Raw genomic sequence first — 55,891 nt, forward strand, 5'->3', positions numbered from 1 at the left:
TGTGCATTGCCGTGCTCTTCATGGCCGCCGCCACGCCGGTCTCTGCCTGGCTGAGCGACCGCTTCGGGCGCAGGCCGGTGCTGATCGTCGGAACCCTCGCTGCCATCGCCTCCGGCTTCGCCATGGAGCCGCTGCTCAGCCAGGGTTCGTCGGTGGAAGTGGCAGTGTTCCTGTCGCTGGAACTGTTCCTCATGGGCGTGACCTTCGCCCCCATGGGCGCACTGCTGCCGGAACTCTTCCCCACCCACGTGCGCTACACCGGCGCTTCGGCGGCCTACAACCTGGGCGGCATCCTCGGCGCCTCGGTGGCGCCGTACATCGCGCAGAAGCTGGTGGGCATGGGTGGGTTGAGCTGGGTGGGCGGTTACGTGTCCGTCGCGGCGGCGCTCAGCCTGCTAGCGGTGCTGTGCCTGCGCGAGACGCGTGATGACGACCTGAACGCCATCCGATAAATGCGCCCCCTGCAGGACCGAGAGGAGCGCCTAGCCCTTGCTCGCGAACGCACTGCACCGTCTGTCTCAGTGTGCGGCAGGTTCGCGAGCAAGCTTGCTCCTACCATCGGGCTCAAGCCACTGCGCCAGGTGCTCGCCCCACACCTGATAGCCCAGCGCCGACGGGTGATAGCCGTCGATGGCGAGGAACTGCGGCTGCATCTCCAGGCTCACCCCGCAATAACCCGCTCCCTGCGCCAGCGCCAGAACACTGAGCTGGCGATCCAGCAGCGTCGCGCGCCAGCCCAGCAACTGGCGCAATAACCAGGGCAAGGCCGTGAAGTGTTGCAATGGCGGTACCGCCGTGCAAACCACCCGCGTACCACGGCGACGGAAATGCCCGATCAGTTGAGCGAGCGCCCCCAGCCAGCGCTGGCTGGAGCTGAAATGCGTGGTGTCGTTGACGCCGAAGACCAGCGCCACGAGGTGGTAATCCTGTTCGGCTACCCGCGGCAGCAGGCGTTCGCAGGCTTCGCCTGCGGTAATGCCATTCTCCCCCACCGCCCGCCAGGCTACGGGGCGCTGGAGACGACCAGAGAGCGCCGAAGCCAGCCGACCGGCCAACGCGAAGTCCAGGCAGGACGCGCCAACACCGGCAACGGTGGATTCACCCAGCAGTAACAACCGAAAGGGTTCGCCGGCAAGCTCGCCCCCTGCGATGCCTTCGCACACGCCCGCAGCGGGCGCCAGGCGCAAGGCCGTGCGCCGGGTGCGCACGGCCATGGGCAGGGCCAGCGGCAGCAGCGGCAACGCCGCCGCCCACCACATCAGCCCCGCCCAGCGGCTCACAGCTCGACTTTGACCGCCTGGGCCGAACGGGTGGCCTTGGCACGGGCGGCGTCGATCGACTCGTCGCGCGCCAGGGCGACGCCCATGCGGCGCTGGCCGTCCACTTCCGGCTTGCCGAACAGGCGCAGCGCGGTGTCCGGCTCGCTCAGGGCGGCACCGAGGTTGCCGAAGGAAACCTGCTGCGACTTGCCTTCCACCAGGATCACCGCCGAGGCGGAGTCACCCAGTTGGCGAATCACCGGGATCGGCAGGCCGAGGATGGCGCGGGCATGCAGGGCGAACTCGGAGAGGTCCTGGGAGATCAGGGTGACCAGGCCGGTGTCGTGCGGGCGCGGCGACACTTCGCTGAACCACACTTCGTCGCCCTTCACGAACAGCTCCACGCCGAACAGGCCGCGGCCGCCCAGCGCTTCGGTGACCGCCTTGGCCACGCGTTCGGATTCCGCCAGCGCCTTCGGACTCATCGCCTGGGGCTGCCAGGACTCGTGATAGTCGCCTTTCACCTGGCGGTGGCCGATGGGTGCACAGAAGGTGGTGCCGCCAATGTGGCGCACGGTCAGCAGAGTGATCTCGTAGTCGAAATCGATGAAGCCTTCGACGATGACCCGGCCCTTGCCGGCACGACCACCTTCCTGGGCATAGTCCCAGGCGGTCTTCAGATCGGCGTCGGACTTGAGCACGCTCTGGCCCTTGCCCGAGGAACTCATGATCGGCTTCACCACGCACGGATAGCCCACGGCGGCGACGCCAGCGGCATAGTCCTCGTAGGTGTCGGCGAAGTGATAGGGCGAGGTCGGCAGGCCCAGCTCTTCGGCGGCCAGGCGGCGGATGCCCTCGCGGTTCATGGTCAGCTGAGCGGCACGGGCTGTGGGGATGACGGTGTAGCCTTCGTTCTCCAGTTCGACCAGGGTCGCGGTGGCGATGGCCTCGATCTCCGGCACGATGTAGTGCGGCTTCTCCTGCTCGATCACCGCGCGCAGGGCGACACCGTCGAGCATGCTGATCACGTGGCTGCGGTGCGCGACCTGCATGGCCGGTGCGTTCGCATAGCGGTCGACGGCGATGACTTCACAACCCAGGCGCTGCAGTTCGATCGCCACTTCCTTGCCCAGCTCGCCGGAGCCACAGAGCAGTACACGGGTCGCGCTCGGCGACAGGGGAGTTCCAATACGGGGCATTGCGGGAAACCTCGGGAAAAGAAAAATCGATGGCGCGCTAGATCAGCACACCCTGTTCGCGGGCACGCTCTTCGCAACGGGCGAGCACGTCACGGCGCTCGGCGTTGTCCATGAGGCCCCAACGGGTGATTTCGGCAGCGCTGCGCTGGCAACCCAGGCAGATGTCGGCATCGTCCAGCGTGCAGACGTACACGCAGGGCGAGGCCACGGGGCGTTCCTGACTCATTCTTCTTCCTGCTCGGCCAGGTCGCGGGCATAACGCTGGGCGTTATGCACATAGTGGGCGGCGCTGGCTTCGAGCATCTTCTTCTGCGGCTCGGTCAGCTCGCGCACTACCTTGCCGGGGGAGCCCATGACCAGGGAACCGTCGGGGATTTCCTTACCTTCGGGGATCAGCGCGTTGGCGCCGATGATGCAGTACTTGCCGATCTTCGCGCCGTTGAGGATGACCGCATTGATGCCGACGAGGCTGTAGTCGCCCACCTGGCAGCCATGCAGCATGGCGTTATGGCCGATGGTGACGCCCTTGCCCAGGGTCAGCGGGAAGCCCATGTCGGTATGCATGACGGTGCCGTCCTGCACGTTGCTGTGCTCGCCGATGTGGATCAGCTCGTTGTCGCCGCGCAGCACGGCGTTGAACCACACGCTGGCGCCGGCGTCGAGGCGCACCTTGCCGACCACCGTGGCGTTGGGGGCGATCCAGCTTTCCGGATGGGTTTCGACTCGGGACGAGCCCAGGCGGTACTTCATGGGTTTCTCCTCAGGCGGGGGCCGCTCTTTATTATCGGGTCTCAGCTCAGCTTGATGAACTTCGACGGCGGCTGGTGCAGGTCGATGCGGGCGTCGTATAGCAGGTTCAGCAGCTCGACCAGCATGATCGCGGACAGGCCCCAGATCTTGTAGCCCTCGAACAGGTAGCTCGGGACGTACCAGCTGCGGCCGAAATAATCGATGCGGTGGGTGGTTTCCCGCGGGTCGCCGCGGAAGAACTCCAGCGGTACCTTGAACACGGCGTCGATCTCGCCGTCGTTGGGGCGGTATTCCACGAAATCGGGGACAAAGCCGACGAATGGCTTGACCAGGATACCGTGCCGCGAGACCAGGGTGCTCAGCGGCCCGACGACCTCCACCAGCCCCGGTGGCAGGGCGATCTCCTCCTGGGCCTCGCGCAGGGCGGTATGGATCAGGTCCACATCCTCCGGGTCGCGGCGCCCACCGGGGAAGGCGACTTCGCCGCTATGGGTCGAAAGCCCGGTCGCGCGCAGGGTGAGCACGAGCTCTTCCTGGGGAGTGATGGGGAGCAGGACCGCCGCTTCCGGGAAGCTGTGGTCCGTTTCAAGGTCGCTTGGCGTGTGCGTCTGTATGCGTTGGCGCAGCTGGTCCAGCATGCCGAACATCCTGCGGGGGCCGATTCTTCTAATTGAAGGATCATGGCATGAAAGACGCCCCTGCCCAACCCCCGCCCCTTGCTGGGCGCACTGTGCAACGCGCAAGATTGCGCCATTCAATAACAAGGAAGCGGCATGAAATTCTGCAGCCAGTGCGGCGCCAGCGTGAGCCTGCGCATCCCCAGCGGCGACAACCGCCCGCGCTTCGTCTGCGACCAGTGCCAGACCGTGCATTACCAGAACCCGCGCATCGTCGCCGGCTGCCTGCCGGTCTGGGAGGGGCGCATTCTTCTTTGCCGCCGCGCCATTCAGCCGCGCCAGGGGTTCTGGACCCTGCCAGCGGGGTTCATGGAAAACGGCGAAACCCTGGAGCAGGCAGCGGCCCGCGAGACCCTCGAAGAGGCCAATGCCCGTGTCCAGGGCCTGCAGCTTTATACGGTCTTTGATCTACCGCATATCAGCCAGGTTTATATCTTCTTCCGCGCCCAACTGGCCGATCTGGACTTTTCAGCCGGAGAGGAAAGCCTGGAAGTACAACTCTTCGAAGAATCCGACATTCCGTGGGGCGAGCTGGCTTTCCCCACCGTGGGCCGTACCTTAGAATATTTCCTGTCGGATCGGATCGTTCAGAACTTCCCGATACGAAACGAAGGGATTCTCCCAATGCTTGCACAGAAAAAGAACTAATAAGCTCATATACCGCCTCTAAGGCTTTAGGAACTACCGGGGAACACCACTCGATGCGCTGGTTGATTGCCGTACTTTGTCTGACCTTCGCAGCGTTCTCGCATGCCAACGCGATGCCCACGCTCGACGGTCGTATCGACAAGATTCTCGTGCTCAAGTCCGAGCGCAAGCTGAGCCTCATGAGCAACGGCAAGGTTCTCAAGAGCTACCGAGTGTCTCTGGGTAAACGCCCGCAGGGCCCGAAGCTGGCCGAGGGCGACAACCGCACGCCGGAAGGCTTCTACTGGGTCGACTGGCGCAAGACCAGCGACAAGTACAATCTTTCCATTCACATCTCCTACCCCAACGCCCGCGATGTCGCCAAGGCGCGGGAAAAGAGCCTGTCGCCCGGCGGCATGATCATGATCCACGGCACACCGATGGATGACGAGTACCCCGAGTGGTACTTCTCGACCCTGGATTGGACGAATGGCTGCATCGCCATGACCAACGCCGACATGCGCGAGGTCTGGAGCCTGGTCAAGGACGGCACGCTGATCGAAATCCGCCCCTGAGCGAGCGGAAAGAAAAAAGGCGCCTCGGGGGCGCCTTTTTCACATCTGCTCAGAACACCATGTCCGACAGCCGCCAGACCTCGAAGGCCGGCGTCTCGTAGGGGTGGGCCTGCTTGAGGGCCTTGACCGAGTCATGGATCAACTCGTCGGCCACCACCATCTCCACCTTCCACTCGGCGACCTGCTCGACACTGCCGGCCTGGCCGATGAACGGATTGCTGCCCTGCAGAGGGCGAAACTGTCCCTGTCCGAGCGCCTGCCAGCAACAGCTGTCATAGGCACCGATGCGTCCTGCACCGGCGGCGAACACCGCTTTCTTGACCGGTTCCAGATGGCTTTCCGGAACGTAGAAACACAGTTTGTACATCGGAGACTCCGATCGAAACAGGGACACAGCCGTGACAAAGAGCGCCACGGGTGACAAATGCTGCCACAAATAGTGGCACTTTGCCTCTTGTGACTTGCAGGTCGTCGTGGAAGTTCGACCGTCCGGTTCCGGGCTTGTTCGCTTGTGAGGCACTTTGTACAAAATCTGTGACGTACTTCGAGCTCAGCGGCCGGTGAAGCGTCGCCAGCGCTCTTTCAGGCCTGGCACCGCAGGTGCGTGGGAGCCGTCGCAGAACGGCAGCCTCGCCGACAGCCCGCAGCGGCAGAGCAACAGATGTCGCTCGCGCCCAACGCTCAGTTCCAACGGGGCGGTACAGGCCGCCCCAGCATCCGGCAGGCTGGCGCACTGCCCGCAGCAGCACAGGCGCAGGACCTGCCCCGCCTCCACCGCCCGGACTTCCGGAAGCGGCTCCTCGTCAGCCAAGACTCACTCCTCCAGCGGCTGCACAAAGAAAAAGGGGAAAGCCGAAGCTTTCCCCTTTCCCGTATCGCATCAGACCGGACTCAGCCGACCCAGACGCGGGCGTTGCGGAACATGCGCATCCAGCCGCCGTCCTCTTCCCACTCGTCCGGACGCCAGGAGTTCTGCACGGCACGGAACACGCGCTCCGGGTGCGGCATCATGATGGTCACGCGGCCGTCACGGCTGGTCAGGCCAGTGATGCCGCGCGGCGAACCGTTCGGGTTGGCCGGGTAGCTCTCGGTGACCTTACCCAGGTTGTCGACGAAACGCAGGGCCACGGTGCCGGACAGATCAGCTTCCAGCAGAGCCTCCTCGCTCTCGAACTCCGCATGGCCTTCGCCGTGGGCGATGGCGATTGGCAGGCGCGAGCCGGCCATGCCCTGCAGGAAGATCGACTGCGACTCCTGCACCTGGACCATCGCCACGCGCGCTTCGAACTGCTCGGAGCGGTTGCGTACGAAGTGCGGCCAGAATTCGGTGCCGGGGATCAGCTCGTGCAGGTTGGACATCATCTGGCAACCGTTGCACACGCCGAGGGCAAAGCTGTCCTTGCGCTCAAAGAAGGCCTGGAAGCCGTCGCGGGCACGGGCGTTGAACAGGATCGACTTGGCCCAGCCTTCGCCGGCGCCCAGCACGTCACCGTAGGAGAAGCCGCCGCAGGCCACGAGGCCCTTGAACTGCTCCAGGCTGATGCGGCCGGAGAGGATATCGCTCATGTGGACGTCGACGGCGGCGAAGCCGGCGCGGTCGAAGGCCGCGGCCATTTCCACCTGACCGTTCACGCCCTGCTCGCGCAGGATGGCGATCTGCGGACGCACGCCCTTCTTGATGTAGGGCGCGGCGATGTTGTCGTTGACGTCGAAGCTCAGTTTCACCGACAGGCCGGGGTTGTCTTCTTCCAGCAGGCCGTCGAATTCCTGGTCCGCACAGTCGGCGTTATCGCGCATGCGCTGGATGCGGTAGCTGGTCTCGCTCCAGATGCGCTGCAGGTTGCGGCGCTGAGCGCTGAAGACACGCTCGCCATTGAAGGCCAGGTCGATCTCGGCGCCGTTGACCGGCTGGCCGATGACCGCAACGCAGTCCTCCAGGCCGGCGGCGCTGAACTGCGCCAGCACTTCCGGGGTAGCAGCGGAGCGAACCTGAATCACAGCGCCAAGCTCTTCGTTGAACAGGGCAGCAGTCAGCTCGTCACGGCTGTCGGCCAGCGCGTCGAGATTCAGGTCCAGACCGCAATGACCGGCGAAGGCCATTTCCACCACGGTGGCCATCAGGCCGCCGTCGGAACGGTCGTGGTAGGCCAGCAGGTGGCCGTCGGCGTTCAGGCCCTGGATCACGGCGAAGAAGGCTTTCAGGTCTTCGGCATCGTCAACGTCCGGAGCGGCGCGGCCGATCTGGCCGTTGACCTGGGCGAGGATGGAGCCGCCCATGCGGTTCTTGCCACGGCCCAGGTCGATGACGATCAGGTCGGTCTCGCCCTTGTCCAGGCGCAGCTGCGGCGTCAGGGTCTTGCGCACGTCATTGACCGGAGCGAAGCCGGAGATGATCAGCGACATCGGCGAGGTAACGCTCTTCTCGGCGTCGCCATCCTGCCAGCGGGTCTTCATGGACATGGAGTCCTTGCCCACCGGAATGGTGATGCCCAGCGCCGGGCACAGCTCCATGCCGACAGCCTTGACGGTGTCGTACAGGCGCGCGTCCTCGCCCGGGTGGCCGGCAGCAGCCATCCAGTTGGCGGAGAGCTTGATCTCGGAGATCTTGTCGATGCTCGCGGCGGCCAGGTTGGTGATGGTCTCGCCGATCGCCATGCGGCCGGAAGCCGGGGCGTCGATCACGGCCAGCGGGGTACGCTCACCCATGGCCATGGCTTCACCGGTGTAGACGTCGAAGCTGGTGGCGGTGACGGCGCAATCGGCCACCGGAACCTGCCACGGGCCGACCAGCTGGTCGCGAGCAACCAGGCCGGTGATGGTGCGGTCACCGATGGTGATCAGGAAGTTCTTGCTGGCCACGGCCGGGTGACGCAGCACGCGCTCGGTGGATTCGGTCAGGTCCAGGCCGGCGGTGGCAAAGTCATCGCCCAGCTCGACCTCGCGGGTGACCGAACGGTGCATGCGCGGCGGCTTGCCGAGCAGCACTTCGAGCGGCATGTCCACCGGCTTGTTGCCGAAGTGGCTGTCAGCGACGGTCAGCTGCATCTCTTCGGTGGCTTCGCCGACCACGGCGAACGGGCAGCGCTCGCGTTCGCAGATAGCCTTGAAGGTCTCGAAGTCGGCGGCGTCGACCGACATCACGTAGCGTTCCTGCGACTCGTTGCACCAGATTTCCAGCGGGCTCATGCCCGGCTCGTCGTTGGGCACGTTGCGCAGTTCGAAGCGGCCGCCACGGCCGCCGTCGTTGATCAGTTCCGGCAGGGCGTTGGAGATGCCGCCCGCACCCACGTCGTGGATGAACTTGATCGGGTTGTTCTCGCCCATCTGCCAGCAGCGGTCGATGACCTCCTGGCAACGGCGTTCCATTTCCGGGTTCTCGCGCTGCACCGAGGCGAAGTCCAGGTCAGCGGCGGAAGCGCCGGTGGCCATGGAGGAAGCGGCGCCGCCGCCCAGGCCGATCAGCATGGCCGGGCCGCCGAGCACGATCAGCTTGGCGCCGACCGAGATCTCGCCCTTCTGCACGTGGTCTTCGCGGATATTGCCCATGCCACCGGCAATCATGATCGGCTTGTGGTAGCCACGAACTTCTTCACCGCGCGGGGTGGCGATGGCCTGCTCGAAGGTACGGAAGTAGCCGGCCAGGTTCGGACGGCCGAATTCGTTGTTGAACGCGGCGCCGCCCAGCGGGCCTTCGATCATGATGTCCAGCGGGGTAACGATGCGCTCGGGCTTGCCGTAGGGCACTTCCCAGGGCTGCTCGAAACCGGGGATGTTCAGGTTGGAGACGGTGAAGCCAACCAGGCCGGCTTTGGGCTTGGCGCCACGACCGGTTGCGCCTTCGTCGCGGATCTCGCCACCGGAGCCAGTGGAGGCGCCGGGGAAGGGGGCGATGGCGGTCGGGTGGTTGTGGGTCTCCACCTTCATCAGGATGTGCACCGGCTCTTCGCTGGCGCCGTACTGGCGAGTCTCGGCGTTCGGGTAGAAGCGACCGGCGACGTAGCCCTTCATGACCGCGGCGTTGTCCTTGTAAGCGGACAGCACGCCTTCGCGGTGCATTTCATACGTGTTCTTGATCATGCCGAACAGGCTCTTGTCCTGAGCCTGGCCGTCGATGTCCCAACTGGCGTTGAAAATCTTGTGGCGGCAGTGTTCGGAGTTGGCCTGGGCGAACATCATCAGCTCGACGTCGTGCGGGTTGCGCCCCATCTCGACGAAGCTTTTCACCAGGTAGTCGATCTCGTCTTCGGCCAGGGCCAGGCCCAGTTCGAGGTTGGCCTTCTCCAGCGCGGCGCGACCGCCGGCAAGGATGTCGACCACGGTCAGCGGCTTGGGCTGGGCGTGGCTGAACAGGGCCGAAGCTTCCTCGAGCTGGTTCAGGACCAGCTGGGTCATGCGGTCGTGCAGACGGGCGGCGACGGCTTGCACGTCAGCCTCGCTCAGCTCGCCGGTGACGTAGTAGGCGATGCCGCGCTCGAGACGCTCGATCTTTGCCAGGCCGCAGTTGCGGGCGATGTCAGAAGCCTTGCTCGACCAGGGCGAGATGGTGCCGAAGCGCGGCAGAACCAGGAACAGGCGGCCGGCGGGCTCCTGCACGGGAACGCTCGGACCGTATTTCAGCAGGCGCGCCAGGACTTGTTCTTCCTCGGCGTTGAGGGCTCCGGTGACCTCGGCGAAGTGCGCAAACTCGGCATACAGCCCGGTGACGGCGGGTACATGCTGGGTCAGCAGGTCGAGCAGTTTGCCGTGGCGGAAAGCGGAAAGGGCGGGAGCACCGCGCAGGATCAGCATTGTCGGAACAGCCTCTGGAGACGGGGAAGTGTGTGGGGCCGGACGGGCCGGCCCACAGAGGCCGTGCATTCTACCGTAAAGCGCTGCGCGGCGGCAGCTTTCAAGCACCTTCCTTACCGTCCCTCCGGCGGAAACTGCCTTTCATCTTCGAAGGCCTTCGAGCGTCCTAGGAAAAAGCCCCGCCCAACGGCCTTCAGCAGGGAAAATGCCGACGAACGGCGCCCCAACTAGCAGAGAAGCTTCTGGCTGTCGAGATATGGCGCACAACGGCCTTTGCGTATACTGCCCCGATGCTTGCCCTGACTGTGTCCCGCGTGCGCTGCACCGCCTGGATCTTGGCGACCTGTATCTTTCTGCTGCTTTCCGGCTGTAGCGAGGCGAAAGCCCCGACGGCCCTTGAGCGCGTGCAGAAGGACGGCGTGCTGCGCGTGATTACCCGCAACAGTCCGGCCACCTACTTCCAGGACCGCAACGGCGATACCGGCTTCGAGTACGAGCTGGCCAAGCGCTTCGCCGACAGCCTGGGCGTGCAGCTGCAGATCGAGACCGCCGACAACATCGACGACCTCTACGACCGCATCGGCCGCGACGGCGGACCGAACCTGGCGGCCGCCGGCCTGACTCCGGGCGGTGAACGCGATTCCCAGGTGCGCTACTCGCACTCCTACCTCGACGTCACCCCGCAGGTCGTGTACCGCAACGGCGCACAGCGCCCTACCCGCCCCGAAGACCTGGTGGGCAAGCGCATCGTCGTACTGAAAGGCAGCAGCCACGCCTCTCAACTGGCCGAACTGAAGAAGCAGTATCCCAAGCTGGAATACCGCGAGTCCGACGCGGACGAGATGGTCGACCTGCTGCGCATGGTGGACGTCGGCGAGATCGACCTGACACTGGTGGACTCCAACGAGCTGGCGATGAACCAGGTCTACTTCCCCAACGTGCGCGTCGCCTTCGACCTCGGCGATGCCAAGGGCCTGGCCTGGGCGCTGCCGGCCGGCGACGACAACAGCCTGATCGACAAGGTCAACGCCTTCCTCGACAAGGCCAAGCAGGACGGCCTGCTGCAGCGCCTGAAAGACCGCTACTACGGCCACGTGGACGTACTGGGTTACGTCGGCGCGTACACCTTCGCCCAGCACCTGCAACAGCGCCTGCCCAAGTACGAACCGCACTTCCGCCAGAGCGGCACCAAGCTCGAAGCCGACTGGCGTCTGCTGGCCGCCATTGGCTACCAGGAATCCATGTGGCAGCCCGACGCAACGTCCAAGACCGGCGTGCGCGGCCTGATGATGCTGACCAACCGTACCGCCCAGGCCATGGGCGTGGCCAATCGCCTGGACCCGAAGCAGAGCATCCAGGGCGGCAGCAAGTACTTCACCCAGATCAAGGACGAGTTGCCCGACAGCATCAAGGACCCGGACCGCACCTGGTTCGCCCTGGCGGCCTACAACATCGGCGGCGCCCACCTGGACGACGCGCGCAAGATGGCCGAGCAGCAAGGCCTGAATCCGAACAAGTGGCTCGACGTCAAGAAGATGCTGCCGCGCCTGGCGCAGAAGCAGTACTACCGCAAGACCCGCTACGGCTACGCGCGTGGCGGCGAAACCGTGCACTTCGTGCAGAACGTGCGCCGCTACTACGACATCCTGACCTGGGTGACCCAGCCGCAGATGGAAGGCGGCCAGCTTGCCGAAAGCGGCCTGCACCTGCCGGGCGTGAACAAGACCAAACCCAGCGATGACGACGATGGGCGTGATCAGAAGCTCTGAGGCTTTTCTGCCGCTCCCTACGTGAACGGTGCCGCGATAGTCCACCCACCACACAGAGCGGGAAGGTTCGCGAGCAAGCTCGCTTCTACGGGGAGCCCTTGCGCCGCGCCTTGAAGAAGGCCGAGAGCATCGCACTGCACTCCTCCCCCAGCACCCCGCCTTCCACCAGCACCCGGTGGTTGAGGAAGTCCTGCTCGAAGAAGTTGCCGCGACTGACCACTACGCCCGACTTCGGCTCGGTGGCGCCGAATACCACGCGCTGGATGCGCGAGTGCACCAGCAGGCCAGCACACATGCTGCAGGGTTCGAGCGTCACATAGAGGGTGCTGCCGGGCAGGCGGTAGTTCTGCGCGGCGGCAGCGGCTTCACGAATGGCGACCATTTCGGCATGGGCGCTGGGATCGTGGGAAGTGATCGGCCGGTTGAAGCCGCGGCCGATGATCTGCCCATCCAGCACCAGCACGGCGCCCACGGGCACTTCGCCCAGGGCTGCACCCTGCTCGGCCAGCACCATGGCTTCACGCATGAAAGGGATATCCCGGCTGCGGTCGATGACCGGCGCCAACCCTTTTACCGTCGGATGCCCCTTGCTGTTGGTCAGCCGCACCATGCCTCGCCCACCGCGATGGTCCCCATCAGCCCGGTCTCCATGTGATCGATCACGTGGCAGTGGAACATCCACAGGCCGGGGTTATCCGCCACCAGTGCCACACGTGCCGTCTCATTCTTGCCCAGCAGGTAGGTATCGGTGAAATACGGAATGATCTCCCGACGATCGGAGTCCAGCACCTTGAAGGCCATGCCATGCAGGTGGATCGGGTGTTGGTACTGGGTCATGTTGCGCAGCACGAAGATGTAGCTGTTGCCTTCCTTGAGCTTGGCCAGCGGCGGTGAGTTGTGCTTGTGCTCCTCGCCGCCCTGCCAGGCCACGCCGTTGATCTGCCACAGTGACGGCGTCGACTGCCCCTTGGAGTAGTCAGTCATGGCGCCGACCCATTCGAACTTGAAGTTGATGGTCTCGGCGTTCTTCAGGTCCGGCTCGGCCACCGGGTTGCGCGGCAGCGGCGCCGGCCACTGGGCGGTGGGCGCCTTGGAGTTGGCCACGCCACGAATAGTCGCCAGGCGCACCGGGCCATTGCGCAACGATAGCTCTGTGCCTTCCGCCGGGCCACGGATGCCCAGCTCCAGGCGCATGCCGGGGCCGATCCAGTACTGGTCGTTGGGGCCCTTGCCGAAGTCGCGCGGCTCCACCGGATGGCCGTCGATGGCGTAGATCTTCGCCTCGGCACCTGGCAGGTTGAGGCGGTAGGTCACGGTGTTGTCGACGTTGAGGATACGCACCCGGACAATCTCGCCGGCCGGCAATTCGATCACCGGCGTGCGTTCGCCGTTGATGGTCGACAGGCGTCCGCGAGTGCCTTCGCGTGCCGCCTCGCGCGGTACGCTGAAGGGCGTGAAATTCCCCTCTTCGTCCACGTGCCAGGTCTTCAGATTGAGGACCTTCTCGCTGCTGAACTCGCTCGGCTCACGCTCGTCGATGATCAGCGGCCCGACCAGGCCGCGGCCCAACTGCTCGCTGCTCATCAGGTGCGGGTGGTACCAGTAGCTGCCGGCGTCCGGCGTCTTGAACTGGTAGACGAAACTCTCACCCGGCTGCACTGGCGGCTGCGAGATGTAGGGCACGCCGTCCATCTCGATGGGCAGACGGATGCCGTGCCAGTGGATGGTGGTCGGCTCGTCCAGCTTGTTGGTGAAGCGCACCCGCAGCCAGTCGCCCTGGCGCGCGCGGATTTCCACGCCGGGAGCCTGGCCGCCATAGCCCAGGCCGGGAGTCTTGTGGCCAGGCACCAGCTCCAGGTCCAGCGGTGCGGCAATCAATTCGTAATCATGCTCGGCGGCGACTTCCGGGCGCGCCAACCAGATGCGCGCGCCGCCGGCGCCCAGGCCGACAACGGCCAGGCCAGCAAGGCCACCGAGTACTTGTCTACGGGTAAACGACATGGGTCCAGACTCCTCAAACAAGGGACTTGCGACCCCATCGGCTTTCACGGAGGTTGGCGCGTTCGCGCCCGGCGCCAGGCTCTTGCGGCCGGCTGCACTGCAATCAGGAGAACTTTGCATGAAGGCGCGAACGCCTCTCATGCGCCAGGTCAAGGACGGGTATCTCCGCCCTCGCCTGCAAGGAACGCGGCGAGCTTGCCGCGCCCCTCGTTAAGGAAACGTTAAACGTCTCCGATCATTCCCACTCGATGGTGGCCGGCGGCTTGCTCGACACGTCGTAGGTGACGCGGGAGATGCCTTCGATCTCGTTGATGATGCGGTTCGAGACCTTCTCCAGCAGCTCGTACGGCAGGTGCGCCCAGCGAGCGGTCATGAAGTCGATGGTTTCCACGGCACGCAGGGCCACGACCCAGGCGTAGCGACGGCCATCACCGACCACGCCGACGGATTTCACCGGCTGGAACACCACGAAGGCCTGGCTGGTCTTGTGGTACCAGTCGAAGTTGCGCAGCTCTTCGATGAAGATGTGGTCCGCGCGACGCAGCAGGTCGGCGTATTCCTTCTTCACTTCACCGAGGATGCGCACGCCCAGGCCCGGGCCCGGGAACGGGTGGCGGTAGACCATGTCGTAGGGCAGGCCCAGCTCCAGGCCGATCTTGCGGACTTCGTCCTTGAACAGCTCGCGCAGCGGCTCGACCAGTTCGAACTGCATGTCCTCGGGCAGGCCACCGACGTTGTGGTGCGACTTGATCACGTGGGCCTTGCCGGTCTTGGCGCCGGCCGACTCGATCACGTCAGGGTAGATGGTGCCCTGGGCAAGGAACTTCACGTCCTTCAGCTTGGTGGCTTCCTCGTCGAAGACTTCGATGAAGCTGCCGCCGATGATCTTGCGCTTCTGCTCCGGGTCGCTGACGCCGGCCAGACGGCTGAGGAATTTCTCTTCGGCGTTGGCGCGGATGACCTTGACGCCCATATTCTCGGCGAACATGGCCATCACCTGGTCACCCTCGTGCAGGCGCAGCAGGCCGTTGTCGACGAAGACGCAGGTCAGCTGGTCGCCGATGGCCTTGTGCAGCAGGGCCGCGACCACCGAGGAATCCACACCGCCGGACAGTCCCAGCAGCACCTTGGAGTTGCCGACCTGGGCACGCACGGTGGCAATGGCGTCGTTGACGATGTTGGACGGGGTCCAGAGGGCTTCGCAGCCGCAGATGTCCAGCACGAAGCGGGAGAGGATGCGACCGCCCTGCTTGGTGTGGGTCACTTCCGGGTGGAACTGCACGCCGTAGTAGCCACGGGCATCATCGGCCATGGCGGCGATCGGGCAGCTCGGGGTGCTGGCAAGGATGTGGAAGCCGGCCGGGATTTCGGTGACCTTGTCGCCGTGGCTCATCCACACGTCGAGACCGAATACGCCGTCTTCGCTGACGCAATCTTCGATGCCGTCCAGCAGGCGGGCCTTGCCGACCACGTCGACGCGGGCATAGCCGAACTCGCGCAGGTCAGAGCCCAGTACCTTGCCGCCCATCTGCTCGGCCATGGTCTGCATGCCGTAGCAGATGCCGAACAGCGGCACCTTCAGGTCGAACACGGCCTTGGGCGCGCGCGGGCTGTTGGCTTCGTGCACCGACTCCGGGCCACCGGCCAGGATGATGCCGCGCGGGGCGAAGGCACGAACCTCGTCGTCGCTCATGTCGAACGGATGGATTTCGCAGTACACGCCGATCTCGCGGACGCGGCGGGCGATCAGCTGGGTGTACTGGGAGCCGAAGTCGAGGATCAGGATCCGGTGAGCGTGAATGTCTTGGGCCATGGCCATCTCTCGTAGCGAAATTCTTAAACGACACGGGGCTGTATCAACCAGCCCCGTGTCCGACTCATTAACCGAAACCCCTTAACCTACGCGGTAGTTCGGGGCTTCCTTGGTGATCTGCACATCGTGGACGTGGGACTCGGCCATGCCGGCGCCGGTGATGCGCACGAACTGCGGCTTGGTGCGCATGTCCTGGATGTCGGCGCTGCCGGTGTAGCCCATGGCGGCGCGCAGGCCACCCATCAGCTGGTGGACGATGGCGGTCAGTTGGCCCTTGTACGGCACACGGCCTTCGATGCCTTCGGGCACCAGCTTCTCGGCGCCGGCAGAGGCGTCCTGGAAGTAGCGGTCGGAGGAACCGGTGGAGCCGGCCATGGCGCCCAGGGAACCCATGCCACGGTAGGACTTGTAGGAACGGCCCTGGAACAGTTCGATCTCGCCCGGAGCTTCTTCGGTACCGGCGAACATCGAACCCATCATCACGCAGTAGGCGCCAGCCACCATGGCCTTGGCCAGGTCGCCGGAGAAGCGGATGCCACCGTCAGCGATCAGCGGAACACCGGTGCCTTCCAGGGCTGCGGCAACGTTGGCGATGGCGGAGATCTGCGGCACACCGACGCCAGCGACGATACGGGTGGTGCAGATGGAGCCCGGGCCGATGCCGACCTTCACGGCGTCGGCGCCGGCGTCAGCCAGTGCCTTGGCCGCTTCTCCGGTAGCGATGTTGCCGCCGATGACCTGTACCTGCGGGAAGGTTTCCTTCACCCAGCGCACGCGGTCGATCACACCTTTGGAGTGGCCGTGGGCGGTATCGACGACAACGACGTCAACACCAGCGGCGACCAGGGCGGAAACACGCTCGCCGGTATCGGCGCCAGTGCCAACGGCTGCGCCGACGCGCAGGCGGCCTTCGTCGTCCTTGGAGGCCAGCGGGTAGGTCTTGGCCTTCTCGATGTCACGGAAGGTGACCAGACCGGTCAGGCGGAACTTCTCGTCCACCACCAGCATCTTCTCGATGCGGTTCTCGTAGAGGGCGGCCTTGATCTCTTCCAGGGCGGTGCCTTCGCGGGCGGTGACCAGCTTGTCCTTCGGAGTCATGATCGCGGAAACGCTGTCGCCGACGTTCGGCTTCACGCGCAGGTCGCGGCCGGTGACGATGCCGACCAGCTCACCCTCTTCCACCACCGGGAAGCCGGAGAAGCCGTATTCGCGGGCGATTTGCAGCAGTTCGATGATCTTGGTCGACGGGGTCACGGTGACCGGATCGCGAACGATGGCGGTCTCGTGCTTCTTGACCTTGCGGACCTCGGCGGCCTGCTGCTCGATGCTCATGTTCTTGTGGATGATGCCGATGCCGCCTTCCTGTGCCATGGCGATGGCCAGGCGGGCTTCGGTCACGGTATCCATCGCGGCGGACACCAGCGGGATGTTCAGTTCGATGCCACGGGTCAGGCGAGTCTTGAGACTCACGTCCTTGGGCAGGACTTCCGAATAACCTGGGATCAGGAGGACGTCGTCGAAAGTGAGGGCTTCTTGGCTGATGCGCAGCATGGCGGGGGCTCCCGATCGGGAAAAATGGAAGCGCGGCATTATATCTCAGTCAGGGGGTCGGGCTCAACGCAACCGGACGATCTGATTGAAGCCTTTATGGGCCTCGTGCGCTGGCCCCGGTTCGCAGGCCCGCTTATCATCCTTCGCCATGCAGAAAGATCCCTTCCAACGGCTGGGCCTCGACCGCGAGGTTCTGACCGTCAGCCAGCTCAACCAGCGCGCCCGCCACCTGCTGGAGGACGTGTTCCCGCAGGTCTGGGTCGAGGGCGAGATCTCCAACCTCGCGCGGCCCGCGTCCGGGCATATGTATTTCACCCTCAAGGACAGCAACGCCCAGGTGCGCTGCGCGCTGTTCCGCCAGAACGCCCTGCGCGTGCGCCAGGCCCTGCGCGACGGCCTCGCCGTGCGCGTGCGCGGCAAGGTTTCGCTGTTCGAGGGGCGCGGCGACTACCAGCTGATCGCCGACACCGTCGAACCGGCCGGTGACGGCGCACTGCGCCTGGCTTTCGAGGCGCTGAAGGAAAAGCTCGCCGCCGAAGGTCTGTTCGCCGCCGAGGGCAAGCAGGAACTGCCCGCCCACCCAAGGCGCATCGGCATCGTCAGTTCGCCCACCGGCGCGGTGATTCGCGACATCATCAGCGTATTCCGCCGCCGTGCGCCGCAGGTCGAGCTGACCCTGATCCCCACCGCCGTGCAGGGCCGCGAAGCCATCGGGCAGATCGTCCGCGCGCTGAAACTGGCCGACGCCCAGGGCTTCGACGCGCTGATCCTGGCCCGTGGCGGCGGCTCGCTGGAAGACCTCTGGTGCTTCAACGAGGAACCGGTGGCCCGAGCCATCGCCGCCTGCGTGACACCCATCGTCAGCGCGGTGGGCCATGAGACCGACGTGTCCATCAGCGATTTCGTCGCCGACGTGCGCGCGCCCACGCCCTCGGCCGCCGCCGAACTGCTGGCCCCGCACAGCGGGGACCTGCAACAACGCCTGGACAGCCTGCACCGCCGGCTGATCCTGCGTATCCAGGACCGCCTGACCCGCGAACGTCTGCGCCTGGAAGGCACCGCCCGGCGCCTGCGCCACCCCGGCGAGCGCCTGCGCCAGCAATCCCAGCGCCTGGATGACCTGGACATGCGCCTGCGCCGCGCCTTCGAGCGCCAGCTGCAGATTCGCCACGAGCGCGTCGCACGGCTGGATACCCGCCTCGCCGCGCAACACCCTGGCCGCAACCTGGCTCTGCTGCGCCAGCGCCTGGACAACCTCAGCGCCCGCCTGCCCCGCGCCACCAACGCGATCCTGCGCGAACAGCGTCAGCGCCTCGACAGCTTGATGCAGACGCTACATATCGTCAGTCCGCTGGCGACGTTGGGGCGCGGCTACAGCATTCTCCTGGACGACAAGGGCCAGGCCATCCGCAGCGCCACGCAGACGAAGAACGGCCAGCGCCTCAAGGCCAAGCTGGGCGACGGCGAGCTGGAAGTGCGCGTGGAAGACAACCACCAGGCGCCCGTCACCCTTTCCCTGCTGGACTGAGAACCGATGACCGACCTGCTCGCGCCGATCCTGCCGCAACCCGATCCGGACTGGGCCGAAGCCTTTCGCGTGCAGATCATCGAATGCGACCAACCACTCCAGGCCCTGGGCATCGCCACCGGCTTCGCGGTCTGGCCGGCTTATCACCGCCTTGGGGTGCCCAACGCCCAGCCGGAATGCTATGCCCGCACGGAAGTCTTCGAGCGCCTGCTGCATGCCGCCAGCCTGCTGCCCGATGGCCTGCGCCTGGTGATCCTCGATGCCTGGCGGCCCTTCGCGGTGCAACAGCACCTGTACGACACGCTCTACGACATCCTTCGCCAGCACGAGCCGGAAGCCGATCCTGCCGAATTGACCCGACGCACCCGCGAATTCGTCGCGCCACCCAGCACCCGCGCCGAATCGCCCAGCCCGCACCTCACCGGCGGCGCCATCGACCTGACCCTGTGCGACAGCGAGGGGCGCTGGCTGGACATGGGCAGCCTGTTCGACGAGGCCACACCGCGCTCCTATACCCGCCATTACGAAGCCATCGCCGAGCCGGACGAAGCCCAGCGGCGTATCCGCGATAACCGCCGCATCCTGTTCAACGCCATGAGTGCGGCAGGCTTCAGCAACCTCTCCAGCGAGTGGTGGCACTACGACTATGGCGACCAGCTATGGGCCGCGCACCTGGGCAAGCCCCACGCCATCTATGGTCCCGCGCAGGTACTGGCGCTGGAACAGCTGTGGCGCCAGCAGCTCGAAGGCCTGCATTCATAAAGCCCGCGTTTGCAGGAATGGCGTGGAGCGCAGCGATACCCATCGAAACCTGTCGCACCGTTGATGGGTATCGCTGCGCTCCACCCATCCTACGGTTGTGCCCCCGGATGATTCGCTGCCGCAACGCGGTTCCGCTTTCGACGAAATCGCCGCGCCCCTCAGAGCGGCCCGTGTAGACTGCCCGCTTCATCCGCCGACACGTCCACGGATAGCGAAATGTTCCGACTCTCCTGCCTGCTCATTGCCTCCCTAGTCACCCTGTCTGCCCACGCCGAAGGCTTCATCAGCCGCACCCTGAACAAACCGGTGCCCGGCGGCGTCGCCGTGGTGCAACTGGGCGAGGACACCGCCGTACCGACCGCCACCTACCAGGGCAAACCGGTGCTGGTGGTGCGCGAGGAAGGCCGCGACTGGATCGCCATCGTCGGCATCCCGCTGACCACCAAGGCCGGCAGCCAGCAGATCGCGGTGAAACAGGCCGGCGCCAGCCGCAACCTCGGTTTCACCGTGGGCAGCAAGCACTACAAGGAGCAGCGCATCACCCTGAAGAACACCCGTCAGGTGAACCCGCTGCCCGAAGACCTCAAGCGCATCAACCGCGAACTGGCCGAGCAGACCGCCGCCTACCGCAGCTTCAGCCCCGGTACACCGAGCAACCTGGTGCTGGACAAGCCGGTCAACGGCCCGCTTTCCAGCCCCTTCGGCCTGCGCCGCTTCTTCAACGGCGAGGAACGCAACCCGCACTCCGGACTGGACTTCGCCGTACCCGCCGGAACCCCGATCAAGTCACCGGCCGCCGGCAAGGTCATCCTGATCGGCAACTACTTCTTCAACGGCAACACCGTGTTCGTCGACCACGGCCAGGGCTTCATCAGCATGTTCTGCCACATGTCGAAGATCGACGTGAAGCTCGGTGACCAGGTCCCGCGTGGCGGTGTGGTCGGCCGTGTCGGCGCTACCGGTCGCGCCACCGGGCCGCACATGCATTGGAACGTCAGCCTGAACGACGCCCGCGTCGACCCGGCGATCTTCATCGGCGCGTTCAAGCCCTGATGCGGCTTCGTTTCGAGGGGCGCAGCGCGATCTTCGCGCTGATCTGGTTCGTCGTGCTCGTCTGGCTGGCCACGGCCGGAGCGAACCTCGGCTGGATGCGCGGTTTCGGCGGCGACGTGCTGGCGGTGATCTGGCTGTATTGCCTGCTGCGCGCCGCGCTGGATGCGCCGGCGTCATGGCTGGCAGGTGCGGCACTGGCCGGCGGCTTGATCATCGAGTTCGGCCAGTACCTCGCGGCGACCTTCCACTGGCAGATCGGCAATCGCGCACTGCGCATCGTGCTGGGCGCCACGCCGGACTGGCTGGACGTGCTGGCCTACTGCATCGGCTTCGCGCTGATCCTCTTGGCGCGACAGGCGCACCTGGCCCTCAGGCCAGCGGGTAGCTGAAGAACAGCGCCATTTCCCCGGGCAGCACCTGCGCCGGGTCATAGAGATCGGTGGACAGCCCGCTGAGAGCAAAGCCACGGGAGCGGTAGAAGCCCACTGCCGGCAGATTGAGGTTCTGGGTTTCCAGCCACAGGTGGCGCGCCTCGGTGCCGCGCGCCCAGTCCAGACAGCCTTCCAGCAATTGCCGGCCAACGCCCTGGCCGCGCGCGTCGGCGAGGACGAACAGGTCGTCCAGCACCGCGCGGCGGTTCCAGATTTCATAGCGGGCGATGGCGAAGCCCAGGCGCTCGCCTTCCTCATCGACGACCACGGCGGTCCAGTCGGCCGCCGTGACATCATCCTTCAGGTCGGCAAAGGGATAGCGCTTGGTCTGCGTCTCGGCCAGACGCTCCTCGCGCAGGATGAAACCATCAGCGGCGCTCTCGATACGCAGGATCGAGTCGCTCGAGTAGCTGCCGTCAAAACCCAGCAGCCACTCGCCGTCTTGCGCCCAGACCAGTGGGCGCAGGAGCCGGTCACTCATCAGTTCATCTTCATACCGTGCATGTCGTGGCCCATGTCTGTGCCTTTCGGCGCGTCCTTCTGCACCGCGACCTCGACCTTCACATCGCCGGCCTTCTGGAAGTGCAGGGTCAGCGGGAAGCGCTCGCCATCGGCCAGTGGTTTCTTCAGGCCGAACAGCATCAGGTGGTACTGGCCGGGCGCGAAGACGATCTTGCCGCCGGCAGGGATGTCCACGCCTTCGACCTTCTGCATCTTCATCATGCCGTCCTTCTCCACGTGTTGGTGGACCTCGGCGCTGGCGGCGCGGTCGGTGTCGGCGCCAAGCAGGCGATCCGCCTCCTTGCCGTGGTTCTGCACGATGAAGTAGGCGGCGCCGTTCACCGAGTTGGCCGGCAGCAGCAGCGACCAGGGATGGTCGATATGCAGGTTGCCGGCCTCGTATTCGTGGGCCACGGCGGCGCCGGAGAAGCCCAGCAGCACAGCGAAAGCGAGCAGGGTTTTACGCATGTTCGAGACTCCAGTTGGCTTGTGATCAGGTCCGCCGCAGCGGCGGGAATCCATCGGGCCGCGGGCGCAACGATCGCGCCGCAGCATAGCCTGCCTCGCGGCAGGCGTCAGGTTGAAACAGGGACGCATCAGCCCAGCGCCGGGCTGCGCGGTTTGATCCGCGATAGCACCGCCCAGTCCAGCGCCCACACCAGCAACAGAGAGACACCCACCAGCGGGAAGGCGACGCCGAGGAGGATCATGATCGCCACCCCGCCCTTCCATACCGGCAGTGCGTGGGGCATCGGCGGCACGCCGAGGCGGCCCTGCGGGCGGCGCTTCCACCAGATCCACAGGCCGCTGACCGCGCTGAGCAGGATCATCAGGCAGACGCCGAGCATGAGCATCTGGTTGAACAGGCCGAACATCTTGCCTTCGTGCAGCATCACCCCGGACTCGACGCCCTTGGCCACCAGCCCATAGTCCTTCCAGCGCACGTCGGCGAGCACCTTGCCGGTGTACTGGTCGATGTGCAGGGTGGCGTCGTTACGCGAGTCGTCGGCGAACACCGAGACGGTGAACACGCCCTGCTCGCCCTTGGGCAGCGCAATGGCGTAGCCCGGCACCACGCCGGCCTGGTCGGCCGTGTCGACCACCTGCTGCAGGCTGATCTGCGGCATCGCCATGCCGCCGGAGCCATGGGCCATGTGCTCGGCGTGGGCACCGCCGGACATCGGCATCGGCGTGTTTTCCATGGCCCAGGGAATGGTCTGGCGGTGCGCCTCGTTGAGCGTGCGCGCCTCCAGGTCGGACTTGGGCACTTCATTCCACATGGGCGCCGGGAAGCGGTTCCACACGTCGGCGAAGGACTTGCCCCAGAAGCCGGTCCAGGTCATGCCGGTGAGCAGCATGAACAGCATCAGCAGCGAGCCCCAGAAGCCGACCACCACGTGCACCTCACGCCACAGCGCACGGCCACGACGCGACAGGTCAGGCCAGAGCAGCACGCGCAGCGAGCGCTTGCGCGGCCACCAGAGGTACAGGCCGGAGGCCACCAGCACGATGCCCCAGCCCGCCGCCAGCTCGATCAGCCGATCACCGACGGTGCCGATCATCAGCTCGCCGTGCAGCGCACGAGCCATGGCCTGCAGGTTGGACTTGGCGTCCTGGACACCGAGCAGCTTGCCGCTGTAGGGGTCGACGAAGGCATTGACCTCTCGCCCATCGAGCTGGGCGACGAACTGCGCGCTGCGGTCGGCGGCCGGTGCCGGCAGGTACTGGCTGACCTGCAATTGCGGGTTCTGGTGATGCAGGTGCATCAGTTGCTCATCGGCGGATAGCCGCACCTCGCCCGGTTTCACCGTCAGCAGGTCGCTGTACATCAGCGGGTCGAGCTGCGGCTTGAACAGGTAGATGATCCCGGTGAGCGACAGCAAGATCATGAACGGCGCGACGAACAGACCGGCATAGAAATGCCAGCGCCAGGCCAGGTTGTAGAAATCGAATGTCTTCTGCTGCATTCGTTGATCTCCTCACGCAAGGAGGCCCCCGACGGGCGGGGGCCGGTCGGGCTTAGAAGCTGAAGTCCACTTTGGTCCAGAACGTACGTCCCGGTTCGTGGATCGATTCGGGGTCGTTCGCCGGGTAGCCGAAGCCGGCGTTACCCGCCAGGTTCAGGTGCTCGGCGTAGTCCTTGTCGAACAGGTTGTCGACGCCGGTGCTGACCTTGAGGTTCTTGCTCAGCTTGTAAGCACCGTTGAGCGAGAACACCGCGAAGCCGGGGCTTTCGTCGAAGTCGTAGCCGACCACGTTGCCCTGGTTCTCGGCGATCCGGCCCTGGTGCGCAACCACGCGCCAGAGTCCGCCGGCGCTCCAGTCGCCTTCCTCGTAGGTCAGGCCGAAACGCGCCTCCAGCGGCGGCATCTGCGGCAGCGCAGTGTCGTCGGTGGTGTTCTTGCCCCAGGCGTAGGCCAGGGTGCCATCGGCGGTCCAGTTGCTGGTCAGCGCGTAGGCCGCACCCAGTTCGCCGCCCATGATGCGGGCATCGACGTTCCGCGCCTGGGAGGTGCGGCCCATCATGCCGCCGGGCAGGTAGTCGAAGAGGATGTAGTCACGGATCACGCCGACGTAGCCCGACGCCCAGGCCTTGAGCTTCTCGTCCTCGTACTGCGCGCCAAAGTCCAGCTGGGTGGTCTTCTCCGGCTTGATGCTGTCGAAGGCGTTGACCGAGCCGGTCGGGCCCTTATCCGGGGAGAACAGCTCCCAGTAGTCGGGGAAGCGCTGCACGTGGCCGAGGCCAACGTAGAGGGTGGTCGGCGTGTCAGCCAGGTCGTGCTCGTAGCGCGCAAAGCCGCTGGGCAGGGTATCGGCACGGGTGTCGTCGGCAGTGGGGTTGGGCATCGCCATCATCCCCGAGCCGGTTGTCTGCCGGTAATCCTTGACCGAGGCGCGGTCCAGGCGCGCACCGGTGATCACGCGATCACGGTCGGCGGCGTACCAGGTCAGCTCGCCGAAGGCGCCGTAGTTGTGGAACACGGCATCCTTGTCCCACGGCTGCTCGTCATAGGTATTGATCCCCATGCCGCTGCGTTCGCGGTGTTCGTTGGTCTGCGCATCGACCCCGGTGATCAGCTTGAAGTCGTCCCAGCGCCAGGTGGCGGCCAGGCGCCCGCCAAGGGTGCGACGGTCGACGTTGGAGGCCATGGGGCCGGCCATCATGCCGGTGCCCGAGGGCGTGCGCAGGCTGTAGTTGTCCATCACGTGGTCGGCGTAGTTGTAGTAGACCTGCGCCTCCAGCTTGTCGAGCACCTCGCCGATGTTGGACTTCTCGAAGCGCAGGCCGAGGCTTTCGCGCTTGAACTGCGAGCCATCCATGCCGCGCCCGGCATAGCGCGCCTCACCATCACCCTTGCCGGCGGTGAGCTCGACCAGGGTGTCGGCGTCCGGCGTCCAGCCCACCGCCACGTCGCCGTTCCACTTGTTCCAGCGCGAGGGCACGGTGTTGCCGCTGCCGTCTTCGTAGTCGTCGGACTGCGACTTGTTGCCGGTGACCCGCACATAGCCCAGCGGCCCGCCAGCGGCAGCATCCAGCACGCGGTCGAAGCGACCGTTGGAGCCGGCGACGAGGCTGCCGTTGACGCGCATGCCCAGCTCGCCGAAGCGCTCCGGCTCGCGGTCGAAGCGGATGGTCCCCGCCGAGGCACCGGGCCCCCAGATCACGGTCTCCGGGCCCTTGACCACGGTGAGCTTGTCGAAGGTTTCCGGCGAGATATAGGAGGTCGGGGCATCCATCCGTGCCGGGCAGGCGCCGAGCATCGTGGTGCCGTTGGTGAGGATATTCAGGCGCGAGCCGAACATGCCGCGCAGTACAGGATCGCCGTTGGTGCCGCCGTTACGGATGGCGGAGAAGCCGGGAATGGTCTTGAGGTAGTCGGCGCCATCGCTGGCGGGGATCGGCTGGCGCGGCTGCTTGGGGTCGGTGACGACGGTCAGCGGCGAACTCTGCGCCACGGCGGTGATGACGCTGGGCGACAGTTCGGTAACCGCCGCATTGGCGGTGTGCGCCGAATGATCTTCTTCCTCGGCCAACACAGGAACGGCAGTGAAACCGCCAAGGGCGGTCAGCGCGCACAGGGCGCGCAGGCCGACGGCAGTGTGCCGACGGCGCAGGGGCATGCGGGTCATTCCATGAATTCCATGATCGGTGATGACGCCCGCTCCACACGTACTCGCACGGCGCGCAAGCGAATGCAGGCATCCGCGCCGGGGTCGGGGAGTCGGGATTGCGGGTCAGCCGATCAGGAACGGAGGAGCGCGGGAGCGAGCGCCGGGGAAGACCGGCGAGGCAGGAATGCGGGAGGCAGTGAACAGTGCAACCGGTGCGCCGACGGCGGGGACACCGTGGTCGAGCACTACCGGCGGCGGCGTCAGCGGCGGGCTGTGGATCAGCAGGCTGCAGTAGCCGCACTTCTCCATGAAGGCATCGGCGGTGAGCGGCTGCTCGCCGTGAGAGGTCGCTGCCGGATGTTGCGCAGCGGCACGGTGCCCCTCCGAACAGGCCATCTCGTCCATGGCAGCGACCGCCGCGCCATGGTCCATGGACTTGCCATGCTCCATCGGCATGACGTGATCCATGGGCATGGCGTGATCCATCGGCATCGACTGGGAAACCAGCGGGCCGACATAGATCATCAGCATGGCGAACAACGCCAGCCAGGTGCCTACGCCTTGTCGAGTACGACGGGTCACGAAATGTCCTTGCGGATGGAAGGTCCCTGCCTGAGGCGGGGTGCGCAATGATCGCACGGAGTTACAAAGCTCCGCTGCGGCACGAAGACGCAGAATCAGTTAAGCACAGCGCTAAGCTTCAGGATTAATTGCTTAAATAGTAAGTTTTCGACAATTATTCATCTCTCAATCGCTATCGAAGACTTTTCCTACCAAATTTCCCCAAATGCTTGCCATTGGTCTTCCAGGCCTTTAGCTTGGCACTCATGAAAACCGCACACACCCTCATCCTGCTTCGCCAACACGCCTGCCTGCGCCTGGTCAGCCCACGACTGCGTGGCTGAGCCCCCTCCTCCGTTTCGCCTCATTCAGATTTTATCGCGCAGGCCTCGCAGGCCGCAGAGAACAAGGATTCCGCTCATGAGCATGTTGAAAGACCCGTCGAAGAAATACCGCGCCTTCACCCAGATCACCCTGCCCGACCGTACCTGGCCGGACAAGATCATCGACAAGGCGCCGATCTGGCTGTCCACCGACCTGCGCGACGGCAACCAGTCCCTGATCGAGCCGATGGACGCCGAGAAGAAGATGCGCTTCTTCAAGTGCCTGGTTCAGGTAGGCCTGAAAGAAATCGAAGTGGGATTCCCGTCCGCCTCGCAGACCGACTTCGACTTCGTGCGTGAGCTGATCGAGAACGACCACATTCCCGATGACGTCACCATTCAGGTGCTGACCCAGGCCCGCGACGACCTCATCGAGCGCACCTTCGAGTCCCTCAAGGGCGCGAAGAAAGCCATCGTCCACTACTACAACGCCTGCGCACCGAGCTTCCGCAAGATCGTCTTCAACCAGGACAAGGCCGGTGTGAAAGCCATCGCAGTGGCCGCCGGCCAGACCATCAAGCGCCTGGCCGACGCCGCACCGGAAACCCAGTGGGGCTTCGAGTACTCGCCGGAAGTGTTCAGCTCCACCGAGACCGATTTCGCCGTCGAGGTGTGCAACGCGGTGATCGAGGTGTTCCAGCCGACCCCGGCCAACCGCCTGATCCTCAACCTGCCCGCCACCGTCGAGTGCGCCACCCCGAACAACTACGCCGACCAGATCGAGTGGTTCGGCCGCCAGATCAACAAGCGCGACAGCGTGCTGCTCAGCCTGCACACCCACAATGACCGAGGCACTGGCGTGGCCGCGTCGGAACTGGCCCTGATGGCCGGCGCCGACCGCGTCGAAGGCTGCCTGTTCGGTAACGGCGAGCGCACCGGCAACCTCTGCCTGGTGACCATGGCGCTGAACATGTACACCCAGGGCATCGATCCCGAGCTGGACTTCTCCGACATCGATGCCGTGCGCAAGGTGGTGGAAGAGTGCAACCAGATTCCGGTGCACCCGCGTCACCCGTATGTTGGCGACCTGGTCCACACCGCCTTCTCCGGCTCCCACCAGGATGCCATCCGCAAGGGCTTCGCCCAGCAGCAGGAAGACGCCGTGTGGGAAGTGCCGTACCTGCCGATCGACCCGGCGGACATCGGCCGCAGCTACGAAGCCGTGATCCGTGTGAACAGCCAGTCCGGCAAGGGCGGCATCACTTTCCTGCTCGAACAGGAATACGGCATCAGCCTGCCGCGCCGCATGCAGATCGAGTTCAGTCAGGTAGTGCAGAACGAAACCGATCGCCTGGGCCTGGAAATGACCGCCGAGCAGATCTACACCCTGCTGCAGACCGAGTACCTGCAGGCTGTTTCCCCGTTCGGCCTGAAGAACTACCGCCTGCAGGAAGAGAACGGCATCTGCGCCATCGACATCGACGTCACCCACAAGGGCGAGCAGCACCGCTGGCACGGCAAGGGCAAGGGCACCCTGGAAGCCCTGGTTGCCTCGCTGCCGGTGGACGTCGAGATCATGGACTACAACGAGCACGCCATCGGCGCCGGCACCAATGCCCGCGCAGCCGCCTATATCGAGCTGCGCGTCGAGGGTGGTCGCTCGCTGCACGGTATCGGCATCGATGAAAACATCACCACCGCGAGCTTCCGTGCGCTGTTCAGCGCGCTGAACCGCGCCGTGACACTGGGCCACGCAAAAGCCGCGTAAGCCTGGTCCAGGCTGGTAAAAAGGAAGTCCCTTTGCCCCGGACGCTTCGAGCGTCCGGGGCTTTTTCATGGAGTGAAAACATGACCGACACCCAGCAGGACAATCCCTTCCAGACACCGACCGCCGCCCTCCAGGATGGACCCGCCGTTGCCACCGGCGAGCCGCTTTACCGTCTTGCCGGCGTCGGTATCGCCACCTTCTTCGGTACGCCCATCGCCGGGGCCTGGGTCATGGTTCAGAACCTCAAGGCGCTGGGGCGCCTCGAGGAGGTGCGCAAAGCGTGGATGATGGGGCTGGGCTTCACCATTGGCATATTCGTCATCGGCTATTTCCTGCCAGACAACATCTCCGGTGCCCCCATGTCCATCGCGACGGTCGTCGGTATGTACCAGTTCGCCAAGCAGACCTTCGGCGCCGCCCTGGAGCGGCATGCCGCCGGTAGCGGGCAATGGCGCTCCAACTGGCGCGCCTTTGGTGTCAGCTTGCTGATCCTCGCCGCCGTCATGGCCGTGGTCTTCGGCGGCGCCTTCGTCCTGGCCCTGCTCGGCCTGATCTGAACCGCCCGCCTCACACTGCCTAAAGATTCCCCCTAGCCCCCTAGGGGGAAATCTCCGCAATGCTGGTACTCGCCCCGATTACCGCTGCTTCCTCCCTTCCCTAGTCTTGCGTGCACTGCCGTGAAAGCGGCAGGCAATCAAAAAACCGTGTCACGCAATCAGACACGATCGGCAGCCCCTGCCTTGCGTACAGAGGCGCCTGGTTACCCACAACAACAACGAGCTCGACGTGCTTGGCCATCTGCCTTCACCCGCTTCAGGAGCCAGTAACCGTGAACCCGCAATCTCCCCACCCGCAATCCGTCCGCACTTCCCGTTATTCCTGGTACGTCGTCGTGCTGTGCATGGTCGCGTACATCTTCTCCTTCGTGGATCGGCAGATCCTTTCGCTGATGATCGAGCCGATCAAGGCCGACCTGCAGATCAGCGATACCCAGTTCAGCCTGCTCAGCGGGCTGGCCTTCTCGCTGTTCTACGCCTTCATGGGGCTGCCCATCGCGTACCTCGCCGACCGCTCCTCGCGAGTCAGGATCATCGCCATCGGCGTGGCCTTCTGGAGCATCGCCACCGCGGCGTGCGGGCTGTCGAAGAACTTCCTGCAGATGTTCCTGGCGCGCATGAGCGTCGGCGTCGGCGAAGCCGCACTGACCCCGGCGACCTACTCGATGCTTGCCGACCTGTTCCCCAAGGAAAAACTCGGCCGCGCGCTGGGGCTGTACTCGATGGGGGCCTTCCTCGGTGGCGGCCTGGCGTTCCTGGTCGGCGGCTATGTGATCGAAGCGCTGCGCGACGTGCCGGCCATCGACCTGGGCTGGCTGGGCCAGGTGCGTTCCTGGCAGATCGCCTTCTTCATCGTCGGTCTGCCAGGGGTGCTGGTGGCGCTGCTGATCGCCCTGACCATCCGCGACCCGGCGCGCAAGCTTGCCGACCCGACGCACAAGGCAACGGTGAGTGATGGCCTGCGCTTCCTCGGCCGCCACCGCGCGACCTTCACCTGCCACTTTCTCGGCTTCTCGTTCTTCGCCATGTGCCAGTACGCCTTGATGGGTTGGGCCCCGGCCCTTTACATCCGCCAGTACGGCCTGACACCGATGGAGGTAGGGACGTTGCTGGGCGGCATCCTGCTGGTACTCAATACGGCCGGCGTGTTCTGCGCCGGCTGGCTGGTGGACAGCCTGCAGAAACGTGGGCACAGCGACGCCGCGCTGATCAGCGGCATGCTCGGCGCGGCCTGTACCATCCCCTTCGTCATCGGTGCAGTCAGCGTCAACAGCCTGCAACTGTCGGCGGTGCTGATGGGGCCGGCGATGTTCTTCTGCGCCTTCTGCATCTCCACTTCGGCAGCCGCCATGCAGGTGCTTACGCCCAATCGCCTGCGCGCGCAGGTGTCGGCACTGTTCCTGCTGGTCTCCAACCTGATCGGCCTGGGCGTCGGCACCACGCTCGTGGCACTGCTCACCGACCAGTACTTCAAGGACCCGAAGGCCGTCGGCTCCTCCATCGGCATCATCGTCACCCTCGCCGGGCTGCTCTGCCTGTGGCTGCTGGGCAGAGGGCGCAAGCACTTCCGCCGCAGCCTGGGCCAGGAGCAAACAGCCGAGCCTGAAACTGCACCGCTGGATAGCGCCGCCGTCGCGAACTGATCGCGCCCGCCTCGACAAGACGTACGCCCGTTCGCCGGCGTGGCACCCTATGCGCCCCGGCGGACGACGCCCAGGAGATGACGATGTTCCGTAATCGCTTTGCCGGTGCGCTGCTCTCCAGCGCGCTGATGCCCCTCTGTGCCCAGGCCGACCTGATCGACGACAGCCGCCTGGACACCACCCTGCGCAACTTCTACATGCTGCGCGACTACCGCCAGGACAATGCCCCGCAGTCCCAGGCCGGCAGCTGGTCCCAGGCTGTGCTGGCGCGTTTCAGTTCCGGTTTCACCGAAGGCACCCTCGGTGTCGGCGTGGACTTCACCGGCTTCTACGCCCTGAAGCTCGACGGCGGCGCCGGCACCAGCAACGACAGCAACCTGCCCTATGACCGCACGACTGGCGAGCCGGTGAATGACTTCAGCCGTGGCGGCGCCACGCTCAAGCTGCGCTATTCGAAGACCACCCTGAAGGTCGGACTGCTGGAGCCGCGCCTGCCGGTGATTTTCCAGGATGACGTGCGCGTGCTGCCGCAGACTTTCCAGGGCGTGATGCTGGAGTCGAAGGAATCGGATCGTTTCAAGTTCACCGCCGCGCAACTCTGGAACACCAGCACCCGCGCCTCCAGCGACCGCGAGTCGTTCTATCTGGCCACCCGCCCCGCCAGCCAGGACAGCAACAAACTGAACCTGGGCGGCGTCGATGCGCAGTGGACGCCCGGTCTGTCCACCAGCTACTACTTCGCCCAGCTCGAGGACATTTACGATCAGCACTACGTCGGCGCCAACTTCAAGCAGCCGTTGGGTGAGAACACCGCACTGCTCGGCACCCTGAGCTACTTCCACAACGAGGAGTCCGGGCAGGCGCTGTCCGGCCGCATCGACAACCGCGCCTATGGCGCTCGACTCGGCGTGAAGCACGGCAGCCACACGCTCTCGGCCACGTATCAACGCATGCTCGGCGAGGACATGTTCCCCATGCTGCTGGGCAATACCCCGCAACCCTACCTGGTCAACTGGGTCACCAACGGCGGGTTCTTCTGGGCGCAGGAGCGTTCCTACCAGCTGCGCTACGACTATGACTTCGCCAGCCTCGGCCTGCCGGGCCTGACCCTGATGACGCGCTACACCAAGGGCACCGATATCGCACGCCCCGGCATGAGCGATGGCCACGAATACGAGCGCGATACCGACATCGGCTACACCATCCAGAACGGGCCGCTGAAGACGCTGTCGTTCCTCATGCGCACCTCCACGGTCCGCAGCAGCTATTCCAGCGACTACGACGAGGTGCGCTTCATCACCAGCTATCCGCTGGCGTTCTGAGCCCGGAAAGGAAGAAGGCCCCTCGCGGGGCCTTCTTCCTTACTCGTCGTCGCCGCTGGCAGCGACAGCGCCCAGGCAACAGAGTCGGTGCTGCTGGTCGCCTGCCTGCAGCAGCCAGGTCTCGTCTTCGGCCTGGTAGCTGGCCTCCATCACCTGGTTGTAGCTGAAGCGCCATTCACGGCGATCACGGCCGTCGATGGACTCGATCTGCAGCACCACGTCTTCGCTGGCGAAGGGCTGGTCGGCGTGGGCGGCCGCGTCGGCCTGGTCCAGCAATGCCTCGTTCAGCTCGAACTGCCAGGCGTGTAGACCGTCGATCAACAGCATGTCGGCGGTTTCCAGCTGGTCCAGCAGGTAGGGAGTCGTGGTCATGGCGGGCACTCGGCAGATGGGCTGGCCGCCATGATAGACCAGCTGGCCCGCGACTGCCGGTCATTCGCCCCGGCGAGAGAGTGGACGGCGTCTACACTGAGGGCTTTCGCAGTGTCTCAGGAGCCAAAGCAGATGCGTACACGCGAACTCGGCCAATCGGGCCTGAAGATTCCCGCGCTGGTGTTCGGCGGCAACGTGTTCGGCTGGGCCGCCGACGAGGCGACCTCGTTTCGCCTGCTGGATGCCTTGGTCGACGCCGGGCTCAACTGCATCGACACTGCCGACGTCTACTCACGCTGGGTCCCTGGCCACGAGGGCGGCGAGTCGGAAGTCCTGATCGGCAAGTGGCTGAAGAAGACCGGCAAGCGCAATCAGGTGCAGATCGCCACCAAGGTCGGCATGGACATGGGCAACGGCCACAAGGGGCTGTCGGCGGTGTACATCGAGCAGGCACTGGAGCGCTCGCTCAAGCGACTGCAGACCGACTACATCGACCTCTACCAGTCGCATTGTGATGACCCGCACACCTCGCTGGAGGAAACCATGGGCGCCTTTGCCGAGGCGGTCGAACGCGGCAAGGTGCGAGTGATCGGCGCCTCGAACTTCGACGCCAAGCGCCTGCGCGAAGCCCATGAGCTCTGCACACGCCTGAAGCTGCCGCAGTACCAGAGCCTGCAGCCCAACTACAACCTGTACGACCGCGCCAACTACGAGACGCAGCTGGAGCCGACGGTGCAACAACTGGGCCTGGGCGTCATCAGCTTCTATTCACTGGCCGCCGGCTTCCTCACCGGCAAGTACCGCAGCGAGGCGGACCTGGGCAAGAGCAGCGTACGCGGCTACAAGGTGAAGAACTTCATGAACGAGCGCGGCTTCGCCATCCTCGATGCACTGGAGGAAGTGGCGGGCGATCTCAAGGTCACGCCGACGCAGGTCGCCCTCGCCTGGCTGATGGCCCGCCCGAGCATTACCGCGCCGATTGCCAGTGCGTCGAAGCTGGAGCAGCTGCCGGACCTGATCGCGGCGGTGGAGCTGAAGCTCAGTGACGAGGCGATCCAGCGGTTGAATACCGCCAGTGCCTACTAAGGAAGTCGCAGGCAAACACTGACCGTAGGATGGCGTGGAGCGAAGCGATACCCATCATTGGCAATACCGACAGCATGGGTATCGCTCTGCTCCCCCATCCTACATCGAGGTTCCCTGTAGGAGCGCGCCACGGTCCGCCCTGCAGGGAAATCCGTTACGTCCGAATGTCGAACTGGTCGGCGTCGAGATTGGCCGGGAAACGCTCGCGGTAAGCCGCCAGATCCGCTCCGCTCAAGGCGATCTGGAAAACCCCATCGGCATTGCCCGCCGCCAACAGGTTATCCCCCTGGAAGTCGAGCACCTGGCTGTCGCCGGAATAGGCGTGACCCTTTCCGTCTTCACCAACGCGGTTGACCGCCGCGACATAGCAGAGGTTTTCGATGGCCCGCGCCGGCAGCAGGCGATTCCAGTGCTGGCGACGCGCGGCCGGCCAGTTGGCGGTGTAGAGCAGCAGGTCAGTGTCCTGGGCATCGCGGCTCCATACCGGGAAGCGCAGGTCGTAGCAGACCAGCGGGCGGATTCGCCAGCCCTTCCACTCCAGCAGCACCTGCTGCTCGCCCGGCGTGTAGTGCTTGTGCTCGCCGGCCATGCGAAACAGATGACGCTTGTCGTAATGCTGTACTTCCCCATCCGGGCGTGCCCAGAGCAAGCGGTTGCGATGGCTGCCGTCCGCCACGCGGATGATCACGCTGCCGCAGACCACAGCATCGAGCTTGCCCGCCTGCTCGCGCAGCCAGGCGTAGGTTTCGCCCTCTTCCGCCTCAGCGAGGGCTTCGGAATCCATGGAGAAACCGGTGGTGAACATCTCCGGCAGGATCACCACGTCCGCGCCACGGGTACTTTCCAGAAGTCCTTCGAAGCGTTCCCGGTTGGCCTTGGCGTCGTGCCAGACCAGGGTGGTCTGCACGAGAGCGAGCTTGAGATCGGCCAGTTGAGTCAGATCGCGCATAGTCGTTCCGCTGCCTGGCGCAGCGTCTCCTCTTTCTTGGCGAAGCAGAAGCGCACCAGGCGCGCGTCCGCCGGGGCCTGCTGGTAGAACACCGAGACCGGAATGGCGGCCACGCCGTGCTCACGGGTCAGCCATTCGGACATGGCGACGTCATCGAGGTCCGGGCGAATCGCCGAGTAATCGACCACCTGGAAGTAGGTGCCGGCAGCACGCTGGAAGGTGAAGCGCGAGCCTTCCAGCAGGTCGCAGAACAGGTCGCGCTTGGCTTGGTAGAAGCCTGGCAGCTCGCGCAGGTGCTCGGGGTGCGCGGCCATGAAGTCGGCCAGCGCCCACTGTAGCGGGGTCACGCCGCAGAAGTTCACGTACTGGTGAATCTTGCGCATCTCCGCCGACAACGCCGGTGGTGCCACCACGTAGCCGGTCTTCCAGCCGGTGACGTGGTAGGTCTTGCCGAAGGAGCTGATGACGAAAGCGCGCGCATACAGCTCGTCATGGGCCAGCACGCTGGCGTGCTGCACGCCGTCATAGATCAGATGCTCGTAGACCTCGTCACTGATCAGGTAGATTTCGCGGTCACGGATCAGTTCGGCCAGGCGATCCAGGTCGGCACGGTCGATCAGTGCACCACTGGGGTTGTGCGGGCTGTTGAGGAAGATCAGGCGTGTGCGCGGAGTGATGGCATCGGCCAGGCGCTGCCAGTCGATGCGGAAGTCCGGCTGGCTCAAAGCGACATGCACACAACGGCCACCGGCCAGCTCGACCGATGGCTCGTAGCTGTCGTAGCAGGGATCGAGGACGATGGCTTCGTCGCCAGTGCGGATCAGCGCCTGTACGGCACAGAAGATCCCTTCTGTCGCACCGGGGACGATGGTCACCTCGGTGTCGGCACTGACGTTGCGGCCGTAGAGGCTCGCGACCTTGATCGCAACCTGCTCGCGCAGTGCTGGCAAGCCGGTCATCGGGCTGTACTGGTTGTGCCCGGCCAGGACGTGACGGGCGACTGCTTCAAGCAGCGGCGCAGGGCCGGGGAAGTCCGGGAAGCCCTGGGAGAGATTCAGCGCCCCGCTTTCGGCGGCGAGCTGGGACATGCGGGTGAAGATGGTGGTGCCGACATTCGGCAGTTTGCTGGTGAGCATGGCGTGACTACAGGCTGCAGGCGATGAGAGGGAAGTCCCTACTCTATCGCCTGCGGCTTGCGGTCTAAAGCCTGACAGACGTTATTTACGTTTGTCCTTCTTCTTCTTCTCCGCCTTCTTGTGGTGCGACATCAGGCGGCGCTTCTTGTTGACCTGGCGATCGGTGAGCTGGGTCTTCTTGCCCTCGAACGGGTTGTCACCGCCCTTGTACTCGATGCGGATCGGCGTGCCGACCAGCTTCAGCACGCGGCGGAAGGTCTTCTCCAGGTAGCGGGTATACGCCTTGGGCACCGCGTCCACCTGGTTGCCGTGGATCACGATCAGCGGCGGGTTGGCGCCGCCCAGGTGCGCATAGCGCAGCTTGATGCGGCGGCCGTTGACCATCGGCGGCTGGTGGACCTGGATGGCGTCCTCGAGGATCTGCGTGAGCTTGCTGGTGGGCCAGCGCGTCACGGCGGAACGGAAGGAGTCCTGCACCGACTTGTACAGGTGGCCAACGCCAGTGCCGTGCAGCGCGGAGATGAAGTGGATATCGGCGAAGTCGGCGAACATCAGCCGGCGCTCGAGTTCGGTCTTCACGTAGTCGCGCTCGGCCGACTCCATGCCGTCCCACTTGTTCAGCGCGATGACCAGCGCACGGCCGGTCTCCAGCACGAAACCGAGCAGGTTGAGGTCGTGTTCGACCACGCCTTCGCGGGCGTCCATGACGAAGATGACCACGTTGGCGTCCTGGATCGCCTGCAGGGTCTTCACCACGGAGAACTTTTCCACCGCCTCGAAGATCTTGCCGCGGCGGCGTACGCCGGCGGTGTCGATCAGGGTGTACTTCTCTTCGTTGCGCTCGAAGGGGATGTAGATACTGTCGCGGGTGGTGCCGGCCTGGTCGTACACGATCACCCGCTCTTCACCGAGCATGCGGTTGACCAGGGTGGACTTGCCGACGTTGGGGCGACCGATGATGGCGATCTTGATGCCATCCTTCTCGCTCGGGCCGGGAATGCGCTTGGCTTCCTCACCCTCGGCGACCTCTTCCAGCTCGCTGGGCAGGTCGTTGTCTTCCGGCGCTTCCGGCTCGGGAGCGAACATCTCGCCCAGGGCTTCCTGGAGCATCTGGGTGATGCCACGGCCGTGGGCGGCGGCGATCGGGATCGCATGCCCCAGGGCCAGCGGGCTGAACTCGGCGCGGGCGATGTCCGGATCGACGGTGTCGACCTTGTTGGCCACCAGGTAGGTGCGCTTGTTCTTCTTGCGCAGGTGCTCGCCGATCATCTCGTCGGCGGCGGTGAGGCCGGCGCGGGAGTCGACCATGAACAGGACGGCATCGGCCTCTTCGATGGCCTGCAGCGACTGCTCGGCCATCTTGGCGTCGATACCCTCTTCGTCACCGGAAATACCACCGGTATCGATGACGATGAATTTCTTGCCCTGCCACTTGGCCTCGCCGTACTGGCGGTCTCGGGTCAGACCTGCGTACTCGGCGACGATGGCGTCACGGGTGCGGGTCAGGCGGTTGAACAGGGTGGACTTGCCGACGTTCGGGCGGCCCACCAGGGCTATTACGGGAACCATGCGGCTCTCCAGGAAATTTGATTTTCAGAAAACACGACGGCCGCTGCCGTTTTTCACGGCAGCGGCCGGCAGTAACACTCAGCTTAGCGAATCGTGTAGGCGGCCAGCTTACCGCTGTTGCCGAACACGTACATCCAGCTGCCGACTACCAGCGGGCGAACCCGCACGCCGTCACCGTCGACCTTCTCGCGGCCAACGAAACGACCGTCCACCTGACTCAGCAGGTGCACGTAACCTTCCAGGTCACCGACCACTACGTTGCTCGACAGCACGGCAGGAGCGGACAGCTGGCGGCGAGCCAGAGCGTCGTTGCTCCACAGCGAGGACGAACCACGGGAATCGAGGCTTTCCACAGTGCCGCTGGACTGGCTGATGAACACGCTGCCAGTACCTTCGGCGACGCCGACGTAGCTGGAAGCTTCACGCTGCCAAAGCACGCGACCAGTACCTACATCCAGTGCCGCAGCGCGGCCCTGATAGCTGGCGACATAAAGAACGTCGTCGACCAGCAGCAGGCCGCCGTCGATATCGACGACGCGGTCCAGCTCGGAACGGCCTTGCGGAATCGCAACGCGCGCTTCCCAAACCGGCAGGCCACGCTCCACGTCCACCGCGACGACCTTGCCGCTGGCCAGGCCGGCCAGGGCCAGGCGACCCGCGATCAGCGGAGCGCCAGTACCGCGCAGGGTCAGTACCGGTACGGTGCCTTCGTAGATCCAGCGCTGGTTGCCGCTGGAGGCATCGAAGCCGATCAGCTTGTCGTCCTGGGTCTGCACCACCACCACGTCGCCGTTGGTGGCCGGGGCAGCCAGCACTTCGCTGGTGACCTTGGCGCGCCACTTCTGCTCGCCGGAACCGGAGTCCAGGGCGATCACGTCGCCACGCAGGGTGCCCAGCAGGACCATGCCGCTGCCCACGCCGACGGCGCCGGAGATCGGCAGATCAAGGTCTTTCTTCCACAGCACTTCGCCGGTTTCACGCTGCATGGCCATGACGCGGCCTTCGGCAGACGCGGCGTAGATGGTCTGGCCATCCACGGCGGGCTCAAGCAGGTTGTACAGGTCGCCCTGGCCATCACCGACCGAGCGGCTCCACTGTTTCTCCAGGCGAACCTCTTCCTTGAAGTCGGTCAGTTCGGCCGGCGGCAGTTCTTTCTTGCTATTGCTGCTGCAACCCACAGCCATCAGGGTCAGTGCCAGCAGTGCAACGTGTTTCCAACGCAACATCTCAGGCGTCTCCCTTGGCCAGGTCGTCGAGTTTCATCTGCAGCGCGCCTACGGCAGCATCTTCCGGCAGGGCAGCCTTGGCCTTTTCGTAGGCGACGCGGGCGTCGTCATTGCGCTTGAGCTGCAACAGCAGGTCGCCACGCAGCTCTTCGCGGGTGGCAACGTAGGCTTTGTCGACGTTGCCGTCGAGCAGCTTCAGACCCTCTTCGGCCTTGCCCTGGGCAGCCAGGACACGGGCCAGGCGCTGGCGGGCCAGCTCGCCGAGGGTAGCGTCAACCGGCTTGTCGACCACGGCCTTGAGCTCAAGGGCGGCGTCATCCAGCTTGCCGCTGTCCACCGCGACCTTGGCGACGAACAGGCGGCCGTACTGGGCGTACGGAGTGCCGGCGAAGTCGGTATTCAGCTTGCCAGCGAGCTCGGCGACCTTGGCGGTGTCGGGCTTGCCAGTCGGGTTCAGCGCAGTTTCCAGCAGGGCCTGGTAAATGATGGAGGCACCCTGGGACTGGTTGTTCTGGTACTTTTTCCAGGCCTGCCAGCCGAACACCACGATCAGCGCCAGAGCGGCGCCGGTCAGCAGGGGCATGCCGTTACGCTGCCACCAGTCCTTGATGTCAGCGATCTGTTCTTCTTCGGTACGGTTACTCACCCCAATACTCCTATCCGCTCGATTCAGGCCTGCTGGAGGCAGGCAGCCAGGTGCTCGGGCAGAGCATCCCAGGCGATATTCTGTTGTTCGCCCTCGCCACGCAGGGGCTTGAAACCTACCACGCGGTTGGCCAGTTCGTCGTCACCCAGAATCATTGCGAACTGTGCGCCGCTCTTGTCGGCCTTCTTGAACTGGCTCTTGAAGCTGCCGGCACCGGCGTTGACCAGCAGACGCAGGCCCGGAATGGCCTCACGCAGCTTCTCCGCCAGGGTCAGCGCAGCCAGCTCGGCCGGCTCGCCAAAGGCGCAGACATAGAGGTCAGCCGGACGGTTCAGCTCGGCCGGGACCACGCCCAGGGTTTCCAGCAGCAGCACCAGGCGTTCCACGCCCATGGCAAAGCCAACGCCCGGCGTCGGCTTGCCGCCGAACTGGCTGACCAGGCCGTCATAGCGGCCCCCGCCGCAGACGGTGCCCTGGGCCCCGAGCTTGTCGGTGACCCATTCGAAAGCGGTGCGGCAGTAGTAGTCCAGGCCACGTACCAGCTTCTGGTTGATTTCGTAGCGCAGGCCGACCGCATCCAGGCGGGCCTTCAGACCCTCGAAGTGAGCGATCGACTCATCGTCCAGGTAGTCGTGCAGGCTCGGCGCGCCGACCAGCAGGGCCTGGGTACTCTCGACCTTGCTGTCGAGGATGCGCAGCGGGTTGGTGGTCATGCGGCGCTGGCTGTCTTCGTCCAGCTGCTCGAAGCGTTCCTGCAGGTAGGCCACCAGGTCATCGCGATAGCGCGCGCGGGCTTCGCTGGAACCCAGGGTGTTCAGCTGCAGGGTCACGGCGTCGGCCATGCCCAGCTTCTGCCACAGTCGCCAGGTGAGGATGATCAGTTCGGCGTCGATGTCCGGGCCGGGCAGGTTGAAGACTTCCACGCCGATCTGGTGGAACTGGCGATAGCGGCCTTTCTGCGGCTTCTCGTAGCGGAACATCGGGCCGGTGTACCACAGCTTCTGTACCTGGCCGCCGCCCGACAGGCCATGCTCCAGCACAGCGCGTACGCAGCCCGCAGTGCCTTCCGGACGCATGGTCAGGGATTCGCCGTTGCGGTCGAGGAAGGTGTACATCTCCTTGTCGACCACGTCGGTGCCCTCGCCGATGCCGCGGGCGAAGAGCTCGGTGAACTCGAGGATCGGCAGGCGGATCTCGCTGTAGCCGTAGCTGTCCAGCAGGCCGGCGAAGGTGCGTTCCAGATAGCGCCAGGCCGGGGTCTGGTCCGGCAGGATGTCGTTCATGCCACGGATGGCTTGCAGGGACTTGCTCACTTAGGATCCTTGTTGCGGTCAGCCGCGCACGATGAGTGCGGCGTCGGCCTCGGCCTTCTCGGCCGCTTTTTCGCGGATCAGCCGTTCCAGCTCATCCACCAGGTTATCGTTCTGCAGCTTCTGCGCCGGCTTGCCGTCGATATAGATCAGGTTGCTCGGGGTGCCGCCGGTGAGGCCGATGTGGGCCTCCTTGGCTTCGCCCGGCCCGTTGACCACGCAGCCGATCACGGCGACGTCCAGCGGCACCAGCAGGTCCTCCAGGCGGCCTTCCAGCTCGTTCATGGTCTTGACCACATCGAAGTTCTGCCTCGAGCAGCTCGGGCAGGCGATGAAGTTGATGCCACGGGAGCGCAGGCGCAGCGACTTGAGGATGTCGAAGCCGACCTTGATCTCTTCCACCGGGTCGGCGGCGAGCGAGATGCGGATGGTGTCGCCGATGCCTTCGGCGAGCAGCATGCCCAGGCCCACGGCGGACTTCACGGTACCCGAGCGCAGGCCACCGGCTTCGGTGATCCCCAGGTGCAGGGGTTGCTCGATCTCTTTGGCCAGCAGGCGGTAGGCGGCGACGGCCATGAACACGTCGGAAGCCTTCACGCTGACCTTGAAGTTCTGGAAGTCCAGGCGCTGCAGGTGGTCGACGTGGCGCATGGCCGACTCCAGCAGAGCTTCCGGGGTCGGCTCGCCGTATTTCTTCTGCAGGTCCTTCTCCAGCGAACCGGCGTTGACGCCGATGCGAATCGGGATGTTCTTGTCGCGGGCGGCATCCACCACGGCCTTCACACGATCTTCGCGACCGATGTTGCCGGGGTTGATACGCAGGCAGTCGACGCCCAGTTCGGCCACGCGCAGGGCGATCTTGTAGTCGAAGTGGATATCGGCAACCAGCGGGACCTTCACCTGCTGCTTGATCTTGCCGAACGCCTCGGCGGCGTCCATGTCCGGCACGGAGACGCGGACGATGTCGGCGCCTGCGTCTTCCAGACGACGGATCTGGGCCACGGTGGCTGCCACATCCAGCGTGTCGGTGTTGGTCATGCTCTGCACGGCGATGGGGGCGTCCCCACCCACCGGCACGTTACCCACCCAGATCTTGCGGGACAGGCGACGTTTGATCGGAGACTCGCAATGCATCTTACTGTCCACCCAACTTCAGGCGAGCGGTGCCACCGCGCGCCGGTGTGACTTCGACCGGCTGGCCGTTGTAGCTGACCTGGGCGCCCTGGGCGAAGCCCAGGCGCAGCTGGACCGGTGCCTTGGCGGCGACTTCCAGCGAATCACCCTTGCGCTTGAGGCCCTCGAGGACAACCTTGCCATCGGCATCGGTCACCTGGGTCCAGCAATCGGCGCTAAATTGAACCTTGACCACGCCCTGGCCAGCGGAAGCGACCACCGGAGCGGCAGGCGCCTCGGTCGGAGCCGCAGGGGCAACCGGAGCGGCCGGGCTGGCCGGAGCGACGGGCTGCTGTGCAGCCGATTGCTGGGCAGGGGCCTGCGGGACCTGGGCCGGAGCGGTTTCGGCAACGGACGGGGCACCCGGAACTGCCGGGGCAGTAACGGCCGGCGGAGTGCCTTCGGCCGGGGCTTCGGCACTGCCGGTATCGCCGGCCGGCTCGGTCGGAACCACCGGAGTGTTGGCCTGGTCCTCGGCGACAGCCTGGTCTTCCGGCTCGTCGAGGGTGTGGATTTCGGTAGTGCCGTCGGCGCTTTCGACCTCGACATGCTCCATGTTCAGGCTACCGGTCTCGGCCGGGCGCGCAGCACGCTCCTGCCACCAGAAGTAGCCGAAGCCGATGAGCACGGCCAAGAGTGCCAGGCTGAACAGGCGCAGCAGGTTACGCGACAGACGTACCGGCTCGACCACGCGGCCGAGCGCCTGGACGTTGCTGCCGGTGGCGTCGGTGCCGGTGTACTGGTCGAAGGCAGTGACCATCTGGGCCTGGTCCATGCCCAGCAGCTTGGCGTAGGCGCGGATATAGCCACGGGCGAAGGTGTGGCCCGGCAACTGGTCGAACGAGCCCTGCTCCAGTTGGCGCAGTGCATTCTCGGTCAGGTTCAGCTGGCCGGCGACCTGAGCGGTGCTCCAGCCCTTGTTCTCGCGCGCCTGGCGCAGGGTTTCGCCAGGGTTGGCGCGGGTCGTGCCGATGACATCGGACTGCGACGTATTCATCATTTATCCGCCTGGTATGCCTGGTATTCAGGAGAAGCGGGATACAGGCGCTTGAGTTGCAGCCCGTAGCTGGCAGCGGTATCCCGGTCGTCGTAGATCTTTGCCAGTCGAATCCCCAGCAGCAGGCTGCGCGCGGTCTGCGGGCCCCGCTTGAGGTATTCCTCGTAGTAGGCGCGAGCCGGCACGTACTCGCGATCCTGGTAGTTCAGTTCAGCCGACTCGAGCAGCGCGCCCGTCGAATTGCGATTCAGGCGGATGGCCTTCTCGAAGAATTCCTTGGCCTGCGCCCGGTTGTTCAGCTTCAGGCTTACCAGACCGAGGTTCTCGAAGACGCGCGAACGCTCGGAATAGAGCCCGTCTTCGGTAGCCTTCATGTAGGTGTCGTAGGCCTCCTGGTAGCGCTTCTGCTCGAACAGGAAACCGCCGTAGTTGTTCAGGATGCGCGCATCGCCCGAGCGCGAGGACAACGCCTTGCGGAACTCGCTCTCGGCGAGCTTGGGCTCTTTCTCGACCTGATAGACCACAGCCAGGGCAGCGTGGGCGTCGGCGCTGGACGAATCGATGTCCAGGGCCTGGCGCAGCGGCACCTTGGCCTGCTCGGTATTGCCCATCTGCAGGTAACCGATGCCCAGCTGGATGTAGGCGTCACGCGCCTCGTTCCGGCCCTTGTCGGTCTTCAGAGGATCCTGTTTACCAGTCGTCACGCAACCCGTCAGCACGGTTGCCAACAGTAAGCACAGCGCGGCGCGCAGGGTCATCGGAATCCTCCCTAGTTCAGTTTCGGTTGGTAGCTGGCGCGGCCTGGTCGGCATCGGCGGCCAGCTGACGTACGGCAATATAACGTTCGCTGCGGCGGGTGCGGTCCATCACCTGGCCTACCAGCTGACCACAGGCGGCATCGATATCGTCGCCACGGGTGGTACGAACGGTCACGTTGAAGCCGCTCTTGTGCAGCATGTCCTGGAAACGGCGAATGGCATTGTTGCTCGGACGCTCGTAACCGGAATGCGGGAACGGATTAAACGGAATCAGGTTGATCTTGCAAGGGAAATCCTTGAGCAGTGCGATCAGCTGCTCAGCATGCTCGGGCTGGTCGTTGACACCGGCCAGCAGGGTGTACTCGATCGTCAGCACGCGTTCCTTGCCCAGGCGCGTGATGTAGCGGTAGCAGGAATCGAGCAGCATCTCGAGCGGGTACTTCTTGTTGATCGGTACCAGCTTGTTGCGCAGTTCGTCGTTGGGCGCGTGCAGTGACAGGGCCAGGGACACATCGGTCACTTCGGCGAGCTTGTCGATCATCGGCACCACGCCGGAGGTGGACAGGGTCACCTTGCGCTTGGAAATGCCGTAGCCGAGGTCTTCCATCATGATGCTCATGGCGGTCACGACATTGTCGAAGTTCAGCAGCGGCTCGCCCATGCCCATCATCACCACGTTGGTGATGGCACGGTCAATCTTGCCCGGGATAGTCCCGAACGACTGGTTGGCGATCCACACCTGACCGATGATCTCGGCGGAGGTCAGGTCGCTGTTGAAGCCTTGCTTGCCGGTGGAGCAGAAGCTGCAGTCCAGCGCGCAACCGGCCTGCGACGACACACACAGGGTGCCGCGGCCGCCTTGCGGGATGTACACGGTCTCGACGCAACTGCCCGAAGCCACGCGCACCACCCACTTGCGGGTACCGTCAGCGGAAATATCCTGGCTGACGATCTCCGGAGGACGAATTTCGGCAACGGCCTCGAGCTTTTCGCGCAAGGCCTTGCCGACGTTCGTCATGGCGCTGAATTCGACAGCGCCAAAGTGGTGAATCCATTGCATCACCTGGCCGGCGCGGAAGCGCTTTTCACCGATGGACTCGAAGAATTCCTCGAGCTGGGGCTTGGTCATACCCAGCAGGTTGGCCTTTACAGCGGTATCAGTCATGGATTCACCCTCGCTCATTCGCCGTTATCAGCGAATGCGCTCGCACACCTCGGTGCTGGAGAAGAAGTAAGCGATTTCGCGGGCAGCCGAAGCTTCCGAGTCGGAACCGTGTACGGCGTTCTCGTCGATGGAAACGGCGAAGTCGGCGCGGATGGTGCCAGCGTCGGCTTTCTTCGGATCGGTGGCGCCCATCAGCTCACGGTTGCGCAGGATGGCGTCTTCGCCTTCCAGGACCTGAACAACGACCGGGCCGGAGGTCATGAAGGAAACCAGGTCCTTGAAGAAGGGACGCTCTTTGTGCTCGGCGTAGAAACCGCCAGCTTCGCGCTCGGACAGCTGAACCATCTTGGAAGCGACAACGCGCAGGCCGGCTTTCTCGAAGCGGGTCAGGATTTCGCCGATGACGTTCTTGGAAACGGCGTCGGGCTTGATGATGGAGAAGGTACGTTGCAGGGCCATGGAAATAACTCCGAAAAGCAAGGTTGGTAATGCCAAGAAGCCCCTGGCGTGGCCAGGAGCTCCTGCGATTCTAGGGTTTGCCGCGCGCCGCGCCCGATGGGCGGAAGCCGCGAAACCGGCCCGACTGCGACAGGGCCGGCGACTGGAAAATTCCCGCGGGGAATTTTTCGACAGCTCACCTAAAGATAAAACCCGCGAATTATACGCGGGTTCATGACAAATGGGTACGCGGCTCTGGTGAGCCGCGACCTCAGTCGGCTTCTTCGATCCAGGCGGCCTGGATGGCCTCCAGGACCTTTTCCCCGCCGCGGGAAGGATCGTCGCTGAACTCCGGCAATGCCAGCACCCAACGGTGCAGATCGACGAAATTCACGTAGCGCGGATCGACGTCCGGCTTGGATTCGGCCAGCTGGATGGCGATTTCGAGCACATCAACCCATTTCAGACTCATGCGAACGCTCCGCCTCAGTGACCTTCGGACACCTGGTTGATGGTGTATTTCGGAATTTCCACCACCAGATCGGTCTCGCCGACCACCGCCTGGCAGGACAGGCGCGAATCCGGCTCCAGACCCCAGGCCTTGTCCAGCATGTCGTCTTCCAGCTCGTCGGAGGCCTCCATGGAATTGAAGCCTTCACGCACGACCACGTGGCAGGTGGTGCAAGCACAGGACATCTCGCAGGCGTGCTCGATCTCGATGCCGTTGCGCAGCGCCGCCTTCATGATGGTTTCGCCCGGCTGGGCTTCGATCACGGCACCTTCGGGGCAGTGTTCGGCGTGGGGCAGAAAGACAATCTGCGGCATCTTCGCTTATTCCTCGATTTCGTTGAGCCGGCGACCGGCCAGTGCGGCTTTGACGGTGGCGTCCATACGGCGCGCGGCAAAGGCGTCGGTCAGCTGGGACAGACGCTTGATCTGTAGTTCGATGGCACCGGCATCGCTGCCGGCAGCCAGCTCGCGCAGCGAGTCCATGCCGGCATCGATGACCAGGCGCTCATCGGCTTCCAGCAGGCGCTCGCCGTCGGCATCCAGCGCGGACTGCACGGCCTCCAGCAGACGCTGGGCTTCAACCTGCTGCTCGCGCAACGTGCGGGCGGCCATGTCGTCGCCGGCGTACTGGAAGGAATCCTGCAGCATGCGGGCGATTTCGCCATCGGTCAGGCCGTAGGAAGGCTTGACCTGGATGCTCGCCTCGACACCGGAGGACAGCTCGCGGGCGGAAACGCCCAGCAGGCCATCGGCATCGACCTGGAAGCTGACGCGGATCTTCGCCGCGCCCGCCACCATCGGCGGAATGCCGCGCAGCTCGAAGCGCGCCAGGGACCGGCAGTCCTTGACCAGCTCACGCTCGCCCTGCAGCACGTGAATCATCATGGCCGTCTGGCCATCCTTGTAGGTGGTGAATTCCTGGGCACGCGCCACCGGGATAGTGGTATTGCGCGGAATCACCTTCTCCATCAGCCCGCCCATGGTTTCCAGGCCGAGCGACAGGGGAATCACATCCAGCAGCAGCAGCTCTTCACCGCGTTTGTTGCCCGCCAGGGCATCGGCCTGGATAGCGGCACCGATGGCGACCACCTGATCCGGATCGATATCAGTCAGCGGCTCGCGACCGAACAGCTCGCCCACCAGCTCGCGAACGCGAGGCACGCGAGTGGAGCCACCCACCATGACCACGGCGCTGACTTCTTCCAGTTCGATGCCGGAATCACGCACGGCACGACGGCAGGACTTGAGGCTGCGCTGGACCAGCGGGTCAATCAGCGAATCCATCTGGGCGCGAGTCAGCTCACCGGCCCAACTGTCGTAGGCTACGGCAACGCTGGCACTGTCGGTCAGGGCTTCCTTGGCAGCACAGGCAGTCTGCAGCAGACGGCGCTGGGCACCCGGATCGAGGTCAGCCGAGATACCAGCCTGCTCGATGATCCAGCCGGCGATGACATGGTCGAAGTCGTCGCCGCCCAGGGCAGTGTCGCCACCGGTGGCCAGGACCTCGAAGACACCACGGGTCAGGCGCAGGATGGAGATATCGAAAGTACCGCCGCCCAGGTCGTAGATGGCAACCAGGCCTTCGGCATTCTTGTCCAGGCCATAGGCCACAGCGGCAGCGGTCGGCTCGTTGAGCAGACGCAACACGTGCAGACCAGCCAGGCGCGCAGCGTCCTTGGTGGCCTGACGCTGGGCGTCATCGAAATAGGCGGGAACAGTGATCACCGCCCCCACCAGCTCGCCACCCAGGGTGGATTCGGCGCGCTGACGCAGGACGCGGAGGATTTCCGCCGAAACTTCCACGGGGCTCTTGGCGCCCTGGACAGTCTCGATGAAGGGCATGTGCGATTCGCCCTGGGTGAAGCGGTACGGCAATTGGCCGCCCAGCTGCTTCACGTCCTCGAGGCCGCGCCCCATGAAGCGCTTGACCGAGATGATGGAGTTCAACGGGTCTTGCGAGGCAGTGGCGCGCACGCTCTCACCCACCTCGATGCGATCGGCGAGGTAACGCACTGCCGAAGGCAGGATCACTTCGCCGCGGTCGTCCGGCAACGGCGCCGCGACGCCGCTGCGCACGGCAGCGACCAGGGAATTCGTGGTGCCCAGGTCAATCCCCACTGCCAGGCGACGCTGGTGTGGCTGGGGGCTTTGTCCGGGCTCGGCGATCTGCAGTAGGGCCATGCGGTTTCTAATCAGGCTATCGGGCGCGGCGCGAGCCGCGCGAATTAATCGTCGAGTCGCTCTTCCAGCTGCCGCACTTCCTGCGCCAGCTTGTCGAGGAACTGCATGCGACGCACCAGGCGCTCAGCCAGGTCACGGCGGGCGGCGTCATCCCAGCAATCGGCGAAATCCTCTTCCAGCCGTTGCTGGGCGGACTTCAGCTGACGCTTGAACTGCGCCACACCGTCGAGATCGGCGCTTTCCTGCAGGTCTTCCAGGTCCTCGCGCAGCTGCATCTGCTGCAGGAGGAACTCCGGATCCTGCACCGTGGCTTCCAGCGGCAGCGCATCGCCGCGCAGGGCCAGCAGGTACAGGGCACGACGCGGAACGCTCTTCAGCGTCTGGTAGGCATCGTTGAGTTCGGCGGCCTTGGCCTGCGCCAGTCGCTGCTCGCGCTCGGAAGCGTCGGCGAAACGGTCCGGATGGACGGTGCGCACCAACTCCCGGTAGCGATTGCCAAGGGCTTCCAGATCGATCCGGAAGCCCGGCTGCAGGTCGAACAGCGCGAAGTGACAGGGACTACCCACACCCAGCCTCAGACGTTGAAGCTTTCGCCGCAGCCACACTCACCGCGCACGTTCGGGTTGTTGAACTTGAAGCCCTCGTTGAGGCCTTCCTTGGTGAAGTCCAACTCGGTGCCGTCGAGGTAGACCAGGCTTTTCGGGTCAATGATGACCTTCACGCCGTGGCTCTCGAAGACCTGATCCTCGGCTGCCAGCTCGTCGACGAACTCCAGCACATAGGCCAGCCCGGAACACCCGGTGGTGCGCACGCCAAGACGAATGCCCTCGCCCTTGCCGCGCCCCTCGAGGGAGCGGCGAACGTGATTGGCGGCGGATTCGGTCATGCTGATGGCCATGGGAACTCCTTACTCAACGAATCGCTTCAGAGCAGACCTTTCTTCTGCTTGTAGTCGCGCACGGCCGCCTTGATGGCGTCCTCGGCGAGTACCGAGCAGTGGATCTTCACCGGCGGCAGGGCCAGTTCTTCGGCGATGGTGGTGTTCTTGATGGATTCGGCTTCGTCCAGGGTCTTGCCCTTCATCCACTCGGTGGCGAGGGAGCTGGAGGCGATGGCCGAACCGCAGCCGTAGGTCTTGAACTTGGCATCTTCGATAACGCCCTGCTCGTTGACCTTGATCTGCAGGCGCATCACGTCGCCGCAGGCCGGCGCACCGACCATGCCGGTGCCGACGTCCGGATCTTCGGCATTGAGCTTGCCGACGTTGCGCGGGTTTTCGTAGTGGTCGATGACCTTGTCACTGTAAGCCATGGCTAATCCTCACTTCTATGGGGCGGGTCAGTGGGCCTGCCATTCGACCTTGGACAGGTCGACACCCTCTTTGAACATATCCCACAGCGGCGAGAGCTCACGCAGCTTGGAAACGGCTTCCACCACCTTCTTGGCGGCGTAATCGACCTCTTCTTCAGTGGTGAAGCGGCCGAAGCTGAAACGGATAGAGCTGTGCGCCAGTTCGTCATTGCGACCCAGGGCGCGGAGCACGTAGGACGGCTCCAGCGAGGCCGAGGTACAGGCGGAACCGGACGAAACGGCCAGGTCCTTGAGCGACATCATCAGCGACTCGCCTTCAACGTAGTTGAAGCTGACGTTGAGGATGTTCGGTGCGTAGGAAGTGGGGCTGCCATTGAGGTACAGCTCTTCCAGGTCCTGAACCTGATCGAAGAAGCGCTTGCGCAGGCCTTCGATGCGGGCCATTTCCTGGTGCATTTCTTCCTTGGCGATGCGGAAGGCCTCGCCCATGCCGACGATCTGGTGGGTCGCCAGGGTACCCGAACGCATGCCGCGCTCGTGTCCACCGCCGTGCATCTGGGCCTCCAGGCGCACGCGCGGCTTGCGGCGCACGTACAGCGCACCCATGCCTTTGGGGCCGTAGACCTTGTGGGCAGAGAAGGACATCAGGTCGACCTTGAGTTTTTCCAGGTCGATATCCACCTTGCCGGCCGACTGGGCGGCGTCGACGTGCAGCAGAATGCCGCGCGAGCGGGTCAGCTCGCCGATGGCGGCGATGTCGTTGATGCTGCCGACTTCGTTGTTCACGTGCATGACCGAGACCAGGATGGTGTCGTCACGCAGGGCGGACTCGACCATCGCCGGGGTGATGATGCCCTCGGGAGTCGGTTCCAGGTAGGTCACTTCGAAGCCTTCGCGCTCCAGCTGGCGGCAGGTATCCAGGACCGCCTTGTGCTCGATCTTCGAGGTGATGATGTGCTTGCCCTTGGTCGCGTAGAAGTGCGCGACACCCTTGACGGCGAGGTTATCGGACTCGGTAGCACCGGAAGTCCAGACGATCTCACGGGGGTCGGCATTGACCAGTTCGGCGACCTGGCGACGGGCGTTCTCAGCTGCTTCCTCGGCCTTCCAGCCGAAGAGGTGGGAACGCGAAGCCGGGTTGCCGAAATTGCCGTCAACCAGCAGGCAGTCGGCCATTTTCTGAGCGACACGCGGATCCACCGGGGTGGTGGCGGAGTAGTCGAGGTAAATCGGCAATCTCATCAGGTAACTCCTACAGGCGGGCGTTCGCTCAATCGATGGCGGACGCTTCAATCTTGTCGAGGCGCAGCGGCTTACTGCCCGAGCAACGACGCTCGTCCTGGCGCTGGGCGACCTCTTGAACTTCGCGGCGCTCGACCAGGTCGGCCAGGCTGATGCCGCTGAGGAACTCGTGAATCTGCTGGCTGAGGTCACACCACAGATGGTGGGTCAGGCAGGTATCGCCGGAGTGACAGTCGCCCTGCCCCTGACAGCGGGTAGCGTCGACCGACTCATTGACCGCATCGATCACCTGGGCGACGTGGATGCCGGTCATGTCGCGGGACAGCTGGTAGCCGCCGCCCGGACCACGCACGCTGACCACCAGGTTGCCACGGCGCAACTTGGCGAACAGCTGTTCCAGGTAGGACAGGGAGATACCCTGGCGCTCGGAGATATCGGCGAGAGAAACCGGGCCACGCTGGGCGTGCAACGCCAGATCGAGCATGGCGGTGACGGCATAGCGGCCTTTGGTGGTCAATCGCATGGGGAAATCCGGAAGAATCGCTGGTATGGCGGGAGTATGCTCTTTTCCGACTATTTAAGTCAACTATAAGACCTATTACTTTAGTCGGAATTAGCCAGCGAACGGCGGCATATTGTAGCAGCAATGCAAGGGCCGGCGCATCACTGCGCCGACTTGCTGCTCTCTTCGTCCTTGACTCCGGCGAAATCCTCTTCCCGCAGAACCGGAAGATCTTTCGCACAGTAGTCACTGCCCAACGCTGTCAGCGCCTTGCACATGCCTTCCAGGCGACCGTCGACCGCCTGCAGGTGGTCGAGCAACTGGCCAATGGCGCGGGCCACCGGGTCAGGCATGTCCTGGCCGACGCCGTAGGCATCGAACCCGAGCTTTTCTGCCATGGCCTGGCGCTTGGCGGCCTGATCCGCGTCATCCTTGACGATGATGCGGCCCGGAATACCCACAACGGTGGCTCCCGGCGGCACCTCTTTGGTCACCACGGCATTGGAGCCGACCTTCGCCCCGGCACCGACGGTGAACGGCCCAAGCACCTTGGCGCCCGCACCCACCACCACGCCATCGGCCAGGGTCGGGTGACGCTTGCCCTTGTTCCAGCTGGTGCCCCCCAGGGTCACGCCCTGATAGATGGTCACGTCGTCGCCGATCTCGGCGGTTTCGCCAATGACGATGCCCAGGCCGTGATCAATGAAGAAGCGGCGACCGATCTTCGCGCCCGGATGGATCTCGATGCCGGTCATCCAGCGACCGAAGTTCGACACCATGCGCGCCAGCCATTTCCAGCCGGACGTCCACAGGCCGTGGGCCAGGCGGTGCAACCAGACAGCATGCAGCCCCGGGTAGCAGGTGAGCACCTCGAAGGCGTTGCGAGCCGCCGGATCACGATGGAATACGCTTTGAATATCTTCGCGTACACGCTCAAACATCTTCATCACTCCGCTTGGAAAGCTCCCCACGGGCAGCTTTCTGTGTCTCGGTGAGAATACCCCGCAGGATATTCATCTCCAGCTTGCTGACGCCGCTGCGGCCGTACAGGCGGCGCAGGCGCGACATCAGGTGGCGCGGTTTCTGCGGATCGAGGAACTGGATATCCACCAGGGTCGACTCCAGGTGCGCGTAGAAGCGCTCCAGTTCGTCCGACGTCACCGGAACGCTGTTGAGCATCGCGGTGGACTCGACCTTTTCCTGCTTGGTCGGCTGCCCCTGGACGGCCAGCCAGGCCATGCGCACCTCATAGACCAGCACCTGCACCGCCGTCGCCAGGTTCAGCGAGCTGAACTCGGGATTAGCCGGGATGTGCACATGGAACTGACATCGCTGCAGCTCCTCATTGGTCAGGCCGGCGTACTCGCGACCAAACACCAAAGCGACCTCGCCACCCTGCTGGATGTGCTCCAGGCTGGTGGTGGCGCACTCGCGGGGATCTAACAGCGGCCAGGGGATGCGGCGATCGCGGGCGCTGGTGCCGAGCACCAGGCTGCAGCCCGCCAGGGCATCTTCAAGGGTGGGAACGACCACGGCCGCGTCGAGAATGTCATCAGCACCGGAAGCGCGCGCACGCGCCTCACCGCTGGGGAAATCCATCGGATCGACCAGCACCAGGCGCGACAGCCCCATGTTCTTCATCGCACGGGCCGTACCGCCGATATTGCCGGGATGGCTGGTGTTGACCAGCACCACGCGAATTTTGTCGAGCAACGCGCGACTCCACACAAAAAGCGAAAAAGGGAGGGAATCCTACCGCAGCAGTGGGTCTTGCGCCACGCAGGCGACAGGTCGCTCTATGAACGCTGGCGCTTTCTGCTAGAATGTCCGGCTTTCTTTAACGACCCAGGTGACCTCTCCATGCAGCCTATGCTGAATATCGCCCTGCGCGCCGCTCGCAGCGCCGGTGAACTGATCTTCCGCTCCATCGAACGCCTGGACACCCTGTCGGTCAACGAGAAAGAAGCCAACGACTACGTCACCGAAGTCGATCGCGCGGCCGAGCTCTCCATCGTCACCGCCCTGCGCAAGGCCTACCCGAACCACGGGATCATGGGCGAAGAAGGCGGCATGCTCGAAGGCAGCGGCGAAGGCGCCGATTACCTGTGGATCATCGATCCGCTGGACGGCACCACCAACTTCATCCACGGCGTTCCGCACTATGCCGTCAGCATCGCCTGCAAATACCGCGGTCGCCTCGAGCACGCCGTGGTCCTCGACCCGGTCCGCCAGGAAGAATTCACCGCCAGCCGTGGCCGTGGCGCCGCGCTGAACGGCCGTCGCCTGCGCGTCAGCAACCGCAAGAGCCTGGAAGGCGCCCTGCTCGGCACCGGCTTCCCGTTCCGCGACAGCCAGATGGATAACCTGGACGCCTACCTGGGCATGTTCCGCAGCCTGGTCGGCCAGACCGCCGGCATCCGCCGCGCCGGCGCCGCCAGCCTGGACCTGGCCTACGTCGCCGCCGGCCGTTACGACGCATTCTGGGAATTCGGCCTGTCCGAGTGGGACATGGCCGCTGGCGCCCTGCTGATCCAGGAAGCGGGGGGCCTGGTGAGCGATTTCACCGGCGGTCACGAGTTCCTGGAGAAGGGCCAGATCGTTGCCGGCAACACCAAGTGCTTCAAGGCGCTGCTGACCAGCATCCAGCCTCACCTGCCGCCGTCGCTCAAGCGCTGAGCCTGAGCCTCGACGAAAAAGCCCGGCAATGCCGGGCTTTTTTTGTGCCTGCGGGAATGTCATGCCCGCCCGCAGGGACAGCCGGCTCGCGAAGCTTTCATCCTGCGACCAGAGGGTTGAGGCGGCTCGCGAGCAAGCTCGCTCCTACAACAAACAGAAAAGAAAAAGGCGCCCGATGGGCGCCTTTTTCCGTTCACTCCTGGCGACTGCTTATTGCTGACCCAGGATCAAACGGCCGCTCTTGTCGACCGGTATCTGCGAGCCCGGATCGCGGTCCATGCGGACCTGACCGGCCTTGCCGTCAAGCAGGTACTTCACGTCATAGCCGACAACCTTCTCGCTGGTGTCATTGACGGTACTGCAACGGGTTTCGGTGGTGGTGTAGGTGTCACGCTCCTGCATGCCTTCCTGCACCTTGTTGCCCGCATAACCGCCGCCGATGGCGCCCGCCACGGTGGCGATCTTCTTGCCGTTACCGCCGCCGATCTGATTACCCAGCAGGCCGCCAGCGATGGCGCCGATCGCCGTACCGGCGATCTGATGCTGGTCCTTGACCGGACGCTGGTGGGTCACCGCCACGTCCTTGCAGACCTGACGCGGATTCTTGATGGTTTCCTTGACCGGCTGAACGGCGAGCACCTCGGCGTATTCGGGCGCGCGGTCCACCAAGCTGTAGGTAGCCACGGCGCCACCGGCAGTCACGCCTACAGCGCCCAGCACGGTACCGATTAGCAACGACTTGTTCATAGGGTTCTCCTGGTCTTTCTTCTCATTCGGGCCTTGCCCTTTACCCTGCCTTGGAGCCGTCCATTTGTAAGAAAGTTCCGGCCTATACGTGACACAGTGCCTACAAACAAAAACTCCCGCCGAAGCGGGAGTTTTCAGTGGAAGGCCGGAAGCGCTCTATTACGGGCGCTCGTCGACTTCCTTGCTCGGCGGAGGAATCAGGTCCTCGCTGGACAGGTTCAGCCAGATCAATACCACGTTGGCGATGTAGATCGACGAGTAGGTACCCGCCATGACACCGACGAACAGGGCGATGGAGAAGCCGAACAGGTTGTCGCCACCAAAGAACAGCAGAGCAGCGATGGCCAGCAGGGTCGACACCGAGGTGGCGATGGTCCGCAGCAAGGTCTGGCTGGTCGAGATGTTGATGTTCTCGATCAGGCTGGCCTTGCGCAGTACGCGGAAGTTCTCGCGTACCCGGTCGAAGATCACGATGGTGTCGTTCAGCGAGTAGCCCACCACCGCCAGCACCGCGGCGAGCACAGTCAGGTCGAAGGTGATCTGGAAGAACGACAGCACGCCCATCACGATGATGGCGTCGTGGATCAGCGAGAGGATCGCACCCAGGGCGAACTTCCACTGGAAGCGGAAGCCCACGTACAACAGGATGCCGCCCAGCGCCAGGAGCATGCCGAGGCCACCCTGGTCGCGCAGCTCTTCACCCACCTGCGGGCCGACATACTCGACGCCATTCACCTTCGCCGGATTGGAAGCATCGGCCTGCTGCAGCGCAGTGGCGACCTTCTTGCCCAGTTCAGGGTCTTCGCTGGGCATACGCACCAGCACGTCCTTGGTATCACCGAAGCTCTGTACCACAGCTTCGCTGTAACCGGCGGCAACCAGCTGTTCACGCACCTTGGAGAGGTCGGCAGGCTGCTCGTAGCTCAGCTTGATCGACGTACCGCCGGTGAAGTCCAGGCCGAAGTTGATGCCTTTGAATACCCAGCTGCCAAGGGCGATCAGGGTCAGGAGCAGGGTCGCGGCGAACGCAATGTTGCGCACGCCCATGAAGTTGATAGTACCGATCTTGATATTCATCTCTGGCCCCTTAGATCCACAGCTTCTTAACGTCGCGGCCGCCGTAGATCAGGTTCACCATTGCGCGGGTGACCAGAATGGCAGTGAACATCGAGGTGAGAATACCCAGGGACATGGTCACGGCGAAGCCCTTCACCGGGCCGGTGCCCATGGCGTAGAGGATGCCGCCGACCAGCAGCGAGGTCAGGTTGGCGTCGATGATCGCAGTGAAGGCACGGTTGAAGCCCTCGTGGATCGCCCGCTGCGTCGACATGCCCGCCGCCAGTTCCTCGCGTATCCGCGAGAAGATCAGCACGTTGGCGTCCACCGCCATACCCATGGTCAGTACGATACCCGCGATACCCGGCAGGGTCAGGGTCGCACCGAGGATCGACATCAGCGCCACCAGCATGACCATGTTGAAGCCCAGGGCCACGGTGGCGATCACGCCGAAGAAGCGGTAGATGACGATGATGAACAGGGAAACGAAGACCATGCCCCACAGGGAAGCGTCGATACCCTTGGCGATGTTGTCCGCCCCCAGGCTCGGGCCGATGGTGCGTTCTTCGGCGAAGTACATCGGCGCGGCCAGGCCGCCAGCGCGCAGCAGCAAGGCCAGTTCCGAGGACTCGCCCGGGGCGTCCAGGCCGGTGATGCGGAACTGGTTGCCCAGCGGCGACTGGATGGTCGCCAGGCTGATGATCTGCTTCTCTTCCTTGAACGCCGGAACGGCGACATCCTGCTCGACGCCGTCGACGACCTGCTTGGTATAGCGGGTGATCGGCTTCTGCTCGATGAACACCACGGCCATGCTGCGGCCGACGTTGTTGCGGGTGGCACGGTTCATCAGCTCGCCGCCGTGGCCATCCAGACGGATGTTCACCTGCGGACGACCGTTCTCATCGAAGCTGGCGCTGGCGTCGGTGACCTGGTCACCGGTGATGATCACGCCGCGCTCCAGGCTTGCCGGCGGGCGACGCGGCTCGCGGAACTCGAAGGTCTCGGTGGAGGACTTGATCGCATCCGGCTCGGCGGCCAGACGGAACTCCAGGTTGGCGGTCTTGCCGAGGATACGCTTGGCTTCGGCGGTATCCTGCACGCCCGGCAGCTCGACGACGATGCGGTTGGCGCCCTGGCGCTGCACCAGCGGCTCGGACACGCCCAGCTCGTTCACGCGGTTGCGGACGGTGGTCAGGTTCTGCTTGATGGAGTATTCGCGGATCTCAGCCAGCTTGGTGGCGGTCATGGCCAGGCGCAGGACCTGCAGGCC

At 64.5% G+C, this 55,891-nt stretch carries 56 protein-coding genes (2 of these 56 running past the window's edge); 14 read left to right on the forward strand and 42 right to left on the reverse strand.

The window, feature by feature from the left end; genetic code table 11:
- Positions 1–452 carry the end of an MFS transporter gene (locus tag ACKI1H_RS28765; RefSeq protein WP_440467081.1) on the forward strand. Its footprint begins 862 nt before the window's first position, so 452 of the gene's 1,314 nt are visible here — the last part of the coding sequence; its start codon lies off the left edge, out of view; it ends in the stop codon at positions 450–452.
- 66 nt (positions 453–518) lie between these two features.
- Here ACKI1H_RS28765 and ACKI1H_RS28770 read toward each other — a convergent pair whose 3' ends face one another.
- The 5 genes from ACKI1H_RS28770 to ACKI1H_RS28790 are packed head-to-tail and all read right to left on the reverse strand — an operon-like array spanning position 519 to position 3,846.
- Complete coding sequence (locus ACKI1H_RS28770; protein ID WP_440467082.1) at positions 519–1,280, reverse strand: SGNH/GDSL hydrolase family protein; 762 nt, start codon at positions 1,278–1,280, stop codon at positions 519–521.
- The gene (gene purT / locus ACKI1H_RS28775) at positions 1,277–2,458 is read right to left on the reverse strand and encodes a formate-dependent phosphoribosylglycinamide formyltransferase (RefSeq protein WP_138525047.1); all 1,182 of its coding nucleotides are present in this window, start codon (positions 2,456–2,458) and stop codon (positions 1,277–1,279) included. The genes ACKI1H_RS28770 and purT overlap by 4 nt, the downstream gene beginning before the upstream one ends.
- A gap of 37 nt (positions 2,459–2,495) precedes the next feature.
- Positions 2,496–2,684, reverse strand: coding sequence for a DUF1289 domain-containing protein (locus ACKI1H_RS28780; RefSeq protein ID WP_138525045.1), 189 nt, complete (start codon positions 2,682–2,684; stop codon positions 2,496–2,498).
- Positions 2,681–3,208 (reverse strand): gamma carbonic anhydrase family protein, encoded by a 528-nt coding sequence (locus ACKI1H_RS28785; RefSeq protein WP_138525043.1) that lies wholly within the window; start codon positions 3,206–3,208, stop codon positions 2,681–2,683. Before ACKI1H_RS28785 ends, ACKI1H_RS28780 begins: the two co-directional genes overlap by 4 nt.
- Positions 3,209–3,249: 41 nt before the next feature.
- The gene (locus ACKI1H_RS28790) at positions 3,250–3,846 is read right to left on the reverse strand and encodes a CoA pyrophosphatase (protein ID WP_017522246.1); all 597 of its coding nucleotides are present in this window, start codon (positions 3,844–3,846) and stop codon (positions 3,250–3,252) included.
- Between the two features lie 135 nt (positions 3,847–3,981).
- Here ACKI1H_RS28790 and ACKI1H_RS28795 point away from each other — a divergent pair, with 135 nt between their 5' ends.
- The gene (locus tag ACKI1H_RS28795) at positions 3,982–4,533 is read left to right on the forward strand and encodes an NUDIX hydrolase (RefSeq protein ID WP_138525041.1); all 552 of its coding nucleotides are present in this window, start codon (positions 3,982–3,984) and stop codon (positions 4,531–4,533) included.
- 53 nt (positions 4,534–4,586) lie between these two features.
- Positions 4,587–5,087 (forward strand): L,D-transpeptidase family protein, encoded by a 501-nt coding sequence (locus ACKI1H_RS28800; protein ID WP_138525038.1) that lies wholly within the window; start codon positions 4,587–4,589, stop codon positions 5,085–5,087.
- 49 nt (positions 5,088–5,136) lie between these two features.
- Here ACKI1H_RS28800 and ACKI1H_RS28805 read toward each other — a convergent pair whose 3' ends face one another.
- The 3 genes from ACKI1H_RS28805 to purL form a co-directional block, all read right to left on the reverse strand.
- Positions 5,137–5,454: a Nif3-like dinuclear metal center hexameric protein gene (locus ACKI1H_RS28805; protein ID WP_017522254.1), complete on the reverse strand. Its 318-nt coding sequence runs from the start codon at positions 5,452–5,454 to the stop codon at positions 5,137–5,139.
- Between the two features lie 183 nt (positions 5,455–5,637).
- On the reverse strand, positions 5,638–5,898 hold the full coding sequence (locus tag ACKI1H_RS28810) for a CDGSH iron-sulfur domain-containing protein (RefSeq protein ID WP_138525036.1): 261 nt from the start codon (positions 5,896–5,898) through the stop codon (positions 5,638–5,640).
- An 80-nt stretch (positions 5,899–5,978) separates the two neighbouring features.
- Positions 5,979–9,875, reverse strand: coding sequence for a phosphoribosylformylglycinamidine synthase (gene purL / locus ACKI1H_RS28815; protein ID WP_440467083.1), 3,897 nt, complete (start codon positions 9,873–9,875; stop codon positions 5,979–5,981).
- Between the two features lie 290 nt (positions 9,876–10,165).
- Here purL and mltF point away from each other — a divergent pair, with 290 nt between their 5' ends.
- The gene (gene mltF, locus ACKI1H_RS28820; RefSeq protein ID WP_138525031.1) at positions 10,166–11,644 is read left to right on the forward strand and encodes a membrane-bound lytic murein transglycosylase MltF; all 1,479 of its coding nucleotides are present in this window, start codon (positions 10,166–10,168) and stop codon (positions 11,642–11,644) included.
- Between the two features lie 85 nt (positions 11,645–11,729).
- On the opposite strand, the gene tadA is transcribed toward mltF, so the two are convergent.
- The 4 genes from tadA to guaB form a co-directional block, all read right to left on the reverse strand.
- Complete coding sequence (gene tadA / locus ACKI1H_RS28825; protein WP_440467084.1) at positions 11,730–12,254, reverse strand: tRNA adenosine(34) deaminase TadA; 525 nt, start codon at positions 12,252–12,254, stop codon at positions 11,730–11,732.
- A complete protein-coding gene (locus ACKI1H_RS28830) occupies positions 12,242–13,645 on the reverse strand; it encodes a multicopper oxidase family protein (RefSeq protein ID WP_138525027.1) in 1,404 nt (467 codons plus the stop codon). The genes tadA and ACKI1H_RS28830 overlap by 13 nt, the downstream gene beginning before the upstream one ends.
- A gap of 235 nt (positions 13,646–13,880) precedes the next feature.
- Positions 13,881–15,458: a glutamine-hydrolyzing GMP synthase gene (gene guaA, locus ACKI1H_RS28835; protein ID WP_138525025.1), complete on the reverse strand. Its 1,578-nt coding sequence runs from the start codon at positions 15,456–15,458 to the stop codon at positions 13,881–13,883.
- 81 nt (positions 15,459–15,539) lie between these two features.
- On the reverse strand, positions 15,540–17,009 hold the full coding sequence (guaB, locus tag ACKI1H_RS28840) for an IMP dehydrogenase (RefSeq protein WP_138525023.1): 1,470 nt from the start codon (positions 17,007–17,009) through the stop codon (positions 15,540–15,542).
- Between the two features lie 148 nt (positions 17,010–17,157).
- Between guaB and xseA the strand changes: the two genes are divergently transcribed.
- The 4 genes from xseA to ACKI1H_RS28860 all read left to right on the forward strand — a co-directional run bounded on the left by xseA (position 17,158) and on the right by ACKI1H_RS28860 (position 20,741).
- Positions 17,158–18,537 carry an exodeoxyribonuclease VII large subunit gene (gene xseA / locus ACKI1H_RS28845; RefSeq protein ID WP_440467085.1) on the forward strand — a complete coding sequence of 460 codons (1,380 nt, stop codon included), beginning with the start codon at positions 17,158–17,160 and terminating at the stop codon, positions 18,535–18,537.
- Positions 18,538–18,543: 6 nt separating this feature from the next.
- On the forward strand, positions 18,544–19,299 hold the full coding sequence (locus ACKI1H_RS28850) for a M15 family metallopeptidase (protein WP_440467086.1): 756 nt from the start codon (positions 18,544–18,546) through the stop codon (positions 19,297–19,299).
- Positions 19,300–19,515: 216 nt separating this feature from the next.
- Positions 19,516–20,352, forward strand: a complete 837-nt coding sequence (locus ACKI1H_RS28855) for a M23 family metallopeptidase (RefSeq protein ID WP_138525019.1) — start codon at positions 19,516–19,518, stop codon at positions 20,350–20,352.
- Positions 20,352–20,741 carry a DUF2809 domain-containing protein gene (locus ACKI1H_RS28860; protein ID WP_440467087.1) on the forward strand — a complete coding sequence of 130 codons (390 nt, stop codon included), beginning with the start codon at positions 20,352–20,354 and terminating at the stop codon, positions 20,739–20,741. Before ACKI1H_RS28855 ends, ACKI1H_RS28860 begins: the two co-directional genes overlap by 1 nt.
- Here the strand turns inward: ACKI1H_RS28860 and ACKI1H_RS28865 are convergent.
- The 5 genes from ACKI1H_RS28865 to ACKI1H_RS28885 form a co-directional block, all read right to left on the reverse strand.
- Positions 20,722–21,264, reverse strand: a complete 543-nt coding sequence (locus tag ACKI1H_RS28865; protein WP_440467088.1) for a GNAT family N-acetyltransferase — start codon at positions 21,262–21,264, stop codon at positions 20,722–20,724. The genes ACKI1H_RS28860 and ACKI1H_RS28865 overlap by 20 nt on opposite strands.
- Positions 21,264–21,752 (reverse strand): copper chaperone PCu(A)C, encoded by a 489-nt coding sequence (locus tag ACKI1H_RS28870; RefSeq protein ID WP_440467089.1) that lies wholly within the window; start codon positions 21,750–21,752, stop codon positions 21,264–21,266. The genes ACKI1H_RS28865 and ACKI1H_RS28870 overlap by 1 nt, the downstream gene beginning before the upstream one ends.
- Before the next feature lie 128 nt (positions 21,753–21,880).
- Positions 21,881–23,251 (reverse strand): PepSY-associated TM helix domain-containing protein, encoded by a 1,371-nt coding sequence (locus tag ACKI1H_RS28875; RefSeq protein ID WP_440467090.1) that lies wholly within the window; start codon positions 23,249–23,251, stop codon positions 21,881–21,883.
- A gap of 52 nt (positions 23,252–23,303) precedes the next feature.
- Positions 23,304–25,415, reverse strand: a complete 2,112-nt coding sequence (locus ACKI1H_RS28880; protein WP_440467091.1) for a TonB-dependent copper receptor — start codon at positions 25,413–25,415, stop codon at positions 23,304–23,306.
- A 105-nt stretch (positions 25,416–25,520) separates the two neighbouring features.
- A complete protein-coding gene (locus ACKI1H_RS28885; protein ID WP_440467092.1) occupies positions 25,521–25,979 on the reverse strand; it encodes a DUF2946 domain-containing protein in 459 nt (152 codons plus the stop codon).
- A gap of 399 nt (positions 25,980–26,378) precedes the next feature.
- Between ACKI1H_RS28885 and leuA the strand changes: the two genes are divergently transcribed.
- From leuA to ACKI1H_RS28905, 4 genes are all read left to right on the forward strand, one after another.
- Complete coding sequence (gene leuA, locus ACKI1H_RS28890; protein WP_138525009.1) at positions 26,379–28,049, forward strand: 2-isopropylmalate synthase; 1,671 nt, start codon at positions 26,379–26,381, stop codon at positions 28,047–28,049.
- Between the two features lie 80 nt (positions 28,050–28,129).
- Positions 28,130–28,606: a hypothetical protein gene (locus tag ACKI1H_RS28895; protein WP_440467093.1), complete on the forward strand. Its 477-nt coding sequence runs from the start codon at positions 28,130–28,132 to the stop codon at positions 28,604–28,606.
- Positions 28,607–28,878: 272 nt separating this feature from the next.
- Entirely contained in the window at positions 28,879–30,249 is a 1,371-nt protein-coding gene (locus ACKI1H_RS28900) for a spinster family MFS transporter (protein ID WP_138525005.1), read from the forward strand.
- Positions 30,250–30,332: 83 nt separating this feature from the next.
- Entirely contained in the window at positions 30,333–31,571 is a 1,239-nt protein-coding gene (locus ACKI1H_RS28905; protein ID WP_440467094.1) for an OprD family porin, read from the forward strand.
- A 39-nt stretch (positions 31,572–31,610) separates the two neighbouring features.
- Here ACKI1H_RS28905 and ACKI1H_RS28910 read toward each other — a convergent pair whose 3' ends face one another.
- The gene (locus tag ACKI1H_RS28910; RefSeq protein ID WP_081515953.1) at positions 31,611–31,943 is read right to left on the reverse strand and encodes a DUF5629 family protein; all 333 of its coding nucleotides are present in this window, start codon (positions 31,941–31,943) and stop codon (positions 31,611–31,613) included.
- Positions 31,944–32,075: 132 nt separating this feature from the next.
- Between ACKI1H_RS28910 and ACKI1H_RS28915 the strand changes: the two genes are divergently transcribed.
- Complete coding sequence (locus tag ACKI1H_RS28915; protein ID WP_138524999.1) at positions 32,076–33,029, forward strand: aldo/keto reductase; 954 nt, start codon at positions 32,076–32,078, stop codon at positions 33,027–33,029.
- 154 nt (positions 33,030–33,183) lie between these two features.
- On the opposite strand, the gene ACKI1H_RS28920 is transcribed toward ACKI1H_RS28915, so the two are convergent.
- The 21 genes from ACKI1H_RS28920 to trmJ form a co-directional block, all read right to left on the reverse strand.
- Positions 33,184–33,978 carry an amidohydrolase gene (locus ACKI1H_RS28920; RefSeq protein ID WP_440467095.1) on the reverse strand — a complete coding sequence of 265 codons (795 nt, stop codon included), beginning with the start codon at positions 33,976–33,978 and terminating at the stop codon, positions 33,184–33,186.
- Positions 33,966–35,114 (reverse strand): pyridoxal phosphate-dependent aminotransferase, encoded by a 1,149-nt coding sequence (locus tag ACKI1H_RS28925; RefSeq protein WP_138524995.1) that lies wholly within the window; start codon positions 35,112–35,114, stop codon positions 33,966–33,968. Before ACKI1H_RS28925 ends, ACKI1H_RS28920 begins: the two co-directional genes overlap by 13 nt.
- 81 nt (positions 35,115–35,195) lie before the next feature.
- Entirely contained in the window at positions 35,196–36,683 is a 1,488-nt protein-coding gene (gene der, locus ACKI1H_RS28930) for a ribosome biogenesis GTPase Der (RefSeq protein WP_045210518.1), read from the reverse strand.
- A gap of 83 nt (positions 36,684–36,766) precedes the next feature.
- Positions 36,767–37,909: an outer membrane protein assembly factor BamB gene (gene bamB / locus ACKI1H_RS28935; protein ID WP_440467096.1), complete on the reverse strand. Its 1,143-nt coding sequence runs from the start codon at positions 37,907–37,909 to the stop codon at positions 36,767–36,769.
- A 1-nt stretch (position 37,910) separates the two neighbouring features.
- On the reverse strand, positions 37,911–38,555 hold the full coding sequence (locus tag ACKI1H_RS28940; protein ID WP_138524989.1) for a YfgM family protein: 645 nt from the start codon (positions 38,553–38,555) through the stop codon (positions 37,911–37,913).
- A gap of 23 nt (positions 38,556–38,578) precedes the next feature.
- Positions 38,579–39,868: a histidine--tRNA ligase gene (gene hisS, locus ACKI1H_RS28945; RefSeq protein WP_138524987.1), complete on the reverse strand. Its 1,290-nt coding sequence runs from the start codon at positions 39,866–39,868 to the stop codon at positions 38,579–38,581.
- An 18-nt stretch (positions 39,869–39,886) separates the two neighbouring features.
- On the reverse strand, positions 39,887–40,999 hold the full coding sequence (gene ispG, locus ACKI1H_RS28950; RefSeq protein WP_138524985.1) for a flavodoxin-dependent (E)-4-hydroxy-3-methylbut-2-enyl-diphosphate synthase: 1,113 nt from the start codon (positions 40,997–40,999) through the stop codon (positions 39,887–39,889).
- Between the two features lies 1 nt (position 41,000).
- Positions 41,001–42,038, reverse strand: a complete 1,038-nt coding sequence (locus ACKI1H_RS28955; RefSeq protein WP_440467097.1) for a RodZ domain-containing protein — start codon at positions 42,036–42,038, stop codon at positions 41,001–41,003.
- The gene (pilW, locus tag ACKI1H_RS28960) at positions 42,035–42,793 is read right to left on the reverse strand and encodes a type IV pilus biogenesis/stability protein PilW (protein WP_138524981.1); all 759 of its coding nucleotides are present in this window, start codon (positions 42,791–42,793) and stop codon (positions 42,035–42,037) included. Before pilW ends, ACKI1H_RS28955 begins: the two co-directional genes overlap by 4 nt.
- 16 nt (positions 42,794–42,809) lie before the next feature.
- On the reverse strand, positions 42,810–43,958 hold the full coding sequence (gene rlmN / locus ACKI1H_RS28965; RefSeq protein WP_138524979.1) for a 23S rRNA (adenine(2503)-C(2))-methyltransferase RlmN: 1,149 nt from the start codon (positions 43,956–43,958) through the stop codon (positions 42,810–42,812).
- Between the two features lie 27 nt (positions 43,959–43,985).
- The gene (ndk, locus tag ACKI1H_RS28970) at positions 43,986–44,417 is read right to left on the reverse strand and encodes a nucleoside-diphosphate kinase (RefSeq protein ID WP_024762960.1); all 432 of its coding nucleotides are present in this window, start codon (positions 44,415–44,417) and stop codon (positions 43,986–43,988) included.
- 250 nt (positions 44,418–44,667) lie between these two features.
- Positions 44,668–44,868, reverse strand: a complete 201-nt coding sequence (gene iscX, locus ACKI1H_RS28975) for a Fe-S cluster assembly protein IscX (protein WP_017522288.1) — start codon at positions 44,866–44,868, stop codon at positions 44,668–44,670.
- Positions 44,869–44,882: 14 nt separating this feature from the next.
- Positions 44,883–45,221, reverse strand: a complete 339-nt coding sequence (gene fdx / locus ACKI1H_RS28980; protein WP_081515975.1) for an ISC system 2Fe-2S type ferredoxin — start codon at positions 45,219–45,221, stop codon at positions 44,883–44,885.
- Between the two features lie 6 nt (positions 45,222–45,227).
- Positions 45,228–47,087 (reverse strand): Fe-S protein assembly chaperone HscA, encoded by a 1,860-nt coding sequence (hscA, locus tag ACKI1H_RS28985; protein ID WP_440467098.1) that lies wholly within the window; start codon positions 47,085–47,087, stop codon positions 45,228–45,230.
- Between the two features lie 44 nt (positions 47,088–47,131).
- Positions 47,132–47,653 carry a co-chaperone HscB gene (hscB, locus tag ACKI1H_RS28990; RefSeq protein WP_440467099.1) on the reverse strand — a complete coding sequence of 174 codons (522 nt, stop codon included), beginning with the start codon at positions 47,651–47,653 and terminating at the stop codon, positions 47,132–47,134.
- An 8-nt stretch (positions 47,654–47,661) separates the two neighbouring features.
- A complete protein-coding gene (gene iscA / locus ACKI1H_RS28995) occupies positions 47,662–47,985 on the reverse strand; it encodes an iron-sulfur cluster assembly protein IscA (protein ID WP_017522292.1) in 324 nt (107 codons plus the stop codon).
- Between the two features lie 26 nt (positions 47,986–48,011).
- Complete coding sequence (gene iscU, locus ACKI1H_RS29000) at positions 48,012–48,398, reverse strand: Fe-S cluster assembly scaffold IscU (protein WP_015478505.1); 387 nt, start codon at positions 48,396–48,398, stop codon at positions 48,012–48,014.
- Between the two features lie 27 nt (positions 48,399–48,425).
- The gene (locus tag ACKI1H_RS29005; RefSeq protein WP_138524974.1) at positions 48,426–49,640 is read right to left on the reverse strand and encodes an IscS subfamily cysteine desulfurase; all 1,215 of its coding nucleotides are present in this window, start codon (positions 49,638–49,640) and stop codon (positions 48,426–48,428) included.
- 28 nt (positions 49,641–49,668) lie between these two features.
- On the reverse strand, positions 49,669–50,163 hold the full coding sequence (gene iscR, locus ACKI1H_RS29010; protein ID WP_088419609.1) for a Fe-S cluster assembly transcriptional regulator IscR: 495 nt from the start codon (positions 50,161–50,163) through the stop codon (positions 49,669–49,671).
- A gap of 140 nt (positions 50,164–50,303) precedes the next feature.
- A complete protein-coding gene (cysE, locus tag ACKI1H_RS29015) occupies positions 50,304–51,083 on the reverse strand; it encodes a serine O-acetyltransferase (RefSeq protein WP_440467100.1) in 780 nt (259 codons plus the stop codon).
- Positions 51,076–51,855: a tRNA (cytosine(32)/uridine(32)-2'-O)-methyltransferase TrmJ gene (gene trmJ, locus ACKI1H_RS29020; RefSeq protein WP_138524972.1), complete on the reverse strand. Its 780-nt coding sequence runs from the start codon at positions 51,853–51,855 to the stop codon at positions 51,076–51,078. Before trmJ ends, cysE begins: the two co-directional genes overlap by 8 nt.
- A gap of 147 nt (positions 51,856–52,002) precedes the next feature.
- Here trmJ and suhB point away from each other — a divergent pair, with 147 nt between their 5' ends.
- Positions 52,003–52,818, forward strand: coding sequence for a type III secretion system regulator SuhB (gene suhB, locus ACKI1H_RS29025; RefSeq protein ID WP_138524970.1), 816 nt, complete (start codon positions 52,003–52,005; stop codon positions 52,816–52,818).
- Between the two features lie 210 nt (positions 52,819–53,028).
- On the opposite strand, the gene ACKI1H_RS29030 is transcribed toward suhB, so the two are convergent.
- The 3 genes from ACKI1H_RS29030 to secD all read right to left on the reverse strand — a co-directional run.
- Positions 53,029–53,565, reverse strand: coding sequence for a glycine zipper 2TM domain-containing protein (locus ACKI1H_RS29030; RefSeq protein WP_138524969.1), 537 nt, complete (start codon positions 53,563–53,565; stop codon positions 53,029–53,031).
- Between the two features lie 159 nt (positions 53,566–53,724).
- Positions 53,725–54,642 carry a protein translocase subunit SecF gene (gene secF, locus ACKI1H_RS29035; RefSeq protein ID WP_138524967.1) on the reverse strand — a complete coding sequence of 306 codons (918 nt, stop codon included), beginning with the start codon at positions 54,640–54,642 and terminating at the stop codon, positions 53,725–53,727.
- 10 nt (positions 54,643–54,652) lie between these two features.
- On the reverse strand, positions 54,653–55,891 hold the 3' portion of the coding sequence (secD, locus tag ACKI1H_RS29040; protein ID WP_440467101.1) for a protein translocase subunit SecD. Its footprint extends 624 nt past the window's final position; only the last 1,239 of its 1,863 coding nucleotides appear in the window; the start codon falls outside the window, past its right edge; it ends in the stop codon at positions 54,653–54,655.

Origin of the sequence: Pseudomonas sp. YH-1, assembly GCF_051990045.1 — a bacterium.
In the GTDB taxonomy this organism is placed as follows: Bacteria; Pseudomonadota; Gammaproteobacteria; order Pseudomonadales; family Pseudomonadaceae; genus Pseudomonas; species Pseudomonas nicosulfuronedens.

Coding starts and splice junctions, on each gene's coding strand:
- purT (WP_138525047.1), bottom strand. CDS start 2,458: ATGCCCCGTATTGGAACTCCCCTGTCGCCGAGCGCGACCCGTGTACTG.
- ACKI1H_RS28780 (WP_138525045.1), bottom strand. CDS start 2,684: ATGAGTCAGGAACGCCCCGTGGCCTCGCCCTGCGTGTACGTCTGCACG.
- ACKI1H_RS28785 (WP_138525043.1), bottom strand. CDS start 3,208: ATGAAGTACCGCCTGGGCTCGTCCCGAGTCGAAACCCATCCGGAAAGC.
- ACKI1H_RS28790 (WP_017522246.1), bottom strand. CDS start 3,846: ATGCTGGACCAGCTGCGCCAACGCATACAGACGCACACGCCAAGCGAC.
- ACKI1H_RS28795 (WP_138525041.1), top strand. CDS start 3,982: ATGAAATTCTGCAGCCAGTGCGGCGCCAGCGTGAGCCTGCGCATCCCC.
- ACKI1H_RS28800 (WP_138525038.1), top strand. CDS start 4,587: ATGCGCTGGTTGATTGCCGTACTTTGTCTGACCTTCGCAGCGTTCTCG.
- ACKI1H_RS28805 (WP_017522254.1), bottom strand. CDS start 5,454: ATGTACAAACTGTGTTTCTACGTTCCGGAAAGCCATCTGGAACCGGTC.
- purL (WP_440467083.1), bottom strand. CDS start 9,875: ATGCTGATCCTGCGCGGTGCTCCCGCCCTTTCCGCTTTCCGCCACGGC.
- mltF (WP_138525031.1), top strand. CDS start 10,166: ATGCTTGCCCTGACTGTGTCCCGCGTGCGCTGCACCGCCTGGATCTTG.
- tadA (WP_440467084.1), bottom strand. CDS start 12,254: ATGGTGCGGCTGACCAACAGCAAGGGGCATCCGACGGTAAAAGGGTTG.
- ACKI1H_RS28830 (WP_138525027.1), bottom strand. CDS start 13,645: ATGTCGTTTACCCGTAGACAAGTACTCGGTGGCCTTGCTGGCCTGGCC.
- guaA (WP_138525025.1), bottom strand. CDS start 15,458: ATGGCCCAAGACATTCACGCTCACCGGATCCTGATCCTCGACTTCGGC.
- guaB (WP_138525023.1), bottom strand. CDS start 17,009: ATGCTGCGCATCAGCCAAGAAGCCCTCACTTTCGACGACGTCCTCCTG.
- xseA (WP_440467085.1), top strand. CDS start 17,158: ATGCAGAAAGATCCCTTCCAACGGCTGGGCCTCGACCGCGAGGTTCTG.
- ACKI1H_RS28850 (WP_440467086.1), top strand. CDS start 18,544: ATGACCGACCTGCTCGCGCCGATCCTGCCGCAACCCGATCCGGACTGG.
- ACKI1H_RS28855 (WP_138525019.1), top strand. CDS start 19,516: ATGTTCCGACTCTCCTGCCTGCTCATTGCCTCCCTAGTCACCCTGTCT.
- ACKI1H_RS28860 (WP_440467087.1), top strand. CDS start 20,352: ATGCGGCTTCGTTTCGAGGGGCGCAGCGCGATCTTCGCGCTGATCTGG.
- ACKI1H_RS28865 (WP_440467088.1), bottom strand. CDS start 21,264: ATGAGTGACCGGCTCCTGCGCCCACTGGTCTGGGCGCAAGACGGCGAG.
- ACKI1H_RS28870 (WP_440467089.1), bottom strand. CDS start 21,752: ATGCGTAAAACCCTGCTCGCTTTCGCTGTGCTGCTGGGCTTCTCCGGC.
- ACKI1H_RS28875 (WP_440467090.1), bottom strand. CDS start 23,251: ATGCAGCAGAAGACATTCGATTTCTACAACCTGGCCTGGCGCTGGCAT.
- ACKI1H_RS28880 (WP_440467091.1), bottom strand. CDS start 25,415: ATGACCCGCATGCCCCTGCGCCGTCGGCACACTGCCGTCGGCCTGCGC.
- leuA (WP_138525009.1), top strand. CDS start 26,379: ATGAGCATGTTGAAAGACCCGTCGAAGAAATACCGCGCCTTCACCCAG.
- ACKI1H_RS28895 (WP_440467093.1), top strand. CDS start 28,130: ATGACCGACACCCAGCAGGACAATCCCTTCCAGACACCGACCGCCGCC.
- ACKI1H_RS28905 (WP_440467094.1), top strand. CDS start 30,333: ATGTTCCGTAATCGCTTTGCCGGTGCGCTGCTCTCCAGCGCGCTGATG.
- ACKI1H_RS28910 (WP_081515953.1), bottom strand. CDS start 31,943: ATGACCACGACTCCCTACCTGCTGGACCAGCTGGAAACCGCCGACATG.
- ACKI1H_RS28915 (WP_138524999.1), top strand. CDS start 32,076: ATGCGTACACGCGAACTCGGCCAATCGGGCCTGAAGATTCCCGCGCTG.
- ACKI1H_RS28920 (WP_440467095.1), bottom strand. CDS start 33,978: ATGCGCGATCTGACTCAACTGGCCGATCTCAAGCTCGCTCTCGTGCAG.
- ACKI1H_RS28925 (WP_138524995.1), bottom strand. CDS start 35,114: ATGCTCACCAGCAAACTGCCGAATGTCGGCACCACCATCTTCACCCGC.
- der (WP_045210518.1), bottom strand. CDS start 36,683: ATGGTTCCCGTAATAGCCCTGGTGGGCCGCCCGAACGTCGGCAAGTCC.
- bamB (WP_440467096.1), bottom strand. CDS start 37,909: ATGTTGCGTTGGAAACACGTTGCACTGCTGGCACTGACCCTGATGGCT.
- ispG (WP_138524985.1), bottom strand. CDS start 40,999: ATGCATTGCGAGTCTCCGATCAAACGTCGCCTGTCCCGCAAGATCTGG.
- ACKI1H_RS28955 (WP_440467097.1), bottom strand. CDS start 42,038: ATGATGAATACGTCGCAGTCCGATGTCATCGGCACGACCCGCGCCAAC.
- pilW (WP_138524981.1), bottom strand. CDS start 42,793: ATGACCCTGCGCGCCGCGCTGTGCTTACTGTTGGCAACCGTGCTGACG.
- rlmN (WP_138524979.1), bottom strand. CDS start 43,958: ATGACTGATACCGCTGTAAAGGCCAACCTGCTGGGTATGACCAAGCCC.
- ndk (WP_024762960.1), bottom strand. CDS start 44,417: ATGGCCCTGCAACGTACCTTCTCCATCATCAAGCCCGACGCCGTTTCC.
- iscX (WP_017522288.1), bottom strand. CDS start 44,868: ATGAGTCTGAAATGGGTTGATGTGCTCGAAATCGCCATCCAGCTGGCC.
- fdx (WP_081515975.1), bottom strand. CDS start 45,221: ATGCCGCAGATTGTCTTTCTGCCCCACGCCGAACACTGCCCCGAAGGT.
- hscA (WP_440467098.1), bottom strand. CDS start 47,087: ATGGCCCTACTGCAGATCGCCGAGCCCGGACAAAGCCCCCAGCCACAC.
- iscA (WP_017522292.1), bottom strand. CDS start 47,985: ATGGCCATCAGCATGACCGAATCCGCCGCCAATCACGTTCGCCGCTCC.
- iscU (WP_015478505.1), bottom strand. CDS start 48,398: ATGGCTTACAGTGACAAGGTCATCGACCACTACGAAAACCCGCGCAAC.
- ACKI1H_RS29005 (WP_138524974.1), bottom strand. CDS start 49,640: ATGAGATTGCCGATTTACCTCGACTACTCCGCCACCACCCCGGTGGAT.
- iscR (WP_088419609.1), bottom strand. CDS start 50,163: ATGCGATTGACCACCAAAGGCCGCTATGCCGTCACCGCCATGCTCGAT.
- cysE (WP_440467100.1), bottom strand. CDS start 51,083: ATGTTTGAGCGTGTACGCGAAGATATTCAAAGCGTATTCCATCGTGAT.
- suhB (WP_138524970.1), top strand. CDS start 52,003: ATGCAGCCTATGCTGAATATCGCCCTGCGCGCCGCTCGCAGCGCCGGT.
- ACKI1H_RS29030 (WP_138524969.1), bottom strand. CDS start 53,565: ATGAACAAGTCGTTGCTAATCGGTACCGTGCTGGGCGCTGTAGGCGTG.
- secF (WP_138524967.1), bottom strand. CDS start 54,642: ATGAATATCAAGATCGGTACTATCAACTTCATGGGCGTGCGCAACATT.